The 57,671-nt window shown below is 34.3% G+C and carries 49 protein-coding genes, 26 tRNA genes, 1 rRNA gene, 1 pseudogene and 2 other annotated features (1 of these 79 running past the window's edge); of the genes and pseudogenes, 72 read left to right on the plus strand and 5 right to left on the minus strand.

Annotated elements, in window-relative coordinates; translation table 11 throughout:
* The 17 genes from rrf to ETI37_RS05795 form a co-directional block, all read left to right on the plus strand.
* A 5S ribosomal RNA gene (gene rrf / locus ETI37_RS08005) occupies window positions 1-77 on the plus strand; the annotation flags it as partial.
* A gap of 4 nt (window positions 78-81) precedes the next feature.
* Window positions 82-154 (plus strand) — tRNA-Val (locus ETI37_RS05720).
* A gap of 6 nt (window positions 155-160) precedes the next feature.
* Window positions 161-233 (plus strand) — tRNA-Lys (locus ETI37_RS05725).
* 14 nt (window positions 234-247) lie between these two features.
* Window positions 248-329: transfer RNA gene (locus ETI37_RS05730), tRNA-Leu, on the plus strand.
* Window positions 330-359: 30 nt separating this feature from the next.
* Window positions 360-432: transfer RNA gene (locus ETI37_RS05735), tRNA-Thr, on the plus strand.
* 11 nt (window positions 433-443) lie between these two features.
* Window positions 444-515 (plus strand) — tRNA-Gly (locus ETI37_RS05740).
* A gap of 12 nt (window positions 516-527) precedes the next feature.
* A tRNA-Leu gene (locus tag ETI37_RS05745) sits at window positions 528-613 on the plus strand.
* 9 nt (window positions 614-622) lie between these two features.
* Window positions 623-696: transfer RNA gene (locus ETI37_RS05750), tRNA-Arg, on the plus strand.
* A 4-nt stretch (window positions 697-700) separates the two neighbouring features.
* Window positions 701-774, plus strand: a tRNA-Pro gene (locus ETI37_RS05755).
* A 31-nt stretch (window positions 775-805) separates the two neighbouring features.
* A tRNA-Met gene (locus ETI37_RS05760) sits at window positions 806-879 on the plus strand.
* Between the two features lie 10 nt (window positions 880-889).
* Window positions 890-963, plus strand: a tRNA-Ile gene (locus tag ETI37_RS05765).
* Window positions 964-997: 34 nt separating this feature from the next.
* Window positions 998-1,071, plus strand: a tRNA-Met gene (locus ETI37_RS05770).
* A 3-nt stretch (window positions 1,072-1,074) separates the two neighbouring features.
* Window positions 1,075-1,148 (plus strand) — tRNA-Asp (locus ETI37_RS05775).
* 7 nt (window positions 1,149-1,155) lie between these two features.
* Window positions 1,156-1,228, plus strand: a tRNA-Phe gene (locus ETI37_RS05780).
* Window positions 1,229-1,249: 21 nt separating this feature from the next.
* A tRNA-Gly gene (locus ETI37_RS05785) sits at window positions 1,250-1,320 on the plus strand.
* Window positions 1,321-1,326: 6 nt separating this feature from the next.
* A tRNA-Ile gene (locus tag ETI37_RS05790) sits at window positions 1,327-1,400 on the plus strand.
* 3 nt (window positions 1,401-1,403) lie between these two features.
* A tRNA-Ser gene (locus ETI37_RS05795) sits at window positions 1,404-1,493 on the plus strand.
* 92 nt (window positions 1,494-1,585) lie between these two features.
* Here ETI37_RS05795 and ETI37_RS05800 read toward each other — a convergent pair.
* The gene (locus tag ETI37_RS05800; protein ID WP_006586441.1) at window positions 1,586-2,524 is read right to left on the minus strand and encodes a diacylglycerol/lipid kinase family protein; all 939 of its coding nucleotides are present in this window, start codon (window positions 2,522-2,524) and stop codon (window positions 1,586-1,588) included.
* A 195-nt stretch (window positions 2,525-2,719) separates the two neighbouring features.
* Between ETI37_RS05800 and ETI37_RS05805 the strand changes: the two genes are divergently transcribed.
* The 41 genes and pseudogenes from ETI37_RS05805 (at window position 2,720) to ETI37_RS06005 (ending at window position 39,718) form a co-directional block, all read left to right on the plus strand.
* A complete protein-coding gene (locus ETI37_RS05805) occupies window positions 2,720-5,458 on the plus strand; it encodes a YhgE/Pip family protein (protein WP_006586442.1) in 2,739 nt (912 codons plus the stop codon).
* A 201-nt stretch (window positions 5,459-5,659) separates the two neighbouring features.
* Window positions 5,660-5,731, plus strand: a tRNA-Glu gene (locus tag ETI37_RS05810).
* 37 nt (window positions 5,732-5,768) lie between these two features.
* Window positions 5,769-5,859: transfer RNA gene (locus ETI37_RS05815), tRNA-Ser, on the plus strand.
* 8 nt (window positions 5,860-5,867) lie between these two features.
* Window positions 5,868-5,941, plus strand: a tRNA-Met gene (locus tag ETI37_RS05820).
* A 3-nt stretch (window positions 5,942-5,944) separates the two neighbouring features.
* Window positions 5,945-6,018 (plus strand) — tRNA-Asp (locus ETI37_RS05825).
* Between the two features lie 5 nt (window positions 6,019-6,023).
* Window positions 6,024-6,096: transfer RNA gene (locus ETI37_RS05830), tRNA-Phe, on the plus strand.
* Window positions 6,097-6,105: 9 nt separating this feature from the next.
* A tRNA-Tyr gene (locus tag ETI37_RS05835) sits at window positions 6,106-6,187 on the plus strand.
* 4 nt (window positions 6,188-6,191) lie between these two features.
* Window positions 6,192-6,262, plus strand: a tRNA-Trp gene (locus tag ETI37_RS05840).
* A 13-nt stretch (window positions 6,263-6,275) separates the two neighbouring features.
* Window positions 6,276-6,348, plus strand: a tRNA-His gene (locus ETI37_RS05845).
* Window positions 6,349-6,400: 52 nt separating this feature from the next.
* Window positions 6,401-6,471, plus strand: a tRNA-Cys gene (locus ETI37_RS05850).
* A 27-nt stretch (window positions 6,472-6,498) separates the two neighbouring features.
* Window positions 6,499-6,582, plus strand: a tRNA-Leu gene (locus tag ETI37_RS05855).
* A 103-nt stretch (window positions 6,583-6,685) separates the two neighbouring features.
* Window positions 6,686-7,852, plus strand: coding sequence for a glycosyltransferase family 4 protein (locus ETI37_RS05860; protein ID WP_006586443.1), 1,167 nt, complete (start codon window positions 6,686-6,688; stop codon window positions 7,850-7,852).
* Window positions 7,845-8,891: a glycosyltransferase family 4 protein gene (locus ETI37_RS05865; protein WP_006587148.1), complete on the plus strand. Its 1,047-nt coding sequence runs from the start codon at window positions 7,845-7,847 to the stop codon at window positions 8,889-8,891. Before ETI37_RS05860 ends, ETI37_RS05865 begins: the two co-directional genes overlap by 8 nt.
* Window positions 8,888-9,889, plus strand: a complete 1,002-nt coding sequence (locus ETI37_RS05870) for a lysylphosphatidylglycerol synthase transmembrane domain-containing protein (RefSeq protein ID WP_006586445.1) — start codon at window positions 8,888-8,890, stop codon at window positions 9,887-9,889. The genes ETI37_RS05865 and ETI37_RS05870 overlap by 4 nt, the downstream gene beginning before the upstream one ends.
* A gap of 100 nt (window positions 9,890-9,989) precedes the next feature.
* Window positions 9,990-12,065 (plus strand): LTA synthase family protein, encoded by a 2,076-nt coding sequence (locus ETI37_RS05875; protein ID WP_006586446.1) that lies wholly within the window; start codon window positions 9,990-9,992, stop codon window positions 12,063-12,065.
* Window positions 12,066-12,161: 96 nt separating this feature from the next.
* Window positions 12,162-13,469 carry a UDP-N-acetylmuramate--L-alanine ligase gene (gene murC, locus ETI37_RS05880; protein ID WP_006586447.1) on the plus strand — a complete coding sequence of 436 codons (1,308 nt, stop codon included), beginning with the start codon at window positions 12,162-12,164 and terminating at the stop codon, window positions 13,467-13,469.
* 103 nt (window positions 13,470-13,572) lie between these two features.
* A complete protein-coding gene (gene polA, locus ETI37_RS05885) occupies window positions 13,573-16,230 on the plus strand; it encodes a DNA polymerase I (RefSeq protein WP_006586448.1) in 2,658 nt (885 codons plus the stop codon).
* A 12-nt stretch (window positions 16,231-16,242) separates the two neighbouring features.
* On the plus strand, window positions 16,243-17,070 hold the full coding sequence (mutM, locus tag ETI37_RS05890) for a DNA-formamidopyrimidine glycosylase (RefSeq protein WP_006586449.1): 828 nt from the start codon (window positions 16,243-16,245) through the stop codon (window positions 17,068-17,070).
* Window positions 17,070-17,684: a dephospho-CoA kinase gene (gene coaE / locus ETI37_RS05895; protein WP_006587149.1), complete on the plus strand. Its 615-nt coding sequence runs from the start codon at window positions 17,070-17,072 to the stop codon at window positions 17,682-17,684. The genes mutM and coaE overlap by 1 nt, the downstream gene beginning before the upstream one ends.
* Window positions 17,662-18,129: a transcriptional regulator NrdR gene (gene nrdR / locus ETI37_RS05900; protein WP_006586451.1), complete on the plus strand. Its 468-nt coding sequence runs from the start codon at window positions 17,662-17,664 to the stop codon at window positions 18,127-18,129. Before coaE ends, nrdR begins: the two co-directional genes overlap by 23 nt.
* A gap of 16 nt (window positions 18,130-18,145) precedes the next feature.
* On the plus strand, window positions 18,146-19,489 hold the full coding sequence (locus ETI37_RS05905; protein WP_006586452.1) for a DnaD domain protein: 1,344 nt from the start codon (window positions 18,146-18,148) through the stop codon (window positions 19,487-19,489).
* A 3-nt stretch (window positions 19,490-19,492) separates the two neighbouring features.
* A complete protein-coding gene (gene dnaI / locus ETI37_RS05910; protein WP_006586453.1) occupies window positions 19,493-20,407 on the plus strand; it encodes a primosomal protein DnaI in 915 nt (304 codons plus the stop codon).
* Window positions 20,408-20,431: 24 nt separating this feature from the next.
* Window positions 20,432-22,387, plus strand: a complete 1,956-nt coding sequence (locus ETI37_RS05915) for a M13 family metallopeptidase (RefSeq protein WP_006586454.1) — start codon at window positions 20,432-20,434, stop codon at window positions 22,385-22,387.
* A 289-nt stretch (window positions 22,388-22,676) separates the two neighbouring features.
* The gene (thrS, locus tag ETI37_RS05920) at window positions 22,677-24,608 is read left to right on the plus strand and encodes a threonine--tRNA ligase (RefSeq protein ID WP_006587150.1); all 1,932 of its coding nucleotides are present in this window, start codon (window positions 22,677-22,679) and stop codon (window positions 24,606-24,608) included.
* A gap of 66 nt (window positions 24,609-24,674) precedes the next feature.
* Window positions 24,675-24,793, plus strand: a sequence feature (ribosomal protein L20 leader region).
* A 25-nt stretch (window positions 24,794-24,818) separates the two neighbouring features.
* Window positions 24,819-25,346: a translation initiation factor IF-3 gene (gene infC, locus ETI37_RS05925; RefSeq protein WP_080545369.1), complete on the plus strand. Its 528-nt coding sequence runs from the start codon at window positions 24,819-24,821 to the stop codon at window positions 25,344-25,346.
* A 26-nt stretch (window positions 25,347-25,372) separates the two neighbouring features.
* Window positions 25,373-25,573, plus strand: coding sequence for a 50S ribosomal protein L35 (gene rpmI, locus ETI37_RS05930; RefSeq protein WP_006584434.1), 201 nt, complete (start codon window positions 25,373-25,375; stop codon window positions 25,571-25,573).
* A 43-nt stretch (window positions 25,574-25,616) separates the two neighbouring features.
* Entirely contained in the window at window positions 25,617-25,973 is a 357-nt protein-coding gene (gene rplT / locus ETI37_RS05935) for a 50S ribosomal protein L20 (RefSeq protein ID WP_006584435.1), read from the plus strand.
* Window positions 25,974-26,263: 290 nt separating this feature from the next.
* Window positions 26,264-28,803: pseudogene (gene adhE, locus ETI37_RS05940) on the plus strand (bifunctional acetaldehyde-CoA/alcohol dehydrogenase).
* A gap of 87 nt (window positions 28,804-28,890) precedes the next feature.
* Complete coding sequence (locus tag ETI37_RS05945) at window positions 28,891-29,421, plus strand: YqeG family HAD IIIA-type phosphatase (RefSeq protein WP_006586459.1); 531 nt, start codon at window positions 28,891-28,893, stop codon at window positions 29,419-29,421.
* Window positions 29,406-30,515 carry a ribosome biogenesis GTPase YqeH gene (gene yqeH, locus ETI37_RS05950; protein ID WP_006586460.1) on the plus strand — a complete coding sequence of 370 codons (1,110 nt, stop codon included), beginning with the start codon at window positions 29,406-29,408 and terminating at the stop codon, window positions 30,513-30,515. Before ETI37_RS05945 ends, yqeH begins: the two co-directional genes overlap by 16 nt.
* A 13-nt stretch (window positions 30,516-30,528) precedes the next feature.
* Window positions 30,529-31,158, plus strand: a complete 630-nt coding sequence (locus ETI37_RS05955) for a nicotinate-nucleotide adenylyltransferase (RefSeq protein WP_006586461.1) — start codon at window positions 30,529-30,531, stop codon at window positions 31,156-31,158.
* Complete coding sequence (yqeK, locus tag ETI37_RS05960; RefSeq protein WP_006586462.1) at window positions 31,151-31,759, plus strand: bis(5'-nucleosyl)-tetraphosphatase (symmetrical) YqeK; 609 nt, start codon at window positions 31,151-31,153, stop codon at window positions 31,757-31,759. Before ETI37_RS05955 ends, yqeK begins: the two co-directional genes overlap by 8 nt.
* A gap of 2 nt (window positions 31,760-31,761) precedes the next feature.
* Window positions 31,762-32,109 (plus strand): ribosome silencing factor, encoded by a 348-nt coding sequence (gene rsfS / locus ETI37_RS05965; RefSeq protein WP_006586463.1) that lies wholly within the window; start codon window positions 31,762-31,764, stop codon window positions 32,107-32,109.
* A gap of 2 nt (window positions 32,110-32,111) precedes the next feature.
* Window positions 32,112-33,266 (plus strand): nucleotidyltransferase, encoded by a 1,155-nt coding sequence (locus tag ETI37_RS05970; RefSeq protein WP_006586464.1) that lies wholly within the window; start codon window positions 32,112-32,114, stop codon window positions 33,264-33,266.
* Window positions 33,266-33,811, plus strand: a complete 546-nt coding sequence (locus ETI37_RS05975; RefSeq protein WP_006586465.1) for a DUF177 domain-containing protein — start codon at window positions 33,266-33,268, stop codon at window positions 33,809-33,811. Before ETI37_RS05970 ends, ETI37_RS05975 begins: the two co-directional genes overlap by 1 nt.
* 174 nt (window positions 33,812-33,985) lie before the next feature.
* On the plus strand, window positions 33,986-34,708 hold the full coding sequence (locus tag ETI37_RS05980; protein ID WP_006586466.1) for a response regulator transcription factor: 723 nt from the start codon (window positions 33,986-33,988) through the stop codon (window positions 34,706-34,708).
* On the plus strand, window positions 34,683-36,251 hold the full coding sequence (locus ETI37_RS05985; RefSeq protein WP_006586467.1) for a HAMP domain-containing sensor histidine kinase: 1,569 nt from the start codon (window positions 34,683-34,685) through the stop codon (window positions 36,249-36,251). Before ETI37_RS05980 ends, ETI37_RS05985 begins: the two co-directional genes overlap by 26 nt.
* Before the next feature lie 127 nt (window positions 36,252-36,378).
* Window positions 36,379-37,248, plus strand: a complete 870-nt coding sequence (locus tag ETI37_RS05990; protein WP_006586468.1) for an ABC transporter ATP-binding protein — start codon at window positions 36,379-36,381, stop codon at window positions 37,246-37,248.
* Window positions 37,249-37,250: 2 nt separating this feature from the next.
* Window positions 37,251-37,988: an ABC transporter permease gene (locus ETI37_RS05995; protein ID WP_022091113.1), complete on the plus strand. Its 738-nt coding sequence runs from the start codon at window positions 37,251-37,253 to the stop codon at window positions 37,986-37,988.
* A gap of 18 nt (window positions 37,989-38,006) precedes the next feature.
* A complete protein-coding gene (locus ETI37_RS06000) occupies window positions 38,007-39,110 on the plus strand; it encodes a sensor histidine kinase (RefSeq protein ID WP_006586470.1) in 1,104 nt (367 codons plus the stop codon).
* 2 nt (window positions 39,111-39,112) lie between these two features.
* Entirely contained in the window at window positions 39,113-39,718 is a 606-nt protein-coding gene (locus tag ETI37_RS06005) for a response regulator transcription factor (protein ID WP_006586471.1), read from the plus strand.
* 34 nt (window positions 39,719-39,752) lie between these two features.
* Here ETI37_RS06005 and yidC read toward each other — a convergent pair whose 3' ends face one another.
* Together yidC and ETI37_RS06015 are read right to left on the minus strand one after the other, a co-directional pair.
* Complete coding sequence (gene yidC, locus ETI37_RS06010; protein WP_006586472.1) at window positions 39,753-40,727, minus strand: membrane protein insertase YidC; 975 nt, start codon at window positions 40,725-40,727, stop codon at window positions 39,753-39,755.
* A 56-nt stretch (window positions 40,728-40,783) separates the two neighbouring features.
* Window positions 40,784-41,059 (minus strand): acylphosphatase, encoded by a 276-nt coding sequence (locus ETI37_RS06015; protein WP_006586473.1) that lies wholly within the window; start codon window positions 41,057-41,059, stop codon window positions 40,784-40,786.
* Between the two features lie 85 nt (window positions 41,060-41,144).
* Here ETI37_RS06015 and ETI37_RS06020 point away from each other — a divergent pair, with 85 nt between their 5' ends.
* The 5 genes from ETI37_RS06020 to greA all read left to right on the plus strand — a co-directional run bounded on the left by ETI37_RS06020 (window position 41,145) and on the right by greA (window position 46,635).
* Window positions 41,145-41,912 (plus strand): TrmH family RNA methyltransferase, encoded by a 768-nt coding sequence (locus ETI37_RS06020; protein ID WP_006586474.1) that lies wholly within the window; start codon window positions 41,145-41,147, stop codon window positions 41,910-41,912.
* 72 nt (window positions 41,913-41,984) lie between these two features.
* Window positions 41,985-42,335, plus strand: coding sequence for a winged helix-turn-helix transcriptional regulator (locus ETI37_RS06025; RefSeq protein ID WP_006587153.1), 351 nt, complete (start codon window positions 41,985-41,987; stop codon window positions 42,333-42,335).
* 58 nt (window positions 42,336-42,393) lie between these two features.
* Window positions 42,394-42,597, plus strand: a binding site (T-box leader).
* 36 nt (window positions 42,598-42,633) lie between these two features.
* Window positions 42,634-43,683 carry a phenylalanine--tRNA ligase subunit alpha gene (pheS, locus tag ETI37_RS06030; RefSeq protein ID WP_006587154.1) on the plus strand — a complete coding sequence of 350 codons (1,050 nt, stop codon included), beginning with the start codon at window positions 42,634-42,636 and terminating at the stop codon, window positions 43,681-43,683.
* Window positions 43,684-46,092 carry a phenylalanine--tRNA ligase subunit beta gene (gene pheT, locus ETI37_RS06035; protein WP_006586477.1) on the plus strand — a complete coding sequence of 803 codons (2,409 nt, stop codon included), beginning with the start codon at window positions 43,684-43,686 and terminating at the stop codon, window positions 46,090-46,092.
* A gap of 66 nt (window positions 46,093-46,158) precedes the next feature.
* A complete protein-coding gene (greA, locus tag ETI37_RS06040; RefSeq protein WP_006586478.1) occupies window positions 46,159-46,635 on the plus strand; it encodes a transcription elongation factor GreA in 477 nt (158 codons plus the stop codon).
* A 65-nt stretch (window positions 46,636-46,700) separates the two neighbouring features.
* Here the strand turns inward: greA and ETI37_RS06045 are convergent, their stop codons facing one another.
* Window positions 46,701-49,259 (minus strand): YfhO family protein, encoded by a 2,559-nt coding sequence (locus tag ETI37_RS06045; protein ID WP_022091114.1) that lies wholly within the window; start codon window positions 49,257-49,259, stop codon window positions 46,701-46,703.
* A gap of 110 nt (window positions 49,260-49,369) precedes the next feature.
* Here ETI37_RS06045 and ETI37_RS06050 point away from each other — a divergent pair, with 110 nt between their 5' ends.
* From ETI37_RS06050 to ETI37_RS06075, 6 genes are all read left to right on the plus strand, one after another.
* Entirely contained in the window at window positions 49,370-51,496 is a 2,127-nt protein-coding gene (locus ETI37_RS06050; RefSeq protein WP_143458488.1) for a peptidoglycan D,D-transpeptidase FtsI family protein, read from the plus strand.
* A gap of 75 nt (window positions 51,497-51,571) precedes the next feature.
* Window positions 51,572-51,721 carry a 50S ribosomal protein L33 gene (rpmG, locus tag ETI37_RS06055; protein WP_006586481.1) on the plus strand — a complete coding sequence of 50 codons (150 nt, stop codon included), beginning with the start codon at window positions 51,572-51,574 and terminating at the stop codon, window positions 51,719-51,721.
* Between the two features lie 44 nt (window positions 51,722-51,765).
* On the plus strand, window positions 51,766-52,323 hold the full coding sequence (locus ETI37_RS06060) for a 5-formyltetrahydrofolate cyclo-ligase (RefSeq protein ID WP_006587156.1): 558 nt from the start codon (window positions 51,766-51,768) through the stop codon (window positions 52,321-52,323).
* A 37-nt stretch (window positions 52,324-52,360) separates the two neighbouring features.
* Window positions 52,361-53,050 (plus strand): rhomboid family intramembrane serine protease, encoded by a 690-nt coding sequence (locus tag ETI37_RS06065; RefSeq protein ID WP_006586483.1) that lies wholly within the window; start codon window positions 52,361-52,363, stop codon window positions 53,048-53,050.
* Window positions 53,050-53,259, plus strand: coding sequence for a YqgQ family protein (locus ETI37_RS06070; RefSeq protein WP_006586484.1), 210 nt, complete (start codon window positions 53,050-53,052; stop codon window positions 53,257-53,259). The genes ETI37_RS06065 and ETI37_RS06070 overlap by 1 nt, the downstream gene beginning before the upstream one ends.
* Before the next feature lie 44 nt (window positions 53,260-53,303).
* Entirely contained in the window at window positions 53,304-53,705 is a 402-nt protein-coding gene (locus ETI37_RS06075) for a rhodanese-like domain-containing protein (protein WP_006586485.1), read from the plus strand.
* Between the two features lie 89 nt (window positions 53,706-53,794).
* Here the strand turns inward: ETI37_RS06075 and ETI37_RS06080 are convergent, their stop codons facing one another.
* Entirely contained in the window at window positions 53,795-53,974 is a 180-nt protein-coding gene (locus ETI37_RS06080; RefSeq protein WP_006584464.1) for a DUF3042 family protein, read from the minus strand.
* 68 nt (window positions 53,975-54,042) lie between these two features.
* Here ETI37_RS06080 and miaA point away from each other — a divergent pair, with 68 nt between their 5' ends.
* The 3 genes from miaA to glnA all read left to right on the plus strand — a co-directional run.
* Window positions 54,043-54,963: a tRNA (adenosine(37)-N6)-dimethylallyltransferase MiaA gene (miaA, locus tag ETI37_RS06085; protein WP_006586486.1), complete on the plus strand. Its 921-nt coding sequence runs from the start codon at window positions 54,043-54,045 to the stop codon at window positions 54,961-54,963.
* Window positions 54,956-56,203: a methionine gamma-lyase family protein gene (locus ETI37_RS06090; protein ID WP_006586487.1), complete on the plus strand. Its 1,248-nt coding sequence runs from the start codon at window positions 54,956-54,958 to the stop codon at window positions 56,201-56,203. The genes miaA and ETI37_RS06090 overlap by 8 nt, the downstream gene beginning before the upstream one ends.
* Before the next feature lie 253 nt (window positions 56,204-56,456).
* Window positions 56,457-57,671, plus strand: partial view of a type I glutamate--ammonia ligase gene (glnA, locus tag ETI37_RS06095; RefSeq protein WP_006587159.1) — the 5' portion only. The gene runs 123 nt beyond the window's last position; only the first 1,215 of its 1,338 coding nucleotides appear in the window; the start codon lies at window positions 56,457-56,459; its stop codon lies beyond the right edge, outside the window.

Raw genomic sequence — 57,671 nt, forward strand, 5'->3', positions numbered from 1 at the left:
CGAACACAGAAGTTAAGCTTCTTCACGCCGAGAGTAGTTGGTGGGAAACTGCCTGCGAGGGTAGGTAGCCGCCGCGCACATGGAGGATTAGCTCAGCTGGGAGAGCATCTGCCTTACAAGCAGGAGGTCACAGGTTCGAGCCCTGTATCCTCCATATCCTGAGTTGTTAGCTCAGTTGGTAGAGCAACGGACTTTTAATCCGTGGGTCGAGGGTTCAAGTCCCTCACAGCTCATTGGCCCTAATATCGCGGGTGTGGCGGAATTGGCAGACGCGCTAGATTTAGGTTCTAGTGTTTTCGGACGTGTGGGTTCAAGTCCCACCACCCGTATTGGTTTGCCAAACCACACATTGACAATATGCCGATTTAGCTCAGTTGGTAGAGCATCTGTCTTGTAAACAGGGGGTCGTACGTTCAAATCGTATAATCGGCATTCATATTTTTGCGGAAGTAGTTCAGTGGTAGAACATCACCTTGCCATGGTGGGGGTCGCGGGTTCGAATCCCGTCTTCCGCTTTCAATAATGATGCCGGGGTGGCGGAATTGGCAGACGCACGGGACTTAAAATCCCGCGGTTGGTTTCAACCGTACCGGTTCGACTCCGGTCCTCGGCACTTATTGATGCACCCTTAGCGCAACTGGATAGAGTGTCTGACTACGAATCAGAAGGTTGTAGGTTCGAGTCCTACAGGGTGCATAATCGGGAAGTGGCTCAGTTTGGTAGAGCACCTGGTTTGGGACCAGGGGGTCGCAGGTTCGAATCCTGTCTTCCCGATAGTAATTAAATTTATATTTGATTACATTTTGGCGGTGTAGCTCAGCTGGCTAGAGCGTCCGGTTCATACCCGGGAGGTCGAGGGTTCGATCCCCCCCGCCGCTATTGTACGCTTGGACCTTTAGCTCAGTTGGTTAGAGCAGACGGCTCATAACCGTCTTGTCGTAGGTTCGAGTCCTACAAGGTCCATAAAGGGTCTTTAAAAATTAATATGAAATATTATCGCGGGATGGAGCAGTCTGGTAGCTCGTCGGGCTCATAACCCGAAGGTCGTTGGTTCAAATCCGGCTCCCGCAATATGGTCCATTGGAGTAGTGGTTTATCTCGCCTCCCTGTCACGGAGGAGATCGTCGGTTCAAATCCGTCATGGACCGTAAGAATGGCTCGGTAGCTCAGTTGGTAGAGCAAAGGATTGAAGCTCCTTGTGTCGGCGGTTCGATTCCGTCCCGCGCCATTATTTTTTTAAAGATTTTGTGCGGGTATAGTTTAGTGGTAAAACAAAAGCCTTCCAAGCTTTAGTCGCGAGTCCGATTCTCGTTACCCGCTTAATATGGGCCTATAGCTCAGCTGGTTAGAGCGCACGCCTGATAAGCGTGAGGTCGATGGTTCAAGTCCATTTAGGCCCATATGGAGCAATACTCAAGTGGCTGAAGAGGCGCCCCTGCTAAGGGTGTAGGTCGGATAATTCCGGCGCGAGGGTTCAAATCTCTCTTGCTCCGTATTGAATAGAGCACGTTATCTGTTTTGGGTAGCGTGCTTTTTTGATGTAGTAATATAGATATAAAAAGGGCACATTTATTAATGTGCCTTTTTAGTTATGTTTTTGCCAAAATGGGTATGTTTGAGTATCTAAAATCAAGTTTACTTCTGCTTTTGCGAATTCTTCACCATCTAAATGTATAAATTGACTATTTTTTGTCTTAATTGCCAATTTGTTATTTTTAAAACGATGAACATATGGACTTTTATCTACCTTTCCTTGTATAAAAAGACTAAGTACTTTTAGTAGATTGGGAATGTTCTTTTTCTCAACTACAAATAATTCAAGTCCATTTTTGAAAGGACTCATTTCTGGTGAGACTCTTATTCCACCACCAATATAAGGTACATTGTTTACGATTGATATATAGGCCTTTTTAAAATGGCGCTCTCCAATTATTAGTTCAAAAGTATTTTGAGTTAAAAATGCTGAAAAACCTTTCATAGCATATGAAAACTGTCCTAGATTTAACTTATTTAAGCCTTTTTTAGTCAATGAAGAATTAGTTTTGTGAACAATGCGTGCATCAAATCCAATGCCTAAATTATTTATGAAAAATCCCTCGCGACCGCCGATTTTTTCGATGTAATGGCCTATGCAAATATTTTGAATATTTTGACAATTTATAATTTGATCTAGTGCTTTGATTGGAGTATTTGAAATGCCATAAGATTTTGCAAAATCATTTCCTGATCCTGCCGGAATATAAGAAACAGGAATAGGTGTCTTTTGTTTTGCAAACAATAGGCCATTGATTACTTCATGTAAAGTCCCATCTCCTCCAAGGACTAAAATAATGTCACATTCTCGCTTATGGGCAATTTCTTTGGCTAATGTTTGGGCATGTCCAATAGCTTTTGTATAAAAACATTCATATACCAAATTTCTTCTTTTTAATTCTCTTTCAACGATAGGCCAAATTTTTTTAGCATGGCCAGAACCAGCTTTGAGATTGACGATAATTGAGAATTTTGGATTTTTATTTTTCATATAAAACCTCTAAAACAATACATATTACATGATATATAGACTATCATAGCTTAAAAGAAAAGTCATTAAAATCTCCATTTGCTATATATATACATTTGACAAAAATAGATAGTAATATATAATTTGTTTTTGTTAGCTTTACAGATTCTAAAACATATAGTTTTAGAGAGCGAGAGCAACAAATAGGAGGTTTTAATGGAAAAAGTAAATAAATGGCTAAAAAATCCGAGTTTTTTAAAATTGATTATGATCTCCGTGGCAGTTTTAGCTCCAATTTTTTATAGCTTATCATTTATAAAATCTGTTTGGGATCCCTATGCGGGTGCCAAAAATTTGCCTATTGCAGTCGTTAATGAAGATAAGGCAGTTAAATATAATAAAAAAACTTTAGCTGTTGGAGATCAAACAGTTGCCCAACTTAAGAAAAATCATGATTTAAAATGGGTTTTTGTTAACGAAAATGCTGCAAGGGAGGGATTGAAAAATCGAGAATTTTACACAGTTGTAACTATTCCTAGTGATTTTTCAAAAAATGCAGCTACTGTTATGAGCAAAAAGCCTAAACAGATGCAATTGAAATATAAGACAAATGATTCATTAAATTATTTGGCAGAAACAATGAGTGATGTGGGTATTAAACAACTTAATACCATGATTCGGTCGGCTGTTACCAAAGCGTATGCAACTGCAATGTTCTCTCAATTGAAAACATTAGGAGCTGGAATGAATAAGGCAGCCTCTGGTGCACAGCAAATCAGTGATGGTACAGTAACTTTAACTAATGGTACTAAACAATATACTGCTGCTGTATCACAAATTAATGATGGAATCCAAACTCTTAAAGTTTCTGTTACACCTCTTAAAGCAGGTGCAAGTCAATTAGCATCAGGATCATCTACTCTTGCAAATGGTGTTTCACAATATACAGCAGGAGTAGCAAAGCTGAATAGTGGGGTTAATACTTTAAATAGTAAATCAGGTGATTTACTAACAGGTATGAATACATTTAATTCCGGGCTAACGAAGTTTACAGCAGGGAATGCACAATTAAATACAGGTCTTAATACTTTAAGTACTAATTCTGCTGCTTTAAGAGCTGGAGCAACAAGTTTGCAGTCAGCAAGTAATCAATTTGGATTATTGAATAATGGTGCAAGTCAAGTGGCTTCAGGTGTTCAAACATTTAATAATAATTTGCAATCTAGCAATATTGTTAGTTCTTTAACTCAAGCACTTAGTATGCAAGAACAAGTTACTAGTCTTGAAAAACAATTATCGACGGTTCAAAGTTTGTTAAAACAGTTATCAGGTATTGATGTCAATGCTCTAACTACAGCAGTGGATAAGCTTCAGAATCAAGCGTTTACGACTGCTGTAGACATGGGAAACTTGTATACATCACTTGATGATAATCAAAAGATTAGTGATGATGCAGATCAAATTAATTCGTTATTGAACAGTGATAAGACTTTAAGTAGCGATACAAAAGCCAAATTAGCTAATTTGGCAACTGAAATCAAATCAAAAGCTAATGATTCGACTACTCAAATTAATTCAGCTAATAATTCATGGGGGAATTTATTAGGAGTAATGCTGGATACGCAAAGTACTTTGCAACCGCAAATTGATACAGTACAAAGTCTCTCCAAACAATTACCAGCATTGCAATCTACTATGACACAAGCACAAAGCTTGTTAACTCAAACAGATACATTATTAGCAGCTTTGAAGAAGAATCAAGGCTTATTAACAGCAATGCCAACCCAACTTGCTAGTTTACAATCAGCGACAAGTCAAATCGCTGCAGGAACGCAAAAATTGGCTGATTCAACTGGATCAATCAATACATTGGTAAATGGTATCAATCAATATACTAATGGTGTTGATACAGCTGCCAATGGTGCAGCTCAATTAGCTTCTAATTCTGATCGCTTAATATCAGGATTTAAATTACTTTATGATGGAACTAATCAGTATACCCAAGGAGTTAGTCAAGTAAAGACAGGAACTGCTACCTTAGTATCTAACAATACTACTTTAAATAATGGAGCTAGTCAGTTAAGTACAGCACTTTCTTCATTAAATTCTCAGGTCCCATCTCTGATTGATGGAGTAAATAAATTAGCTACTGGTACTCAAACTTTGAATGGTAATTCTAATAAATTGGTTAACGGTATGACTAAAATTTCATCAGGAAGTAGCCAATTAGCAACCCAATTGAGTAATGGAGCAGATAAAGTTAACAGTAATATTGGTACTACAAATAATGCAGAAATGTTTGCAACACCAACATCATTGCAGCATACTTCTACAAGTAAAGTTCCAAATTATGGTCATGCTTTAGCACCTTTTGCAATGGCTACAGGACTCTTTATTGGTGTACTAATCTTTACTTTAGAGTTCCCAGCTAATAGAAGACGGAAAGCACCTAAAGATGCAATTAGAGTCTTAAATGACGAATTTAAGCGAGCAGTAAGTGTTAGTTTAGCTATGGTTGTGATCTTAAATGTAATTATGATGCTATCTGGATTACAAGTAGATCACGTTTTAGACCTATTTTGGATTTGTTTAGTATATACTCTTGCTCAAATGGCAATTATGCAGTTCTTAACTCTTATCATGGGAAGATTAGGTACAATTATTGGCTTGCTATTATTTATTGCGTCAATTGGTGGAGCTGGTGGTATGTTCCCAATGCAGGTAACTAATTCATTCTTTAATGCCATTCATCCGCTTTTACCAATGACTTATGCGATAAATGGATTAAGACAAGCAATAACTGGTGGATTAGGAAATAGTTATGCAAGTATTAATGCACTTGTCTTATTAGGCGTTGCAGTATTGTTCTACTTATTATTCCTACTTGCAGCAAGTACACTAATAAAAAAAGAAGTTTTAGAAGTAGAAAGTAAACAAATTACACAAGAAATTTAGAAAATTTCATAAAAGAAGAAGCAAATTTGGTCAAAAAATAGACTGAATTTGCTTTTTTTAGCTCCAAAAACACTGATATGACGCTGCTTTTGAAAAAAATGAATTTTTTTGATTTTTTTTGCAATAAAGTGTTGACGAAAAGAACATTCTTAGGTATTATAATATTTGTGCTTCGGCGGAGGACGTCGGAGTGAGTCAAGCGGCCCGTTGGTCAAGTGGTTAAGACACCGCCCTTTCACGGCGGTAACATGAGTTCAAATCTCGTACGGGTCATGACCAAATAATTAAATAATATATTTGGTAAATAAACGGAGGATTACCCAAGTCCGGCTGAAGGGAACGGTCTTGAAAACCGTCAGGCGGGTTCTGCCCGCGCGTGGGTTCGAATCCCACATCCTCCTTAATTTATCGCGGGATGGAGCAGTCTGGTAGCTCGTCGGGCTCATAACCCGAAGGTCGTTGGTTCAAATCCAGCTCCCGCAATATGGTCCATTGGAGTAGTGGTTTATCTCGCCTCCCTGTCACGGAGGAGATCGTCGGTTCAAATCCGTCATGGACCGTAAATGGCTCGGTAGCTCAGTTGGTAGAGCAAAGGATTGAAGCTCCTTGTGTCGGCGGTTCGATTCCGTCCCGCGCCATGTTTTCTTGGAGGAGTAGCGAAGTGGCTAAACGCGGCGGTCTGTAAAACCGCTCTCCCTGAGTTCGGTGGTTCGAATCCACTCTCCTCCATAATAGGGATATAGTTTAAAGGTAGAACAACGGTCTCCAAAACCGTTGGTGTGGGTTCAATTCCTACTATCCCTGTTAGTACTTCACGGCGGAATTGGTGAAGGGGTTAACACACCGGTTTGTGGATCCGGCATGCATGGGTTCGAATCCCATATTCCGCCCTAGAAATAAGATGCTGAAAGGCATCTTATTTCATACAATTGAAAAGCTAATGGCGGTGTAGCCAAGTGGTAAGGCAGAGGTCTGCAAAACCTTAATCGTCGGTTCGAGTCCGACCTCCGCCTTATCAAGCTGGTATTAGCAAGTACTATGGCGGTGTGGCGGAATTGGCAGACGCGTCAGACTCAAAATCTGGTGTCCCTTGGGACGTATCGGTTCGACCCCGATCACCGCTATTATGTTTATAGAAAGCTCATGGATTTATTCATGAGCTTTTTTGTTGCTCAAATTGCAAGCTGTACAAGTTATCTCTATAATAGTAATCATGGAGGTTTTTTTATGAACATTGGGTTATATACAGATACTTACTTTCCACAAATTAGTGGTGTTGCTACATCGATTCAAACTCTTAAAAGAGCTTTGGAAAAGCAAGGACACAATGTTTTTATCTTTACAACTACTGATCCTCATGTTGGTAAAGGGGTTGTAGAACCAAATGTATTCCGTTTTTCTAGTGTCCCTTTTATTTCCTTTACTGATCGCAGAATTGCTTTTAGGGGCCTTTTTGAAGCTACTAGAGTTGCCAAGGAAGTTCAGCTTGACATTGTTCATACACAAACTGAATTTTCTATGGGCTTAATTGGAAAATATGTCGCACATCAGCTAAATATTCCTGCAATTCATACTTACCACACAATGTATGAAGATTATTTACATTATGTCCTCAATGGTAATTTATTGCGTCCCGTGCATGTTAAGCAATTTACTAAAGCTTATTTAAAAAACATGGATGGAGTTGTTGCACCTAGTAAACGTGTTGAAAATTTATTGGAACGTTATGGTGTTCAGGTTCCGATAGAAGTAATTCCAACTGGAGTTGATATAGAGGCCATGAATGGTGATCAACAAAGGGACGTACGTCCAGAATTGGGAATTGATTCTGATGATTTAGTTATTTTGACTCTTAGCAGAATTGCAGCTGAAAAAAAGATTGATAGAATTCTTGATTTGATGCCAGAATTGATAGGACAATTTCCAAATTTGAAATTAGTAATTGCTGGTGATGGGCCAGATGTTGATTTATTGAAGAATCAAGTAGAACGTTTGTCGGTTGAAGATTATGTGATTTTTACCGGTGATGTTCCTCATGAAGATGTAGGTAATTTTTATCGAATGGCTGATTTATTTGTTTCTGCAAGTGATACTGAAACTCAAGGGTTAACTTATATTGAAGCTTTAGCTGCTGGAACTAAAAGTGTGGTTTTTGACACGGATTATACGGAAAATGTTTTTGACGATATTGAATTTGGACAAGTATTTAATAGTCAAAAAGAAATGAAAGAAGCAATTATTTCTTACTTAAAGCAAGGTAAGCAGCCTATTAATCCAAGTAAATTAAAAACTAAGTTGGAAAATATATCAGCAGCTCATTTTGGTAAAGAAGTAATTGGATTTTATCAAGCTGCAATTGATACCCATTCAAACAAAGAGGTAAATGATGATTAGAATTAACATGTTTTCCCAAGCAGACTCAGTTAAAGGTCAAGGTGTAGGTAGTGCATATCAAGAACTAATTAATCTGATGAGAACGAGATTAGTAGATGATTTTTATATGACGATTAATAAATATGGTCAAAGTGATTTGACTCATTATCATACAATTAATCCTACATATTTTATTAATAGCTTTTCCCCTGCAAGAGGAAGAAAAATAGGCTATGTGCATTTTTTACCTGAAACCTTAGAAGGGTCGATAAAACTGCCCCAACCGGCTAAGAAGGCATTTTATGATTATGTAATTAATTTTTATAAGCGTATGGATCAAATTGTGGTAGTTAATCCAATATTTATTGATAAGTTGGTTGCTCATGGTCTTGATCGCAATAAAATAAAATATATTCCTAATTTTGTATCTAAGGAAGAATTTTATACTAAATCTACAGTTGAAAAAAATGCTTTTCGTAATCAATTAGGCATACCATTAGACAAATTTGTCATTTTTGGTGATGGACAAGTTCAAGAACGAAAAGGTGTAGATGATTTTGCAAAGTTAGCAGAGGCTAATCCAGACATTCAATTTATATGGGCTGGTGGTTTCTCTTTTGGAAAAATCACTGATGGATATGATCATTATCGGAATTTAGTAGAAAATCCTCCTAAGAATTTAATTTTTACTGGAATTGTAAAACGTGAAGAACTAGTTAATTATTTAAATATTGCTGATTTGTTTTTGTTACCTTCATTTGATGAATTATTTCCAATGTCTGTTTTAGAAGCATTTTCTTGCGGTACACCTGTATTGCTTAGAAATTTAGACTTATATAAAGCAATTATTGATGGCTATTATATGTATGGTGATGATTTTACTACTTTAAATGAGCAAATTAGAACGATTAAGGCTAATCCAGATTTATTGAAGAAATATGCTTCATTATCTTTAAAGGCAAGTGAAAAGTATTCTGAAGAACATTTAGCTGAGATTTGGCGGAATTTCTACCTCGAACAATATGAACTTGGGGTAAAGCTAGGACAAATTCATTTATGAGAAGAAATTATTTCTTTGGTTTTATAGCTGTTTTAGTAATAAGCTTTCTTGTATTATATTGGGATTTAAGTCAAACAAATTTCAATGCCTTACTTGCATCAAGTAAAAATATAAATTATGGCTTCATTATATTGATTCTTTTAGTGATTTTATGTACGTACTTTTGTGAAGCAGCAATTTTATTTGTCTTATCTGGAAAGCAAAAATTTATAGATTTGCTTCATTTCTATCGTGTACCTTTGATTCAAGCCTTATTTAATGCAATTACGCCAATGGCAACTGGTGGTCAGCCTGCTCAACTAATTGCATTAAAACAAATGAAAATAGAATTTGGGCCTGCAAGTTCGCTTTTACTGATGAAATTTATAATTTATCAATTGGTGGTGTTTTTTGCCTATATTTGGGCCTTTCTTACTGGGCATCAATTGTTAGGAGAAATGAAGCATTTTAATATAATTATTGTGATTAGTTTCTTGATTCATATGAGTACAATTATCTTCCTGCTTTTTGGAATGTTTGCAAGAAACCTTTTAAAAAAGATAGGAGCTTTTATTTTTAAATTAGGTATTCGTTTTATATCTGCAGAAAAAGTAGCAAATTTTCAAACTGCTTTTGATCAACAAGTTGATGAATATTATTGTGAAAGTCAAAGACTGTTTCAGCATAAAAAAAGATTAATAATTAGTTTTATATTGACATGTATTCAATTGACTTTATTTTATAGTGTGCCATTTTTAACAATAAAAGCATTAAATCTATCTGGAAGTTGGCTTGAACTAGTGCAGCTAAACATTTTGGTTGTGTTATTTATGGCGATTGTCCCAATACCAGGTGCAAGTGGTGGAGCAGAGCTGGGATTTCAGGCCTTATTCAAATTCTTTGTAAAGAATAATGCTCAATTAGTTATGGGAATGTTTATTTGGCGATTTGCAACATACTTCTTTGGTATGCTTTTAGGAGTAATAGCGTGGCTAATTAGGCCTAAGAAAGAAAATTAGGGGTTAATTTTTTGTTAAATGCCAGAAGTAGATAATATAGAAGTGTATTTAAGTAGTATTATCATAAGAGTTGATAATTAAAGATTGAGAGGAAAATTGGATGTTTCGTGCCAAAAAAATTGCCGATTGGCTCTTTCATACCAAGTTGGGTTATTTCTCAGTTGTCCTGACTTTATTTTGGATTAAAACATATTTAATCTACATAACTAAGTTTAGTCTTGGCGCTACTGGGTCTATGCAAAATTTCTTGCTATTACTTAATCCAATTCCCGCAGGGATGTTATTGTTAGGAATTGGACTCTTTTTTAAAGGGCGAAAATCATATTGGATTATTTGGATTATTGATTTTATTATGAGTTTTTGGCTTTTTGCCAATATTTTATATTATCGTGAATTTTCAAATTTTTTATCATTTGCGATAATGTCAACTTCCGGATCAACTTCTGATAATTTAGGAAAAAGTATAGCTGGAATTACTAAGGCTACTGACTTTTTAGCGTTTTTAGATTTAGTAATTATTTTAGCGCTTATATTATTTAAAGTATTTAAAATCGATGTTCGCCCATTAAAGCTAAAAGTTACTAGCTTAATTGAACTTTTAGCTCTGAGTTTAATGGCTCTAAATTTATTTATGGCTCAAAAGGATCGTTCAGGGTTATTAACTAGAACTTTTGACAATAATTATATTGTTAAATATTTAGGGATGAATGAATATGCATTATATGATGGTGTAAAAACTGCTCAAAATAATGCTGAGATGGCTAAGGCGAATGCATCGGATTTAAAATCAGTTCAAGCTTATCTACAAAAACATCAAGTAACACCTAATGCTAGTTATACAGGGGTTGCAAAGGGTAAAAATGTTTTAATTATTCACTTAGAGAGTTTTCAACAATTTTTGATTGACTATAAGTGGAAAGGTAAAGAGGTAACTCCTAACTTAAATAAGTTATATCACCAAAGTGATACCTTGAGTTTTGATAATTTCTTTAACCAAGTTGGTCAAGGTAAAACCTCTGATGCTGAATTAATGTTAGAGAATTCTTTATATGGACTTTCATCTGGTTCTGCAATGTCTAGTTATGGTACAGCAAATACTTTTGAAGCAGCTCCAGCTATTTTGGGACAAGACGGATATACAACAGCCGTTATGCATGGGGGAGAAGGTTCATTTTGGAATCGGAATAACGCATATAAGCAATTCGGTTATCAATATTTCATGCCACTATCTTATTATGTAAATAAGAAGAGTTATTATATTGGTTATGGATTAAAAGATAAAATTTTCTTCAGTCAATCTATTAAATATATTGAACGTTTGCCACAACCATTTTATTTGAAGATGATTACGGTAACTAACCACTATCCTTATGAACTAGATAAGAAGAATCAATCAATTAGTAAAACTGATACAGGAGATTCTACAGTTGATGGCTATGTACAAACTGCCCATTATTTAGATCAAGCCATTGGTGAGTTAATGTCTTATTTAAAGAAGACTGGTCTGGAAAAGAATACAATGATTGTTCTGTATGGCGACCACTATGGTATTTCAGGAAACCACCACAAGGCAATGGCTCAATTGCTTGATAAGAAGGGTTATAATGATTTTGATAATTTGCAACAACAACGTGTTCCGTTAATGATTCATATGCCGGGGTTAAAAGGTGGTATCAACCACACTTATGGTGGTGAAATTGATGTTTTACCAACTATTATGAACTTGCTAGGATATAACGATACGAATACTATTCAATTTGGACATGATTTATTAGCTACTAATCGTGAACAATTAGTTGTCCAACGTAATGGTGATTTTGTAACGCCAAAGTATAGTAAAGTTACTGGAACATATTATTATACTAAGACTGGGAAGAAAGTTAAAAATCCTTCTAAAAAGGTAAAAGAAGAGCTAGCATCATTATCAAATCAGGTCACAACTCAATTATCACTCTCTGATCGTGTGATTCGAGGAAACTTATTGCGTTTTTACCACCCATCATGGTTTAAACCAGTAAATGCTAAAGACTACAACTATCAAAAGAAAATTGCCTTGAAGAACTTATATGCAGAAGATAAAAAGAAAAAATCTAGTCTATGGTATCAAAATGGTAAAAAGACTACTCAAAGTGACTTTACAACTGATGCACCGGAGTTAAAAAAGAGCAGTAATTAAAAAATATAAGTAAAGAGTCTATTTTTAGGCTCTTTTTTCTTCAAAAAATGTTATGATGAAAAAGATTAAATTGAAAAATAGTATTGGAGTATAAAAATGCTAGATAAAACAAAACAATATTGGTTCATTGGAATTAAAGGTACAGGTATGGCTTCATTAGCCTTAATTATGCACGATTTAGGTTTTAATGTTGCTGGTAGTGATATTGACATGGAAACTTTCACACAGAAGCCACTTGAAGATAAAGGAATTGTGATTAAGAGTTTTAATAGAGATAATATCACCCCTGCACAAGTTATCGTTAAAGGAAATGCTTTTAAAGAAGAAAATCCGGAAGTTGCAGCTGCTTTAGAAATGAAAGTGCCAATGCATTCATATCCAGATACAGTTGAAGAAATTATTCAACAATACACAAGTATTGGTATTAGCGGTGCTCACGGTAAGACTTCAACTACTGCACTTTTATCACATGTTTTAACTGAAGCTGCTCCAACTTCATATTTAATTGGTGACGGTGAAGGTCGTGGTGTTAAAGATTCACGCTTTTTTGTTTATGAAGCTGACGAATACCGACGTCACTTTTTGGCATATCACCCAGATTATCAAATTATGACAAATATTGACTTTGACCATCCAGATTATTTCAAGGATATTAATGATACCCAAAGTGCATTTCAATCTGCAGCTGACCAAACTAAAAAGGCACTTTTTGTTTGGGGCGATGATCCTCGTTTGCAAAAAATTGAAACAAAAATTCCTAAGTATACTTATGGCTTCAAGGATAGTGACGATTTTCAAGCTTATAATGTCAAAAAGTCAACTGATGGAACAAGTTTTAGTGTAAAGGCTCATGGCAAAGAAATTGGTGAATTTAAGACCCATTTATTTGGTGACCATAATATCATGAACTCTCTTGCCGTAATTGGAGTTGCATTAACTGAAGAAGTTCCAATGGAAGATATTCAAAAAGGCCTGTTAACTTATGGTGGAGCAAAACGTCGTTTTAGCGAAAAAGACTTTGGTGATATTACAGTAATTGATGATTATGCTCACCATCCAACTGAAATGAAAGCAACTATCCAAGCTGCTAAACAAAAATTCCCAGATAAAAAGTTAGTAGTTGTATTTCAACCTCATACTTATTCGAGAACTAAAGAATTTGCCAGTGAATTCATCGAAATACTTCGTGGAGTTGATAAAGCTTATATTACCCCAATTTTTGGCTCAGCTCGTGAAAAGAGTGGCGATATTTCAAGTGAAGATTTAACAAGTCAAATTCCAGGTAGTGAGGTAATAGATATTGCCAATATCGCAGATTTAACAAAGAATCGTAATTCTGTAGTGGTATTTATGGGTGCTGGCGATATTGAAAAATATGAAGATGCTTTTGAAAAGTTAATTTAAGTTGAAAGCTAAGAGCCAAAAAGCTCTTAGCTTTTTTACTTGCTTGTAAACTGTTAAAATAAATATTTGTAATAATAGCTGTCTATTAAGAAGGAGAAAAATAATGGCAAATAAGAAATTACTTTTGATTGATGGAAATTCAGTTGCATTTAGGGCTTTTTATGCTCTCTATCGACAACTAGATCGTTTCCAAAATCCTGAAGGCTTGCACACTAATGCCATTTATGCCTTCAAAAATATGCTGGATGTTATTGTAAAGCAGGAAAATCCTAGCCATGTTTTAGTAGCGTTTGATGCAGGAAAAGTAACTTTCAGAACTAAACTATATTCTGACTATAAAGGTGGTCGTCAGAAAACACCTAGTGAGTTATTAGAACAAATTCCTTATATAAAAGAAATGCTTAAAGATCTTGGAATTAAATCTTATGAGCTAGCTAATTATGAAGCTGATGATATTATTGGAACTTATTCTAAAATGGGTGAAGATGCAGGCTATCAAGTTGCTGTCGTTTCTGGAGATAAAGATTTGACACAACTAGCCAGTGATTTAACTACGGTGTATGTTACTAAATCAGGTGTAAGTGAACTTGAAGCATTTACACCTGAACATATGAAAGAAGTTAATGGGGTAACACCAACTGAATTTATTGATATGAAAGCATTGATGGGTGATAATTCAGATAATTATCCTGGAGTTACTAAGGTGGGCCCAAAAACAGCTTCTAATTTAATTCAACAATATGGCTCGGTTGAAAATATTTATAAGCATATTGACGAAATGAAAAAATCAAAGCTAAAAGAAAATTTAATTAATGATAAAGATAAGGCTTTTTTAGCTAAAACTCTTGCTACCATTGATCGGACTTCACCAGTTGAACTTAAACTTGATGACTTGAAGAAGCAAGAAACTAATACAGTTGAATTGCGTAAGTTTTATGAACAAATGAACTTTAGACGCTTTTTGGCGGAACTCAATAGTTCTGATAATGAAATTGGGGAAGCAAGTGATAAAAAAGTTGATTATATAGTTTTAAATGAAAAAAACTTAGATAAGCTTCCCAAGGATGGATCAGAAGTTAGTTTTTATTTAGGGATGTTTGGTGAAAATTATCACTTGGCAGATTTTGTTGGTTTTAGTTTGAAAATGGGCGATAATATCTATGTTTCAAATGATGTATCACTATTGACTAAGCAGCCTTTGTTAAGCTTATTAGAAGATCAAGCTATTGCTAAAAATGTTTTTGACTTAAAAAGAACAATGGTTGGTTTATATCGGTTAGGAATTAAAAGTCATAATATGAATTATGACATGTTATTGGCATCATATTTGGTAAATAATGAAAATAATTCAAATGATTTAGGAGAAATTTGCCAATTATACAATTATTATGATTTACAACCGGATATTGACATTTATGGAAAAGGGAAAAAAGCTGCAATACCAGAGGAAACAGTCTTTTTCAATCATTTAGCAGGAAAAGTTTTAGCAATCGAAGTATTAAAACCAACTTTATTAAAGAAATTGACTGAACATGAGCAGGATGATTTGTATGAAACAATTGAAATGCCAGTTGCTAACGTGTTAGCTAAAATGGAAATTACCGGATTAAAGACTGATGCTAGTACATTAGTTCAATTAGGAAATGATTTTGCTCAGCGTCTTACAGAACTTGAAGCAGATATTTATCTTGAAGCTGGAGAAAGATTTAATATCAATTCTCCTAAGCAACTAGGCCAAATTCTATTTGAAAAATTAGGGCTTCCTCCAATTAAGAAAACTAAGACAGGTTATTCAACATCTGTTGAGGTTTTAGAACAATTGAAAGAGCAATCTCCAATTGTACAAAAAGTATTGGATTATCGACAAATTGCCAAAATTCAGTCAACTTATGTGAAAGGCTTGCTTGATGTGATTCAACCAGATGGTAGAGTACATACGCGTTATCAGCAGACTCTAACCGCAACTGGTCGACTTTCATCAGTAGATCCTAATTTACAAAATATTCCTGTACGTTTAGAAGAAGGTAAAAAAATCCGCAAAGCATTTGTTCCATCAAATTCTGATGGTTATATCTTTTCTTGTGACTATTCACAAGTTGAATTACGAGTTTTAGCTCATGTTTCTGGTGATGAAAATATGCAAGAAGCCTTTAAGACAGGCTATGATATTCATGCTCATACTGCAATGAAAATTTTCCATTTGGATTCACCAAACGAAGTGACACCTAATATGCGTAGACACGCTAAGGCGGTTAACTTTGGAATTGTCTATGGTATCAGTGATTATGGGTTATCTAAGAATCTAGGTATTAGTAGAAAACAAGCCAAAGAGTTTATTGATAATTATTTTGAACAATATCCAAAGATCAAAGATTATATGGACAAAGAAATTAATTTTGCACGTGAAAATGGCTATGTTGAAACTATAATGCACCGCCGTCGTTATTTACCAGATATTCATGCTAAGAATTTCAATGTTCGCTCTTTCGCTGAAAGGACGGCTATTAATTCACCTATTCAAGGTGGAGCAGCTGACATTATAAAAATAGCAATGATTAATATGCAAAAGAAACTAGATGAATTACATCTTAAAACTAAAATGTTGATTCAAGTTCATGATGAATTAATCTTTGACGTTCCAGCTGATGAATTAGAAACTATAAAGAAAGTCGTTCCAGAAGTAATGCAAAATGCAGTTCAATTAGACGTACCACTTGTTGCAGATTCTAATTGGGGTCATGACTGGTATGAAGCAAAGTAAAGGAGCATTAGTATGCCTGAAATGCCAGAAGTTGAAATTGTTCGTAAAACATTAAACGAGATAGTTTTAGGTAAAATAATTAAAGAGGTCAAGGTATGGTATCCCAATATAATCATAGGTGATAGTGAATCTTTTTCTGATCAATTGAAAGAAAAGCAAATTATAAAAATTGATCGCTATGCCAAGTTTTTACTTTTTAGACTAAGCGATAATTTAACAATCGTTTCCCATTTAAGAATGGAGGGAAAATATCGCTTAGCTAGCCCGCAAGACGCAAAAGATAAACATGATCATGTGGAATTTATTTTTACTGATGGAACAAGTTTGCGTTATAACGATGTAAGAAAATTCGGACGTATGCAATTAATTAGGACGGGAACTGAAAAAGAAAAAACTGGCATAAAGAAGTTGGGACCAGAGGCTTTAAGTGATGATTTTACTTTGAGTTATTTCAAGCAAGCATTGAAAAATAAAAAGAAAAATATCAAAGCTACTTTACTTGACCAAGATGTAGTATCTGGCTTAGGAAATATCTATGTAGATGAAACTTTATGGCTGAGTGAGATTTACCCTGAACGGCCAGCTAATTCTTTGGCTGATAATGAAATAAAGAAGCTATATTTGGCTATTAACCAGGTTATTTCCCAGGCAATAAAAGAGCGAGGAACAACTGTCCATACGTTTTTAGATGCAGAAGGGCAAACCGGTGGTTATCAAAAATATTTAAAAGTGTATGGGCGCGCTGGTGAAAAATGCTTTAGATGTGGAAATGTTTTGCAAAAGACAAAAGTAGCAGGTCGAGGAACAACTTTTTGTCCCAAGTGCCAAGAGGTGAAATGATGACTTTTTATTTAGCCGTAACGGGTGGTATTGCATCAGGTAAATCGACAGCAGATAGCTATTTCAAAGATCAAGGCTTGCCAATTATTGATAGTGATGAAATAGCTCATAATTTACTTGAAAAAGACACTGAAGTTACAAATCGAATTGCTCAAAGCTTTGGAAAAGAATGTTTGCTTTCAAATGGTGGGGTTAATAGAAAAAAACTTGGAAAGATAGTTTTCAATGATTCAGAAAAATTGGCATTGTTAAATCAGATTACACATCCAGCGATTCTAGCCGAAATTGAAAAAAAGAAAGCTGTCATTAAATCTGGGATATGTATAGTTGATGTCCCTTTGCTCTTTGAAAGTAATCAACAAAAATATTATGATGCCAGCTTATTAATATATGTTCCCGAGAAGGTTCAATTAGAACGTTTGATGAGAAGAAACAAATTAAGTAAAGAAGAAGCAATGTCTAGAATTAAGAGTCAGATGTCTACAAGTAAGAAATTAAAATTAGCCACCTATAGCGTTGCAAATACTGGTACAATAGAATTATTACAAGATAAGCTCAGTAAAATTTTACAAGAGGTAAAGGAGAAAGAAGATGCAATGTCCAAATTGTCATAAAAATGCTTCTAAAGTTATTGATTCTCGTCCAACTGATGAAGGAAGAACAATTAGAAGGCGTAGAGAATGTGAAAATTGTGGATATCGTTTTACAACATTTGAACGCGTTGAGCAAACGCCTCTATTGGTTATAAAAAATGATGGTACGCGTGAACCTTTTGATAGAGAAAAGATTTTACGAGGTGTTGCTGCTGCTGCGCAGAAGCGTCCAGTTACTAGTGAACAATTAGATAAGTTAGTTGATCATGTTGAAAATGAAATCAGAAAACAAGGTGTTAGTGAGATTTCATCTAAAGAAATCGGTGAATTGGTAATGAATGAATTGGTAAATGTAGATGATGTTGCCTACATTCGCTTTGCAAGTATTTATCGTCAATTCCAAGATATATCTGGTTTCATGAAAACAATGAAAGATATCATGGATAAACATGAACACTCAAATTAAAAACGAAGTGAGATAGATGTATAAAAACGCTGATCCCAGATTAACGTATTTTGTTTTAAATAAAGTTGATTTAGCAAGAAAACAAGAACAAGTATTGACCCGTTTATATCAACCATTAATTGGGCCAATTGCCTTGTCATTATATTTAACTTTGATTAATGATTACCAGCACGTTCCAATTAAAAGCCAAGGAAAAAAGTTGTATCAACTACAAGAAATATTGGATATAAAGTTAGAAGATATCTTTAATAGCTTACATAAATTAGAAGCAACTGGCCTAGTTAAAACCTTTCATGGCGAGATGCTAGGAGTAGGCGATTATTTGGCATTTCAGCTAGTTGATGTGCCAGAAGCAAGTGAGTTTTTTAAAACTCTTTTGTTGAGTAGCTTATTGCTTGAAAAAGTAGGAACCACAAGTTTTCAAAACTTGAATAAAGAATTTAATCCTACTTTACCTGGCTTTATTAAAGAGGGAAAAGACGTTTCTGCTGACTTCTTTGATGTTTTTCATCTATCAGCAGAAAAAGCTATTAATCCTGATGAACAAGTCTTAAATGCTGCAAATTTAGCAGATCAAAAAGCGACTAATCTAGTGAGAGCTAAGATGAGTCCAATTGATTGGAATTTTGTAAAAGATCTTTTTAGTAAATATGGTATTTCAGCAGATGAAGTTGATAGTCATGCTGGGCAAATGGCTCAATTAATGCATTTTTATGGACTTTCTGAACAAGATTTTGTTAATCAAGTTGCCACTACTATTGTTGCAGGGCAAGATCAGTTGAATATAAAGCAAATGCAATATCGCTTAAATGAATTAGCGACTCAAAATCAAAGTCAAAAGCAAATAGCTCAAGCATTTAAACGTGGTGATGTAAAAAATAATTCATCAGTTGATTTGAATCAAAGTGAACGTGAATTGTTGGAGATGGCCAAAAGTTTAACACCTCTAAAATTTTTAGAAACTTTGAAATTACAAAAGGGTGGCTTTGTTACATATAATGAGCGTAATGTTATTCGCCGTCTGCAACTTAATTATAATTTGCCTGATGCATGGGTTAATATTTTAATTAAAACATGCCTAGATTATGATTCAGTTCTATCTGATAACATTACTGGGCGTATCGCTAATTCTTGGCTTCAACATCAAGTTACTACTCCTGAAGCTGCTCTTGAATTCACCCGTGAATGGCAGAAGCGAAAAGTAACTAAAACTCGCAAAAAGAGAGTTGAGCAAGGAACTGATTGGAAGAAAAAACTTGCCCAAGATAAGATTAATAAAGAAGCTAGTGTAGGTTCTGCTGATGAGCAAGATTTATCTGAGATAATGAAAAATCTGCAGAAGTTTGATCCAAAGGATTAGGTTATGGAAAAAATTAATGATTTACTGGGTAGTACATTTACTCAGAATAGTAAAGATAGAAAGATTGATAGCAAAGCTTTGATTAATGAAGCTTTGCAAGATTCAGAAGTACAGGCTTTTATTAACCAAAATCATGTTCCTAAGGAAGTTGTTCTTTCAAGTTTAAACAATATTTTTCAATTTCATCAACAAAAAGAGGCAGCTAAGAATGGATCTAATCCAATCCCTGGCTATTTGCCTAAGCTGATTTTGCATGGTTCTACAATTGATTTGGCTTATGCCCCAACGAAGGAAAAAAGCAAAGACTTGATAAAGCAGAAGGCAAATCAGCATTTAGAGTTAATAGATGTTCCCAAAAGATATCGACACGTTAAAAGTACAGATATTATTCCAAATGATGATCGTAGAGAGGCTATTACAGCAATCAGTAATTTTTTAATGGACATTCAAAATCAGGATTACAGTCAAGGGCTTTATTTACAAGGAGATTTTGGCGTAGGCAAGACCTTTTTACTTGCCTGGCTTGCACGTGCCTTAGCTGAAATGGGGAAAAAAGTTATCTTTCTTCACACCCCAAGCTTTTTTGCTAATTTGAGCACTCATATTAAAGAGCAGAATCTCGATGAAGAAGTTGCGCGAATTAGTAAAACTGACATTTTGATTCTTGATGATATTGGTGCAGAATCTTTGTCACAGTGGTCAAGAGATGATGTATTAGGCGTTATTTTGCAATATCGAATGGATAACTTATTGCCAACTTTCTTTAGCTCTAATTTAACATTTGATGATCTTGAAAAGCATTTTGAAGAAACTCGAAATAATATTGAGCCCATAAAAGCCAAGCGGTTGATGCAGCGCATTAAGTTTTTAGGTAAAGAAGTAGATGTTGGCGGTAAGAATCTTCGCTTAGACCAATAAAGTTAGAGCAGGAGGTATGATAATATGAAAAATATTTTGCAAGTTCGTGGAGGAGCTGGCGATTTAACTAAAGCGGATGTAAATGTTAGCCCTAAAGATAATTTATATTTGGCTGTTAATTCAGCATGGCAAAAAGATGCTGTGATTCCTGCTGATCGAACTGAAATTGGTGTTAATACTGAAATCGACATGCGAATTGAAAAGCGGATGAAAGATGATTTAGCTGCCTTATTAGCTGGTAAAGAAGATGTTAACAGTGTGCCAAATTTGGCTAAAGCAGTGGATTTTTATAAGCTAGCTTTGAATATTGATCAAAGAAATGCTGAAAAGACTGCACCAATTCAGGCCGATTTACATGAGTTACTTGCTTTAAAGGATTTTTCTGATTTTAATACCCTGGCTGCAAGCAATCTAAACCAAATTCTTAATTCAGCAGTAATTTTACCATTCGCTTTTGAAGTGGATGCGGATATGAAAAATACCCAAAAGCATGCCCTATATTTTGCTGGACCAGGTACTTTCTTACCAGATACAAGTTCATATCAGGCTCCTGATGCTGAAAAGTTATTGCAAATTTTGGCTAAGCAGACGCAACACTTATTGGAATTAGCTGGAGTTGAAACAGCTGAAGCTGAAGTAATAATCAAGTCAGGTCTTATTTTTGATCAAAAACTAGCCAAAGTTGTTAAATCAAGCGAAGAGTGGTCTGATTATCCAGCTTGTTATAATCCAATTAGTTTGGCTGAATTTTTGATCAAATTTAAGTCATTTGCAATTAAAACTTATCTTGAAACTCTCTTTGATAAGTTACCTGAGCGTGTAATTGTCATGGAACCGCGTTATTTAGATAAAATCGAAGCTTTATTTAACCCTGATAATTTTGATCAAATTAAGGGTTGGATGCTGATGAAGTTTATTAATAATAGCGCTAAATTATTGTCACAAGAAATGCGCGAAGCAGCCTTTCCATTTCGTCAAGCTGTTAGTGGCGTTGCAGAATTACCTCCAGTTCAAAGACAGGCCTATTACTTAACCAATGACTTTTTCGATGAAGTTTTAGGGGTATTTTATGGTCAAAAATATTTAGGACAAGCTGCTAAAGCTGACATCACTCAAATGATTAAGCAGATGATTAAGGTTTATGAAAGTCGAATTGCTAATAATACTTGGTTGTCGCAAGCTACTAAAGATAAAGCAATTGTAAAATTGAATGCTTTGGTCTTAAAAATTGGATATCCAGAAAAGTTAGAAGCAATTTATGATCAATTAAAAGTTGAGCCTACAGTTAGTCTGTATGAAAACCAAAAAGTTTGTTCAGTTATTCGGGCAAAATATAATTTGTCAAAATTATTTAAACCTGTAAACCGAAATGTATGGCTCATGCCTGGAAATATGAATAATGCTTGTTATGATCCACAAAGAAATGATATTACTTTCCCAGCTGGAATTTTGCAAGCTCCATTTTATGATTTAAAGCAAAGCCGGGCTGCTAATTATGGTGGTATTGGTGCAACTATTGCTCATGAAATTTCACATGCTTTTGACAATAATGGTGCTCAATTTGATGAAAATGGTAATTTGAATAATTGGTGGACTAAGCAAGATTTTGATGAGTTTGAAAAACGCACTCAAGCGGCAGTGGACTTATATGATGGAGTGCAATATGGACCAAGCAAGTTGAATGGCAAACAAATTGTTGCTGAAAATATTGCTGATTTAGGTGGGTTAACTTGTGCAATTCAAGCTAATAAACTTGAAGGTGGCAATATGAAAGACCTATTTGAAAATTATGCTCGCTCTTGGGCTCAAATTCAAAGACCAGCAGCTATTAAAACAGAAGTTAGTGTTGATGTCCATGCTCCTCAACCTACTAGAGTTAATATACCTGTCCAATGCCAAAAGGAATTTTATGAAACTTATCAGGTAGGTCCCACTGATGGTATGTGGTTAGATCCTGAAAAAAGAGTAGAAATTTGGTAATAAGAAAATTAAGTAAAATACTTGCAACAAATTTTGGACGGGGTATAATTCTTGTTAGATAAAAGATATGATGTCAATCGCTTCAGAGAGAGGAGCCTTGTTCTGGAAGCTCCCATTAGGTTGACACCCCGACTTTTTTCTTGAACATGTTAATTAACTTGGTTGAATCCCATTATCGATTTAAGAGTGTATGTTTTTTGGCATACAGAAAATGGGTGGAACCACGATGATATTCGTCCCAGTGCGCTAGTTGCGTGCTGGGGCTTTTTTATTTCCTGGAGGTTACATGATGAGTTTTTCAATTACTTTACCTGACGGTTCAAAGAAGAATTTTGATCAAGCCGTTTCAGTATTAGATTTAGCAAAAGGCATTTCTACTTCACTTGGTAAAGCTGCTGTAGCAGCAAAAGTTGACGGTGAAGTAAAGCCAGTTAACTTTATGCTTGAAAAAGATAGCGAAGTAGCAATTTTAACTGATAAAGACGAAGCAGGATTAGCAGTATTGCGTGATACTGTTGCATTTTTACTTGAAGCAGCTGCTCAAGCTAAGTACCCTGAACTTCGTTTAGGTGAACATGAAGCTAATGAAGATGGTTTCTTTGTTGATACTGATAAAGAAGACCAAATCAAGATTACTGAATTGCCAGAACTTGAAAAAGCAATTGTTAAATTAATTAAGAATGGTCAAGCAATTGAACCAGTAATGGTTAAAAAGAGCGAACTTGAAGCCGAATTTAAGAATGATCCATTTAAGATGGAACTTCTTAAGAGCGAAGGTGATGAAGTTGCAGCCTTTAAAATGGGTGACTTCGTTGACTTTGGTTTTAAGGCTTTATTACCAAACTCAGGTAAGGTTAAGCACTTCAAGTTGTTATCAGTAGCAGGTGCTTACTGGCAAGGTAAGAGCTCAAACCCAATGCTTCAAAGATTATTTGGTACTGCATTCTTCAAGGAAACAGATCTTGAAGCAGATCTTAAGCGTCGTGCTGAAATTAAAGAACGCGACCACAGAACTATCGGCCGTGATCTTGACCTCTTCTTTGTAGATCCTAAGGTTGGTGCAGGTCTTCCTTACTGGATGCCAAAGGGTGCTACTATTCGTCGTGTAATTGAACGCTACATCATTGACAAGGAATTAGCCGATGGTTACCAACACGTTTATACTCCAGTTTTGATGAATCTTGATGCTTACAAGACTTCAGGCCACTGGGCACACTACCGTGAAGACATGTTCCCACCAATGGACATGGGTGATGGTGAAATGCTTGAATTGCGTCCAATGAACTGCCCAAGTCACATTCAAGTTTACAAGCACCACATTCGTTCATACCGTGAATTGCCAATCAGAATTGCAGAACTTGGTATGATGCACCGTTATGAAAAATCAGGTGCTTTGTCAGGTCTTCAACGTGTTCGTGAAATGACTTTGAACGATGGTCACACTTTCGTAGCTTTGGAACAAGTTCAAGAAGAATTTGCTAAGATTTTGAAGTTAATCATGGATGTATACAAGGACTTTGATATTACTGATTACTACTTCAGATTGTCATACCGTGATCCTAAGAACACCGATAAATACTTCGCAAATGACGAAATGTGGGAAAGAAGCCAAAAGATGCTTAAAGGTGCTATGGATGATTTAGGCCTTGACTACGTTGAAGCTGAAGGTGAAGCAGCATTCTACGGTCCTAAGCTTGATATCCAAACTAAGACTGCTTTGGGTAATGATGAAACTATGTCAACTATCCAACTTGACTTCATGCTTCCAGAAAGATTTGACTTGTCATACGTTGGTCAAGATGGTGAAGAACACCGTCCAGTTATGATTCACCGTGGTATTGTTGGTACTATGGAAAGATTCATTGCTTACTTAACTGAAATCTACAAGGGTGCCTTCCCAACTTGGCTTGCTCCTGAACAAGTTGAAATTATTCCTGTTAACTTGGATGCTCACGGTGAATACGCTAAGAAGGTTCGTGATGAATTACTTAAGCACGGCTTTAGAGCAGAAGTTGACTTCAGAAATGAAAAGATGGGTTACAAGATTCGTGAATCTCAAACTCAAAAAGTTCCTTACACTTTAGTATTAGGTGACGATGAAATGAACAGCAATGCAGTTAACGTTCGTCCTTATGGTACTGAAAAACAAGAATCTATGAGCTTAGATAAATTTATTGATGAATTACAAGCAGATGTAGATTCATACTCAAGAGAAAAGTAATCAATATCTGAAATCAATTTATACCTTGACTGGTATTATGAAATAACGTATAATGTTTAACTAGTTGAGAACAAGAAGAAGCTCCCGCTTCTCGCCTAAGTTAAAGATCAAACCTCTAGGCTAATCGATAATTTCTGTTGATTAAAGGCGGGTTGTTTTGTCCACACCCGCTTTTTTCTTGTCCTCAAATTAACATGGAGGTGAATCGTTATACCACGGAATTTAATTTTAAACGAAAGTATTCGTGCACGCGAAGTTCGTTTGATTGGCGAAGATGGTGAACAAGTTGGTGTCGTTTCAAAGAACGAAGCCTTAAACCAAGCAGCCGATGCAGATTTAGATTTAGTACTTATTTCTCCAAATGCTAAGCCACCTGTGGCTCGTATTATGGATTATGGTAAGTATCGCTTCGAACAACAAAAGAAGCTTAAAGAATCACGTAAGAAGTCAAAGACTGTCAGTGTTAAGGAAATCCGTTTAAGTCCAACTATTGAAGGTAATGACTTCGACACTAAGTTGAACCATGTTCGAAAGTTCTTAAGCAAGGAAGGCGCTAAAGTACGCGTTTCTATTCGCTTTAGAGGTCGAGCAATCACTCACACTGAATTAGGACTTAAAGTATTAGAGAAGATGGCAGATGCAACTAAAGATATTGCAAATGTTACTGCTAAGCCAAAGATGGAAGGCAGAAGTATGTTCTTAATGCTTGCTCCTAAGAGTGAAAAGGATAAGAAGTAAAAAACTGTTAATTGGAGGAAATAAACATGCCTAAACAAAAAACACACCGCGCTTCAGCAAAGCGTTTCAAGAGAACTGGTAATGGTGGTTTAAAGCGTCATCACGCATTTACTGGTCACCGTTTCCACGGTAAGACTAAGAAGCAACGTCGTCATTTGAGAAAAGCTGCAATGGTTTCACGCAGTGACTTAAAGCGCATCAAGCAAATGCTTTCCCAAATGCGTTAATAACATTTTAGAAATACAGATAGCGAATTAGGAGGAATTTCAGATGCCAAGAGTTAAAGGTGGTACTGTTACACGTAAACGTCGTAAGAAAGTTTTAAAGCTTGCCAAGGGTTACCGTGGTTCTAAGCACTTGCAATTTAAAGCTGCAAGCACTCAATTATTTGTTTCATACAAGTATGCATTCCGTGACCGTCGTAAGCGTAAGAGTGAATTCAGAAAGTTATGGATTGCTCGTATTAATGCAGCAGCTCGTCAAAATGACCTTTCATACAGCAAGTTAATGCATGGTTTGAAGGTTGCTGGTGTTGATATCAACCGTAAGATGTTAGCTGATATTGCTTACAACGATGAAAAGACTTTTGCTGAATTAGCTGCAACTGCTAAGAAAGCTTTAAACTAAGATTTCATTTAATGAGACCAAGATTAAATTCTTGGTCTTTTTTTGTTTCAGCGTTTGTGATTTATTTAACTAATTTATTTTATATGATAGCGCTTACTATAATATGCATCTAAAGTTCGAATTAATCAGGTGATATAGTGAAAAAATAACAATTAAAAAAACTATTTACAAGGTGTTTTGGATGGATCTATACTTTTCTTGATAAATAATTCACAAAGTTGGAGGCATGAATCGTGGTACTATCAAAAAAATCTGAGTCACAAGTAAATAATAAAACTTCAGTGGAATCAATGATAAACAAATACATTAAAAAGGCTCATCAGGCCTTGGAAATAATGGCAACATTTGATCAAGAAAGAGTTAATAAGATTTGTGAAGCAGTTGCAATTGCTGGAGAACAAAATAATTATGCCTTAGCAAAAATGGCTGTTGAAGAAACAGGTCGAGGAGTTGTAGAAGACAAGGCAATAAAAAATATGTTTGCCACTGAGAACATTTGGAATTCATTACGACATGAAAAAACGGTTGGCGTTATTAGTGAGGATAAGGAACGAGAATTAATAAAAATAGCAGAACCGGTTGGGGTTATTGCTGGAGTAACACCTGTTACCAATCCAACATCGACTGTACTTTTTAAAAGTTTAATTGCATTGAAAACAAGAAATACAATTATTTTTGGTTTTCATCCGCAAGCTCAGAATTGCTGTGTGAAAACTGCCGAAATTATTCGCAAGGCTGCAGTTAATGCTGGTGCTCCAGAAGATTGTATTCAATGGATTGAAAAGCCAAGTATTGAAGCAACAAATACTTTAATGAATCATCCAGATGTGCAGCTAATTTTGGCAACAGGTGGTCCTGCAATGGTTAAAGCAGCATATTCTTCTGGAAAGCCGGCATTGGAGTAGGTCCTGGTAATGGGCCTGCTTATATTGAAGAAACAGCTGATATTAAAAGAGCTGTATATGATATAGTTTTATCTAAAACTTTTGATAATGGTATGGTTTGCGCGTCAGAAAATAGTGTTGTCGTGGATAGTAGTATTTATGATCAAGTAAAAAAAGAATTTGCAGCGTGGAATTGCTACTTCCTCAAAAAGAATGAAATTAAGCCTTTTACAGAGAAATTTATTGATCCAAAACGTGGAACAGTAGCTGGTCCGATTGCTGGTAAAAGTGCATATCAGATTGCTAAACTCTGTGGGTTAGAAGTACCTGAGAATACCAAGGTATTAATAGCAGAATATAAGGGAGTAGGGAAAAAATATCCATTATCAGCAGAAAAATTGTCGCCAGTATTTACTTTGTACAAAGCTAAGGATCATGAAGATGCATTAAAGATTTGTGCTGAACTGCTGAATTATGGGGGTCGTGGACATACTGCTGGAATTCATACTAATAATCAAGCTTTAATTAAAGAATTTTCAATGAAAATGTCTGCATGTCGAATTTTGGTAAATACTCCAGCTGCTTTAGGTGGTGTTGGTGATTTATACAATAATTTGTTACCTTCATTAACTTTAGGAACAGGAACTTATGGAGCTAATGCCCTTTCTCATAATGTATCAGCTAGTGATTTACTTAATATAAAGACAGTGGCAATGAGACGAGATAATATGCAGTGGGTTAAGGTTCCAAAAAAGACATATTTTGAACATAATGCAGCTAATTATTTACGACACATGCCAGATGTTAATCGCTTCTTTATTGTTACAGATCAAACTGTTGCTAATGAATTTGGAAATAGAATTACAGATATTCTTGCAAATCGATTAGGAGAAAAAAGTTATGAAATCTTTCAAGCGGTAAATCCTGATCCCGATAGTGATGTAATTTTTGACGGAGTTCATAGGATGAAAATCTTTAATCCTGATGTAATCATTGCTTTAGGCGGAGGTAGTGTTATGGATGCTGCCAAAGCAATGAGACTGTTTTATGAAAATCCTGATATGACTTTTGAAGATAGTTATCAAAAATTCTTGGATATTCGTAAGCGAACAGTGCGGTTCCCTAAAGATAATAAAGTAAAGCTAGTCTGCATACCAACCACTTCAGGTTCAGGTTCGGAAGTTTCACCGTTTGCCATTATTAAAGATGCTAAGACCGGAATTAAACACCCACTTTGTGACTATTCATTGAATCCAGATGTAGCTATTGTGGACGATCAATTTGTTCAGAATTTACCTGAAAATTTAGTGGCTGCAGCAGGTTTTGAGGCTTTGGCACATGCCATTGAGTCCTACGTTTCAACAATGGCAACTGATTTTACCCGTGGTTGGTCAATGGAAGCAATTAACTTGATTTTTGAAAACCTTGAACAGTCATATAAGGGCGACTTAGTTGCTCGCAATCGGATGCATAATGCTGCTACCCTTGCAGGGATGGCTTATGGCAATGCCTTTTTAGGAATTGGTCATTCAATTGCGCATTGCTTATCTTCACACTTTAATTTACCAAGTGGAGTTAGCGATATTTTGGTTATGCCAGAAGTTATTCGTTTTAATGCAAAAAGACCTAACAAATTAGCTATGTGGCCTCATTATGCTACTTATCGAGCAGATAAAGATTATGTCAAAATTGCTCAAAGTCTTGGAATCAAAGGTACTAATGATGCTGAATTTATTGATGGATTGTGTCAAAAAATTATTGATTTAGCTCACAGTTTAGATATCAGTTTGAGTTTAAAAGATTATGGTATTAGTAAAAGTGAGTCTGAACAGCATTTAAGTGAAATTGCTGTTGAAGCATATGGTGATCAAAATACTGTAACCAATCCTTCAGCAATGTTAATTGGTGAAATTAAAGATTTACTGTTAAAAATTTATCAAGCTTAGTTGCAGAAAATAAAGTCCTATTCTCAATTGTTGAGGAGAGGGCTTTTTTTTCATATAATAAAGAGTACATAAAATAGGAGTAGATTAATGATTTTTAGACCAATTTATACGATTGATACAATATATCATTTAGATCCCACTGAATTGAAAAAAATGGGTATTAAGGCTGTTTTTTCTGATTTAGATAATACTTTACTTGCATGGAATATCAGAGATAGTAGTCAAGAAATGGCAATCTTAAATAAGAAATTAGCTGAAGCAGGAATTAAGTTGATAGTTATTTCAAATAATAATCCTGAACGTGTAAGTAAGGCTGTAAGTAAATTTGATGTTGCTTTTTGGGCAAATGCAAGAAAGCCTTTACCATTTGGCATTTTAAAAGCACTTGAGCATTATAATTTATCAAAAGAAAACGTTATAATGGTAGGCGACCAGTTAATCACTGATATTCAAGCCGGTAATTTGGCAGGTGTTAAGACAGTTTTAGTCAAGCCTCTTGTTGAAACTGATAAATGGAATACAAGGATTAATCGCTTTTTTGAGAAGATTATCTTTTTCTTTTTAAATATAAACAAAAAAATTGAGTTCAAGGAGAGCCTAAAATGGATGAAGAATTAAGATGTATTGGTTGTGGGGCTGTTTTACAGAGCCAAGATGAAAATGAAGCTGGTTTTTTGCCTGCAAGTGCATTAAATAAGGCTCTTGAAGGAGAAAACCAAGAAGTATATTGTAAGCGTTGCTTTAGATTACGACATTATAGTGAAATTATGCCAGTGGAATTGAATAATGATGATTTCCTTCGTTTATTAAATTCACTCGGTGACAAAAAAGCTTTAATTGTTAATGTGGTAGATTTATTTGACTTCAACAATTCGCTGATTCCATCATTAAAACGTTTTGTTGGCAATAATGATTTTATTTTAGTTGGCAATAAAGTTGATCTTTTCCCACTCAATTCTAAGGAATCTAAGATCAAAGATTGGATGCGTCAAGAAGCAAATAGAATGGGACTTTATCCCAAGGATATTTTCTTGATTAGTGCTGCTAAAAAGAGAAACTTACAAGATTTAATTGCATATTTAGATCGAGCATCACAAAATCAAGATGTATACTTCGTAGGTACAACAAATGTTGGTAAATCAACTTTAATTAATTCAATTATTGATTTAATGGGGGATGTAAAGGATTTAATTACCACTTCTCGTTTCCCAGGGACTACACTTGACCAAATAAAGATTCCTCTTGATTCAGGGCATTATCTAGTTGATACTCCAGGAATTATGACAGATAAGCAGCTAGCATCATATTTAAATTCGAAAGATTTAGATTTGATTGCTCCTAAAAAGCCATTAAAGCCAGCAACTTATCAGCTTAATAGTGGGCAAACCCTCTTTTTAGGTGGTTTAGGTAGAATCGACTTTGTTAGTGGTGAAAAGACAAGTTTTACTGTTTATACTGCACGCGGATTGTATGTACATCGTACTAAAACTGAAAATGCTGATGAATTTTATGAAAAGCATGTTGGTGATTTACTTACCCCACCACATGGAGATGAAAATTTACCAGCAATGAAAGGCCAAACTTATCATCCGACTACTAAAAGTGATTTGTTATTTGGAGGAATTGGGTTTATTACTGTTCCAGCTGGTGTGGTAGTTAAGACTTACTTACCAGGAGGAATTGGTCAAGGGATTAGACGTGCTTTAATTTAATAGAGGTATAAAAATGGACTGTGTTGTAGCAAATAAGCCTAAAGTTAGGGCTCAAGAAATTAAGAAAGTTTCAGGTAAACAAATTGGGATTATGGGAGGTACCTTTAATCCAGTTCATATTGCTCACTTAGTCGCAGCAGAACAAGTGATGACCAAATTACACTTAGATGAAGTTTGGTTTATTCCAGATAATATTCCTCCTCATAAAGAATTGGCTTTAAATATTCCAGCTGAGGATCGGGCCAATATGCTTGAACTTGCTACAAAAAATAATCCTAAATTCAAGGTTATGCTTCTTGAATTGTATCGTGGTGGAATTTCTTATACGATTGATACAATGCATTATTTAAAAAAAGAAGCTCCTGAAAATAATTATTACTTGATTATGGGCAGTGATCAGGTAAATTCATTCCACACATGGAAAGATGCAGATGAGTTAGCGAGATTGGCTACTTTAGTAGGAATTCGTCGCCCAGGTTATACTCAAGAAGCACATTACCCATTGATTTGGGTTGATGCTCCTGATATTCGCTTATCATCAACCGCAATCCGCCATGCTGTAAAAACTGGCACTTCAATTAGATATTTAGTCCCTGATAGCGTTCGAGAATATATTGAACAAAGGGGGCTGTATCGTGACTGATTTCTTATTAAGCAAAACTTTTTCTAATTTAACTAGTGATGAATTAGTAGACAAGGTACAAGCTAATATGGATGAAGCACGCTTTCGGCATTGCCAAGGCGTTAGTATTACTGCAAGAAAGTTAGCTAAACTTAATAATTATGATGAAGATAAGGCTGCTTTAGCTGGGTTTATTCATGATTATGCCAAGCAAGTAGCTAATGAAGAATTTATTCGTGTAATTAAAGATAAAAGCAATGGATTTGATCAAGATCTATTAAATTGGAATCGGGCAATCTGGCATGGAATTGTTGGAACTTACTTTATTAAACGTGATTTAGGTATTACGGATTCAGAAATTTTAACAGCAATAAGGCGTCATACTACAGGGGATGTGGAAATGACAACTTTAGATAAGATTGTCTTTGTTGCTGATTATATTGAGCCTGGACGTAGCTTTTCTGGTGTAGATGAAGCAAGAGAAGTTACTTTTGCTAACTTAAATGATGGTGTTGGTTATGAATTGGCCCATACATTGCAGTTTTTAGCAAATAATCGACAAAAAATATATCCTAAAACATTAGCAGCATATAATGTTTGGGGAATTAAAAAGGAGAAATAAATTTGAATAGTGAAAAATTATTAGATATTACTTTAGACGCAATTAGTGACCGCCATGGTGAAGCAACTGAAGCATATGATATGCGAGGAATTAGCATCTTAGCAGATTTCTATATTGTAACTAGTGCTAGTTCTAACAGACAATTGCACGCTTTAGTGAATAGTATTTTAGATAAAGTAAGAGAATATGATTACCACGATTATCGGGTGGAAGGAACTAGAGATTCCAATTGGCTTTTGGTTGATTTAGGAGATATTGTTGTAAACATCTTTACTGAAGATGCTCGTGACTTTTATGGACTTGAAAGTCTTTGGGCAAACGGTAAAAAACTAGATATTCCTGAGGACTAGTAATGTCAGTTGTTGGAATTATTGCAGAATATAACCCTTTTCATTCAGGCCATGAATTTTTAATGAATCAGGCTAGATTAAAAGCTGGCGAGGATCCAATTATCGTAATAATGTCTGGAAACTATGTACAAAGAGGTGAAATGGCAATTACGGATAAGTGGACTCGTGCCAAATATGCTTTAACTAGTGGTGCAGATTTAGTTTTTCAAATGCCTTTTGCTACAAGTGTTCAAGCAGCTGATATTTTTGCAAAAGGTAGTATGGAAATTTTAAGCAAATTAGGTTGTGAGGAATTGGTTTTTGGTGTAGAAGATGCCAATTTAAACTTCGCTTATTTAGGTGAAAAAATTAAACAAATTCCAGAAAGTAAAATGGACTTTAATGATTATACTCAAACTTATTCAACTCAATATAACCAAATGGTTGCTCGTGAAGTTGGTAGAGAAGTTAATGAACCTAACATTATTTTGGCTTTAGCTTATGCTGTTGCTAATGCAGATTTAGCCAAAAAATTAAAATTAAGTCCCATTACTAGAATTGGTGCTAATCATGATGACTTACTTGAGCGTGAAAAGGTAGTTCAAAGTGCAAGTGCAATTAGAAATCTTTTGCTTGAAGAACCTGATTTAGCTGATTTAAAACAATGGCTACCTAAGGCAGAAGCAGAGCAATTATTAGCTCAGAGTGTTTATCCTAATTGGAATTTATTATTTCCATTTTTAAAATATAAAATTGAATCAGCTAGTTTAGCTGAATTGCAACAAATTTATCAAATGAGTGAAGGTTTAGAATACAAGTTAAAAGCAGAAATTCATGAAGCACGGGATTTTACAGAATTTTTAAGACATATTAAGTCTAAACGGTATACCTATTCTAGACTAAGAAGATTATGCTTATATACTTTATTAGGAGTAACTAATGAAGATATTGCTAATAGTCAAGCGGACGTTTCGAGTGTTCTTTTAGGGTACAGTAAGCGCGGAAGAAACTATTTAAAGAAAATACGAAAAGATGTTGAATTGCCAATTATTTCTAAAGTCGATCATAAAAATAGTCAAATAGGCAGTTTGGCACTTGATGTAAGAGTAGATCGTTTATTTGAACAAATTATTGGCCGTGATCAAAACTTTGGTCAAAAACCAATCGAGGTGAAATAATGCTAACAATTAATTTTTCTCAAATAAAAAAAAGCAAAGAACCATTAACTGAAATTACCACGAAGCTAGAAACAAGACCTGAATTTTTTGCAAGAGCTAAAGAATTGTTGCTTGATGCTAAGAATATTCAGGTTAAGGGGCAAATGTTTTATCAGGAACCTTTTGTAACAGGAAATTTTCAAGTAGAAGCTGATGTTGTTGCTCCATCAAGTAGGTCATTAGCGCCTGTTCCGATGCATTTGAATTTTTCTTTTACTGAAAATTATTTAGATCGTGAACCAACTAATGAGGAAAAAGAAGAAGTAGATATGATTGTTCCAATTGATAAGGATACAATTGACTTGCAAACAGCAATTGAAGATAATTTGTTATTAAGTTTGCCAACGACTATCCTTACCAAAGATGAAGAAGAAAATAATGAGTTCCCTCAAGGGACTGGATGGGAAGTAGTTTCGGAAGAAAGTTTAGAAAAGCAAAATGAAGAAAAAATCAATCCAGCTTTTGCTAAATTAAAAGATTTATTCCCAGATAGTGATGAAAAATAAAGCCTTTTTTAAGGCTTTTTTCTTTTGGGGCTTGATTATTGTCAAAGCTTAGTTTTTAATATATTATTGAATTATTAAAAAGGGAGGTAAATCTATTTTATTTTTAAAATGGATTTATTTTCTTAGATAACATCATTTAAAATTTTAATAAATAGAAGGTAGAGATCAGAAAGAATGGCTAAGATTTTAATTATTGAAGATGAAAAGAATTTAGCCCGTTTTGTTCAATTAGAATTACAACATGAAGAATATGAAACTGTTGTAGAAAATAATGGACGTCGGGGTTTGGATTTAGCATTAAATGAAAAGTTTGATGCAATTTTACTTGATTTAATGTTACCAGACTTGAATGGCCTAGAAATTGCTCGTCGTGTACGCCAAGTTAAAACTACACCAATTATCATGATGACTGCAAGAGATTCAGTTATTGACCGTGTTTCTGGCTTAGATCATGGTGCAGATGATTATATTGTAAAACCTTTTGCAATTGAAGAATTATTAGCTCGTTTACGTGCCGTTTTACGTAGAGTAAACATTGAAAAGAAAGTTTCAAGCAATGCAGCAATTAAGCAAAAAGTGGTTAAGTTTAATGATTTAACTATTGAAACTGCAAACAGAATTGTGCATAGAGGCGATAAGACAATCGATCTTACTAAGCGTGAATATAACTTGCTTATGACTTTGATTGATAATAAGAATAATGTAGTAAGCCGTGAACAATTGCTGAACAAGATTTGGGGACCTGATTCTAATATTGAAACTAATGTTGTTGAAGTATATGTTCGTTATTTAAGAAATAAAATTGATGCTCCTGACCGTCCTTCATATATTAAGACTGTCAGAGGTACAGGTTACATGGTAAGAGAAGACGATGCACCAGTTCCAGAAGCAAACTAAAAAGAAAGAGACCAAAAATACGTCATTAGTCAAGAAATGGGTGAGTCTTGTAGCTTTGACTATTACGGTCTCTTTTCTTGTTTTTTCCGTAATTATTTATTCAATTGTTAGCCAACAGTTTTTAAATCAAGAGCGTCAAGTTGCTGAAACTGTTGTTGAAAATTTTGAACATCGTTTAAGTTCAATTAATAAGGAATTGCAGATTTCAAATGTGGTTCCCACTTTATCACCTACAACACAAAGGATTTTAAATGGTGGTCCAACAATTTCAGCTGCTGATAATAATACTAGTTCGACTGAAAATGGCTTTAGTGATGATATTTTGCAAAATTTAACAAATCAAGATATCAGTGTAGTGATTTTTGATAAATCAGGTGATGTTGTTTTTTCTAATGGTAAAAATCAGGCAGATTTTTTATCTAATATAACTCATAAGGAAGAACAAATTAAATTAAATTTAGGTAAACAAAGTTTGACGATTTATCAGCCAATTCGCTCAGCCAATAATCGCAAAATTACGGGGTATATTGCTGTAACAGATGATATGTCCAATTTCAATTCAATGATGGACAAAGTTAGAGCATGGATGATTGGAATTTCAATTGGAGCTACTATAATCTTTATTTTGATATCTTACTTCATTATTAGAGGAATTGTTTGGCCATTGAATGCAATGTCCAAAGTTGCAAGACAAATTAACAAAGACCCTAATAGTGATGTTAGAATTCCTGATTTGAAACGGGATGATGAATTGGGAGAATTAGCTCAGAGTTTTGATCAAATGCTTGACCGAGTTCAGGGATATATCCAGCAACAAAAGCAATTTGTTGGAGATGTGTCCCATGAATTGAGGACACCAGTTGCCGTAATTGAGGGACATCTTTCTTTACTTGAACGTTGGGGCAAAAATGATCCACAAATTTTAGATGAGTCGATAAAGGCTAGTTTACAAGAAGCAGAAAGAATGAAGCATTTAATTCAAGAAATGCTCGATTTAACTAGAGCTGAACAAATTGACATTCAATATCCTAATGAAGTAACTAATGTTTCTGAAGTTTTAACCAGAGTAGTAAGTGATTTACAACTCGTTCATCAAGACTTTACTTTGCGACTTAATAATGATTTAAATGAAGATACAATGATTCAAATGTATCATAGTCATTTTGAACAATTGTTGATTATTTTAATTGATAATGCAATAAAGTATTCAACTGATCGCAATGAAGTTATTATTAGTTCAAGTGTTGAAGATGGTGAAGTAGTTGTAAGTGTTCAAGACTTTGGTGAGGGAATTTCTGAAAGCGAAAAAAGTAAGATCTTTAACCGCTTTTATCGAGTTGATAAGGCAAGAACCCGTGAAAAGGGCGGTAATGGATTAGGATTATCAATCGCTCAAAAACTAACCCAAAGTTATCATGGGAAGATTAGTGTTGATTCAGTGTTAGGTAATGGAAGTAACTTTATCTTACGATTCCCTGTGTTAACTAAAAAAGAAGTTAAGCTTTTAAATAAGAAAAAAGAAAAGGCCCAAAGAGGCAAATAAGATAAAACAGCTAGGTTTTTGACCTAGCTTTTTTTATGACAAAAGTCATAGTTTATTATGATGAAACTTACTACAGAGTGTTTTCTTTCTCCGATAGACTATAAATAGTTAAAGGAGGAAGCCAAAAATGACTTACGCAATTGAAGTACATAATCTATCTAAAGCATTTAATGAGCAAGCTGTTTTAAGCAATATTAATTTTAAAATTAAAGAAGGAGAAATTGTTGCTTTATTAGGGAAAAATGGAGCTGGGAAAACCACTTTAATTAGGTTACTTAATGATTTGCTTTCTAAAGATACTGGAACAGTTAAAATCTTTGGTCAATCAAAACCAAATCGAAATTTAATTGGCGTGATGCCTCAAAAATCTATTATCTTAGATCGAGTTAAAGTCAAAGAAGCGGTAAACTTAGCTAGATCATTTTATAAAAGTCCAATGCCTTTTGATAAATTAGTTGAATTGGCTAATATCGGTGCTTTACTAGATAAATACACGGATAAACTATCTGGTGGACAACTAAAGCGGGTTTCTTTTGCAATTGTAATGGCAGGAAACCCTAAGCTGGTTTTCCTTGATGAACCTACAGCAGGAATGGATGTTGAAGCTAGAAATGAATTTTGGCAAAAGATAAATGGTTTTAAAAAGCTAGGGACAACTTTTTTAATAACAAGTCACTACCCAGAAGAACTTGAAAAAGTCGCAGGACGTTATTTGATTATTAACAATCACCGACTAGTTTTTGATGGCAGTTTAGAGCAAATGAAAAAGCAAAATCAAACTGTTAAAGTTAGCTTTGTTAGTCAACTTGAAAAAGTTAGCTTTGTTAATTTACCTGCAGTTGTTGATATTAACGAAAATAACAATCACTATGTTTTAAAAGTTAATGGCTTGAATGCATTTTTACCAAGCTTTATCAAATATCTCAATCAAGTGGAAAACCTTGAAATCTCTCAAAGTAATCTCGAAAACTTAATGAAAAAATGGATGGAGGATTAATAATGAATAATTTTGCCTATCAATTGAAGATAAATTTAAAGCGTTTTTTACTTAGAAACCCCTTCTTCTTTATTTTCATAATTTCTTTACCTGCAGTTTTTTACTTAATTTATACCAAAGTAGCAATTACTGATGCACCTGCAGGTTGGAATAAGCGCTTTTTAGTAAGTATGATTGTTTATGGTATTTTAATAAATTCGCTATCAACACTTTCTCGAATTTTATCAAGTGACGATAAAAAAGGTTTCAAACTATTTGTTAAATTATCCCCAACTAGTTTAAACAGTTATTATGCAAATATTTTTTTAGTATTTGAGTTTATGAATATAATTGCTGTTTCGGCAGTAGCATTAGTTGGCGTTTTTATTAATAAGGTTAATTTATCTTTAGAAAATTGGCTTGTTTTACTGGTTGCAGTACCAGTTTTATGTTTACCTTTTGCCTTACTAGGAGTCTTAATTTCTTTTGTTGGCGATGAAAATGCAGTTGGTGCATTGGCAAACTTACTTATGTTTACAATTGCAATTTTGTCGGGACTATGGTGGCCTTTGAGCATGATGCCTGATTATTTACAAAAAATCGGCAAAATCATGCCAGGGTATCCAGCTTCTCAATTAAGTTTAGATTTATTACTAAAGCAAAATATGAGTGGTAATCAATTACAAACTTTATTCGTCTGGCTAATTGTGCTAATTTTAATCTTAGGACTAGTTGTCAAAAATAAGGGGCGTAAAGCTTAATAGCCAAGGAGTAAAATATTGAAAGAATTTCTTAATAGGCATGTCCTTTTTCCAAAAAAGTATGGGGCAATGCCTTATTACTATTTATTGTTTTTATTTTTTGCAGTTTTTGCTGCATTACCGATAAAAAACTTATTTGACTGGGTTTGTTTTTTAGCATTAATACCATTTGCTAAATTTTATCGTGATTCATATGGCGAAGAAATCCCAAATTATGATTGGGAAATTACTGCCATGATTGCAATTGCGGCATTATGGGTTATTAATTATCAATATTATTATAATTTTATTTTTGCAGGTTTTTGTATTGGTTTTAGTGAAATTAAACCCCATATTTTCAAAAATAGAGTAGTAATCTATCTTAGTTCTGTAACAGCATGTGCAGTTTATACGGTTATTAAGCAGGGGTTTGATATTAATTTGTTTTTTGGCTTGCTTTTTGCATACTCTTGCGTCTTTTTTGCTCATTCTTTCGCTGTTTCTCAAAGAAAAAGATTCGTGTTAAAACAAGATAATGAAAGATTATCAATTATTATTAAGCAATCTGAACGTGATCGCATTGCTGGGCAACTTCATGACAATTTAGGACAAGTTTTTTCAACTTTAGCCATTAATGCTGATTTGGCAGAGAAACTGGTTGATAAAAAACCAGACTTAGCCAAGAAGCAAATTCAGCAAATTGGCGAGAATGCGAGGGATAATTTAAATCTCGTTCGGGAAATCGTAGCTGATTTACGTAAGCAAAAGTTAGTTCAGGTCTTAGCTGTTGAAAGTGAAAATCTAGAAAATGCCAAATTTGATTTGACAACCGAAAATCAAGCACAAGCCTTTACTTGGCCTGATAATATCCAAAATGAGTTATCATTTATTATTAGAGAAGCTATTGCCAACGCGATTCGATATAGCCATGGTAATTTAGTTAGAATTACTTTTAATGAAGATTCTAATAATTATTTTGTTAGAATTAAAGATAATGGAATTGGATTTAAAAATAAAGCTAATACTAGTCGTGAACATTTTGGGATTAGTGGGATGCAAACAAGAACTGAAAAATTAAAAGGAAGCTTTGCAATTTCTGACAAAAATGGTGTTGAAATTAGTATTAGTATTCCTAAGGAGTAGTTATGACACGGTTATTTTTAGCTGAAGATCAAGAATTGTTAAATTCAGCCTTGAAGATGTTGTTAGATTTAGAAGATGATTTTGAAGTTGTAGGAACTAGCTTGACGGGTGAAGATGTTGCAAATAAAATCATCACTTTAAAGGTTGAGGTTGCATTACTAGATATAGAAATGCCGAAAGAAAGTGGCTTAGAAATTGCTAAAGAGTTACGTGAGCAGAACTATCCTGGAAAAATAATTATTTTGACTACCTTTGCTCGAGCTAATTACTTTAAAGAAGCATTAGCTCAAAAAGTTGATGGCTACCTCTTAAAAGATAGTCCAAGTGATTCGCTGGTAAAGGCAATTAGGGCTATTTTAGATGGGAATACAGTCTTTGATCCCAAGCTGGTAAGTGGTGTTTTAAATGAAGTAGATAACCCCTTAACAAATCGTGAAATGGATATTTTAAAAATGTTGGAACAAGTAGCTACCACCAAAGAACTAGCTCAAAAATTATTTTTATCAGAAGGGACAGTTCGCAACTATATTTCTTCTATCTTAAGTAAAACAGGAACATCATCAAGATTGGAAGCACTTAACTTAGCACGAAATAAGGGCTGGATTTAGAGTAAAAAAAATAAAGCCAAAAGGCTTTATTTTTTTACTTATTTTCACGTTTTTGCTTTCCAGCATTTCTTTTACGCAATTCTTCTTCTGTAGAACTAGTTGAGTCTGATGAGTTAACAGAATTATCGGAATCATTTCCAATAATATCGTCAATTATTTCTTTTGTTACAACTACTTTCATTGGCTTTTCTTTTAGTTCAGCATCAATTTTGGCTTTTGCTCTTGGTAAGATAATATAAGTTACAATTACTTGTTGAATTAAAGCAATTATCCCACCAACTAAGAAGTAAAGACCCAATGCACCTGGTGTAGACATTGAAATAAATAATGTCATTAATGGACTAATAAAAATAGTTGATTGCATTGCTGCTCGTTGTTGCTCACTAACTCCACGAAGCATTAATAAACTTTGAGCTAAGTAAAATAGTGCACCGACAATTGCAAAAAGTAGTGATGGCTTACCAAGTGATACTCCGAAAAAGCTTGATTTATATAGAGCATCTGAATAGGCTACTGCTTGATAAATACCAATCATGAAAGGAAATTGAACAATTAATGGTAGACAGCCAATTCCACCAGTGATACTTAAATTGTTTTCACGGTAAACTTTTTGTTGAAGTTGGCTGATTTGCATTTGCTTATCAGGAGTTAAAGAACGATCTTTTAAGGCGTCTTGGATAAGTTTGAATTGGTCTTGTAAGCGACTAACCTTTTCTTGCTGAATCGTTGACTTTTTAGAACTTGAAAGCATTAAAGGTAATAGTACAAAACGAATTACAGCTGTAATAATTGCAATTGCCCAACCAGCACCATTTGTACCTCCGATGGCATTTTCAGTTGCTAGCATAATATTTCTTATTGGGATACCAATAAACTGATAGATTAACCCAAAAAAGCCACCTTTTGGTGCAGCGTTTGCACCAGTCTTGTAAGCAGCACAACCAGTTAGAATAACTGCTAACATAGCCACTAAACTAACTAACAGTAAGATTTTTTTGTTTTTTTTCATTAATTAAATACACCACTTAATTTCTATAAATTCTCTGTTTTAAATAAAACAACTTGCTAATATTTTACCGTAAAACGGGTCAAAGGTGCCACATTTGTCAACTGTTTTTGTTCAATTTTATCAATTCTTGCAGTAGGACCTTGGGCAGATGGTAATTCTTGAATAAATTTTTCTAAAATATAATCTTTCCCCTGAACAAGGATAGTTACACTACCATCATTTTCATTTCTTACCCAGCCCTTTAAGAAAAACTTCTTTGCTAATATTTGAGTACACCATCTAAATCCGACCCCTTGAACTAGTCCGTATACATGAATTTCTCTTGTTTCCATAATTTTTTCTCCTTATGAATACAATCTACTATTTAATATTTTAAACTTCTAACATAAAATAGTGTAGTGAACTAAGGAGAATGACATGCAAAAAATTACATCAACAACAAATCAAACAATAAAAAATTTAGCTAAGCTAAATAAGAAAAAATATCGTGAACAAGAAGGCTTTTATTTAATTGAAGGTTTTCATCTAGTAGATGAAGCTTTTAAAAGTAAACTTAATTTTAAGTATTTATTAGCTACTCAAGCTGCTTTTGAAAAGTTGAGTATTCAATACCACTTAGACTTAACTGATAAACGCTTAATTCAAATTAATGAGCGAGTTGCTAAGCATCTTAGTGCAACAACTAATTCGCAAGATGTATTTATGGTTTTAAAAATAAATCAACCTAAGCATTTTACTTTTAATTTTGGTAAATGGATATTACTTGATTCATTAGCTGATCCTGGTAATATTGGTACAATTATTAGAACGGCAGATGCAGCTGGTTTTAATGGGGTAGTATTATCAGAAAATTGTGCTGATTTATACAATCCTAAAACACAAAGAGCAATGCAAGGAAGTCAATTCCATATTCCAATCATCAAAGCGGACCTTTTAAAAACAATTGAGCAATTTAAAGAAAATTATATTCCGGTTTATGCGTCAGTTTTAGATGATGAAGCAAAAGAATTGCCTGATTTTGAAAAAACTAAAGAATTGGCTTTAATTATTGGAAATGAAGCTAATGGTGTAAGTGGGGATGCTGTAAATTTGGCTGATGAAAAATTATTTATTCCTATAAAGGGTCAAGCCGAATCATTAAATGCAGCAATTGCAGCAGGTATTATGATTTATCACTTTGCTTAAATTTCTCACTTGTAATTAGTAAGTGAAAGCAAGTATAATTATATTAACAACAAATTTAAAGGAGGAAGACATATGTCAACTGCTTCTCAAGAAAAAGATGGTTGCCAAGGCTGTCACAATAAGTTTGAAAACTGCGAACATTTTATCAATGCCTTTGCTTTTATTGGTAAAAAATGGAATGGATTAATTATTAGCTCATTATGTAGTTTTACTCCGATGCGTTTTAAAGACTTGGCTAATGCGGTTCATGCTTGTTCAGATCGAGTATTAGTTGAACGACTAAAAGAATTAGAAGAATTAAAGATTGTTAAGCGCTCAGTTTCAGATTCAGGTATTATTACTTATAAGCTAACTAAAAAAGGCGCAGAATTAAAGCCTGTATTTGATCAAGTTCATGAGTGGGCTGATCGATGGGAAGTATAAAGAATACTAGTTGCATGTTTTTGCTAAAAGTTTTAAGATACTAACTATAACAATAAAGATAAAAACATTTAGCAAGACTAGTAGTAAGTTCTTTTACTTAACAGAGAGGATTATTTAGCTGAGATTAATCTAAGTTATGGCTTATGAATTTCACCTTGTAAGTTGAATTTTAATCAATTCCGGTATTTCCCGTTATCGAAAGTTAAGTGTAGGGATATTCTATCCCTAAACGAGGGTGGTACCGCGAAGCTTCGTCCCTGTTGGGGCGAAGCTTTTTTTGTTTAGAAAGGGACGCAGTATGGATTTATTTGAAAGATTGGCTAAATTACGTGATGAAGGTTTAGCACAAATTCAAAAAGCTGAAAATGAAAAGAAGTTAAACGATGTACGGGTAACTTTAGTTGGTAAAAAGGGAGAATTAACTGAAATTCTTCACTCAATGAAGGAAGTTGCGCCTGAAAATCGTCGAGAAGTTGGTCAAAGAGTTAATGAATTACGTGACTTGTTTAATCAAAAACTTGATGATGCTAAAAAAGATCTTTTGAAAAAGTTAGTTGCTGAAAAATTAAAGGCGGAAGCAGTTGATGTTACCTTACCAGGTAGAAAAACTCGTCTTGGTTCTAAGCACGTAATTAGAATTATTCAAGATGATTTAGAAAGATTTTTCATTGGTATGGGCTTTCAAGTGGTTCAAGGACCAGAAATTGAAACAGAGCATTATAATTTCGAAATGCTTAACTTACCTAAGGATCACCCAGCTCGTGATATGCAAGCTACTTTCTTTGTTGATGAAGGTCATCTTTTACGAAGCCAAACTTCTCCTGTTCAAGCTAGAACAATGGAAAAACATAATTTTGAAAATGGTGCTTTAAAGATGATCTCACCAGGTAAGGTTTATCGTCGTGATGATGATGATGCAACTCACTCACATCAATTTGCTCAAATGGAAGGGCTAGTTGTTGATAAAAACATTACCATGGGAGATTTGAAAGGAACTTTAGAAGCAGTTGCAAAACATGTTTTTGGTCAAGATAGAGAAACCCGGTTAAGACCAAGTTATTTTCCATTTACTGAACCAAGTGTTGAAATGGATGTTTCTTGTTTCAATTGTGATGGTAAGGGATGTCCAGTATGTAAATATACTGGTTGGATAGAAGTATTAGGTGCAGGAATGGTTCACCCTAATGTTATTAGAAATGCCGGTTTAGATCCGGAAGTTTATGGTGGCTTTGCTTTTGGTTTAGGGTTAGACCGTTTTGCAATTTTGAAATATGGTGTAGATGATATTCGTGATTTCTATACTAATGACATTAGATTCTTAACACAATTTCGTCAGGAGGAAGACTAGATGTTAGTTTCATATAAATGGTTACAAGATTTTCTAAAGTTAGATATTGATCCTAATGAGTTAGCAGAAAAAATCACTAGAACTGGGATCGAAATAGCATCAGTTGACCACCCTATGGAAGGGTTAAAAAAGATAGTGGTTGGTCACGTTTTAGAATGTGAAATGCATCCAGATTCTGATCATTTACATATTACTCAAGTTGATGTAGGTGAAGATGAACCAATTCAAGTGGTATGTGGAGCACCCAATGTTGCTGCGGGCGAATATGTTATTGTTGCTTTGCACGGAGCTAGAATTGCTGGTAATGAAAAGATTAAGCGCGGTAAAATTCGTGGTGTTGTTTCAAATGGGATGCTTTGTGGTTTACAAGAAATTGGTTTTAGCGATAGTGTTGTACCACAAGAATTTGCTGATGGAATTTTTGTATTTCCTGAAGCAATTAAACCAGGGACTGATGTTTATGAAGCCTTAGGTATGGACGATTACATTTTAGATTTTGATATCACTCCTAACCGTGCTGACACTCTTTCTATGGAAGGAGCAGCATATGAAGTTGGTGCAATTGTTGATCAAAAGCCTAACATTGAAGATGTCGCTTTAAAGGGTGACGGAAGCGATTGGACAAATGAATTAAGTGTTAGTGTAGATAAAAAGCTCGCACCAAAATTCTTAATGAGAAAAGTTTCAAATGTAAAAATTGCTCCAAGTCCACTTTGGCTTCAAACACGTTTATGGAATGCCGGAATTCGCCCAATTAACAATGTAGTTGATGCTACTAATTACGTTATGCTTTTAACGGGTCAACCAATGCATGCCTATGATGCTAGTGCATTTTCTGGTAAGTGCGAAGTTCGTTTAGCTAAAAAGGGTGAAAAATTAACTTTACTTAATGAAAATGAATTAGAATTAAATTCTGAAGATATTGTCATTACAGATGGAACTAAGCCAGTCGCCTTAGCAGGTGTTATGGGCGGGCTTAATTCAGAAGTAACAGATTCAACAACTGATGTGATTTTGGAAAGTGCAGTTTTCGACCCAGCATTAGTTAGAAAAGCTGCTTTACGGCATGATGCAAGAAGTGAATCATCTGCTCGTTTTGAAAAGGGACTTAACTGGGATAATACTGAAAAAGCACTTAACATGGCTGCACTACTTCTTAGAAATCATGCAGAAGGTACAGTTAACGAAGGCATTATTTATGCTCAAAATGAAGAAAAGCCTAAATGTGAAATTACAGCTAACTTTGCTTATTTCAACAAAATTTTGGGAACAGAATTATCAAATGAAGAAATTTTAACCATTTTCAATCGCTTAAACTTTGTAACTAAATCAGCAGGTGATGAAGTAACTGTAACTGTTCCAAATAGACGTTGGGATATTTCAATTAAAGCTGATTTAGTTGAAGAAGTTGGTCGAATTTATGGCTATGACAACATTAAGTCAACTCAACCTGTACTTGGTCAAACTCATGGTGGTTACAATGCTGATGAAATAAAGGTAAGACATTTGCGTCACTTAGTTGAGGCACAAGGTCTTGTCGAAACTATCAATTATTCATTAACTAGTGAAGATTTAGCATATTTGTTTAGAGATAAAGCATTAGCACCAGTTAAAGTTGAATGGCCACTTAATTCAGCTAGAACAACAATGAGACAAAACTTAATGGCCAGCTTGGTTGAAACTGCTAGCTATAACTTTGCTCGCAAACAAAATGAAGTTCGAATTTTTGAACAAGGGCGTGTGTATGATCATGAAAATGATGAATACAATGAACATACTCATTTAGCAGCTCTATATTCTGGCACAGTAGAAGAAGTAAATTGGCAACATATTGAAGAAAAAGTTGATTTTTACTATGTTAAAGGTCAAGTTGAAACATTATTTGATGCTGTAATTAAATCTCCTGCTAAGATTGAATATAAGGCGATTAATTTGCCTGGTATGCATCCAACTAGAACAGCCGGTATTTATATTAATGACCAATATGTGGGCTTTGTTGGACAAATTGCCCCACTTCTTAACTTGTTTGATAAGAATTTACGTGGAAAAGAACTATATGGTTACGAACTTAATTTAGATTTGATCTTGCCACTTATGGATGGTGAGACTAAATCAATGCCAGCTCCTAAATATCCAAGTGTTGAACGTGATATGTCATTATTGGTTGCTGAAAATGTAACTAGTGATGAAGTCGCAAATGTCATTCGTGAAAATGCTGGTAAATATTTAGTTAAACTTGATGTAATTGATGTATATCAAGGTAAACATATTGAAGCTGGTAAAAAGAGTTTGGCTTATAAATTAACATTCTTAAATGAAAAAGAAACTTTAACAGATGAAGTTGTAACTAAGGCTGTAAACGCAGTTAGTGAAGCTTTAACTAGTCAATTAGAAGTAGAAGTACGTTAATCTATTGACTTTCATTAGTGAATTAAATATTATTGACTGGTGAAATATCAATAAAGGGAGATTAATATGCCACAAAAAACATATCCAATGACTGCCGCAGGCAAAGAAAAGCTTGAAGCAGAACTTAAAGAATTAAAACTTGTTAAGCGTCCAGAAGTTATTGAAAGAATTAAAGTTGCTCGTTCATATGGTGACCTATCTGAAAATTCAGAATATGATGCAGCTAAAGATGAACAAAGTGCTGTAGAACAACGGATTGCTCAAGTTGAACAAATGCTTAAATATGCTGATGTTATTGATGCTGATAGTGTTGATCCTAATGAAGTTTCAGTTGGTAAGACTGTAACTTATACTGAAGTTGGTGAAGATGATCCAGAAACTTATACAATTGTTGGTTCTGATGAATCAGATCCATTAAACGGCAAGATTTCAAATGATTCACCAATTGCACAAGCATTACTTGGTAAGCATAAAGGTGATACTGTTTCAATCAGTACACCAGGTGGAAGTTTTGATGTTGTTATTAATGACGTTAAAGCTTAATTAACATTAAACAATAGAACGAAAGAGCTGATACGAAGTTGTATCAGCTCTTTTTGTAATGTTTGTTATTGATTTCGTTTATGATAAAAATAATATGCTAAAAGGCAAATTCCAGTTATTACACTTAATAGTAAGCCTAAATAGAATTGATGTGGCACATAAACAAATTTTATTTGATGTTTCCCATTAACTAACTGAATTTCTAAGAAGGTATTAGTGAATTTAGTATAGTTGATTTTTTTACCATTATCATAGATGGTCCAATTATTGTCGTAAGGAATACTAGTTCTAAGTGTTTTATTGCCACTAGTTGTAAAAGTTGAAGTTTCAATAGTACCAGCTTTTGTTTCTTTAACAATTGGTTGGTTCTCTTTAAGTTTAGTCAAAGTAGTAGTAAGGTGCTTAGAATTTAGTTCCCAAATAATGATATTTGCTAAATTTACTTTGTTTTTTAATAAAGTAAATGAAAGAACTAATTTTTTGCCTTTTTGTTTATTGGCAATATTAAGAAGTTTGACCTGATCATAACGAGCATCTATATCAACACTTTCGCCATTAATAGTAAATGAAACAATTTTTCCTGTTAAACTAGCTGGTAATTGTAAGTAATAGGAATTATTAGTTTTTGGAGTAAAAGAGTATGAAATGGTTGCAACTTGGGTCAAAACCTTTTTTTGGTAAGTTGAATTACCACTAGCTTTCGCATTTTCCAATTGTGCAGTTGGAAGATTAATTGCAGTAAATAAGTTGGTTTTATCACCGGTTGCAGCAGTATAAAATGATTGCTGATTTTTGATAGGCTGGTTTTCAAAATAATTGGTAGCCCAATTTCTTTGAGAGATATAAGCAAGAGGTAAGGCTGTTTGGTTAATTGCATAAGATAGTTGCTTAAAATCTCCACCGAATGTCATTGAATTAATATCAGTTCGATATAGTCGATTATTGTATTTCATTCTCTGACTATTTTTAACATTATCATCGCCATAATAAGGCTGTAAGGTATATTTTACACCTAACAGTGAATCTAATACTTGTGTTGAAAACTTATTGATAAATGCATTAGAGTTATGTGCTAGTCCTTGATAGCTAATGAAGCTATTAATTTTAGAATTGGCAATTGAATTGAAAACTGATAAACCATAATAACCATCACTAAATGGATCATCGTCAGAACGAGAAAAAGTTTTTTCTAAGCGATATAGGCTACTGTCTTGGCTCTTAATTGAATTGGTAGCACTTGCAACATTTTCAGTAAAGTTGCTATAATCTTCATTTACTTGATAAGAAATACTATTTAAGCTTGAATTTAGGTTTAAAGCTGTAGCAATAATGGTCAAACCCCAGATTAACCCTTGTACTAAGATATTTTTTAGAGGTAAAGCAGCTGCAATAATAATAGCAATGACAGCGAAAACTAAACTAATTAGAACCTTATTGTGATCTAGAAAATCAAATCGATTCTTAGTTAATAACCAAGTAAAGAGTCCAGCTGATATTAAAACAATTAATATTAATTGCTTAATTGAAATCTTACTTTGTCTTGACAATACTTTGAGTGCAAGTTCAATTAATAAAAAGCTAATGACAAAACTGAAGCGAGCAGGATACCAAGTTGGAAATTGTCCTAAATGCCAGAAAAGAACTAATGGATTAAACCAGCAAGAAATAAATAAAAATAATAATAAAATTGCGTAGCTCAATCGTTCTTTAAGACTGAATTCTTGGCTTAAAAAGTAAGTTAAGCTAATTAGGAAAAATAAAATTGTAAGGTATACATTAGGTAATCCAGCTTGCATTTCATGGAAACTATATGAACCTGAAATAAATTTACCTAGTAGCTTGTATGGAGTAAATTGAATTCCCCAATTAAAGACGGCACTGCTATTTTTATTATTAATTATTTCATAAATAGTAGGAATTAAGGCAAAGGCTGCTAATAAAGTAGCGGTAGTTGATTTTATTACGTAATTGAGTAATTTCTTTTGCCAATTAGTAGGATGATTGAATAAATAAATGGCAAAGTAAAAGAAGCCAAACACCAAAGCCATGTAGCCAGTATAAAAATCAGTTACCCAAAGAAGGAAAGTAACAAGAATTAACCAGTTTTTTTTGCCCACTTGATGAATTTGCAAAATTAATAATGGCAGCAAAATTAAGCTGTCAAGCCACATTAAATTCAAGTTGTAGGCAATAACATAACCAGATAAGGCAAAAGCATTGCTACCTGCTAAGGCATAAATCTTTTGATAATGTTTTTGAAAATAATAATAGCTAGTTAAGCCAATTGTGCCAACTTTAAGTGAAATAATCCAATAAATAGCAATAGGTAATTGAGTCTTGCTGAAGAAAAGTAAAAGCATATTAAATGGGCTAGCTAAATAATAGAAGAAAGTTCCGATTAAACTGCCACCTAATCCATTTGCAAAACTATAACTGTATGCGGCAGGATTAAAGAAGTGATCTTTATAAAACGCAAGCAAATCAATATATTGCTGACCTAAATCAACAGTTAAGATTCGCATACCATGCATAGCAAAGTAACCAGCAAATATTGCAAATGGAATAAAAAAACTTAATAAATATAAAATTGTACGAACATGTTTGTCTTGATAATTAATTTTCATTTTCCTCATTTACTTAAGATTTAAAAAACATTGAAACTAACATTGGGATATACATAGCATAACACAAAGCTATCTGCTAAAATATTGACTGACTAGTGAGGTTGATTTTCTTGAATTTTTTAAAAAATAATAATCATAAATCTGATCGAAAAGCGGCTGAAACGCCAATCAGAATGAAAATAATTTTAGGTGTCATTTTTATTTTATTCGCAATGTTGATAGGACAACTAGCATATTTGCAATTAATTTATGGTAGTCGTTTTCATTCAGAAGTGCAAAAAAGCGATGACACGGTGGTTACTAGTGCAGTTCCACGAGGCATTATGTATGATGATAAAGGTCGCGTTTTAGTTGGTAATAAGGCTAATAACGCTATTACTTATACTAAGGGCTCGTCAGTTACTAGTAAACAAATTTATAATATTTCTACAGCTTTGAGTCAATATATTACTATTAGTAATGAAACACCAACTGACTTGCAACTAGCTGCTTATTATTTAGGTAATAGCAGCAATTATGCTAAAGAATATGCAAAATTGCCTAAGTCACAAAAGTATGATTCAGATGGAAACGAGTTAAGTAACTCAAAGGTCTATTCCACACTAGAAAAGCAAGTTATTAAAGAAAAGAAGCATTATACTAGCAGACAAAAGACTGCTGCTTTGATTTTTAATAAGATTTCTGGTGCTTATAGCTTGTCAACAATCTATATTAAAAATCAAAATTTAACTGATAAAGAAGTTGCTTTGGTTGGTGAACATTTATCTGATTCACCTGGTGTTGGAATAGGGACTGATTGGGAGAGAACTTATCCTAATGGATCTTCAATTAAGACTATTATTGGATCTGTTTCTTCCGAAAAAGCTGGATTACCTAGTGAAAACTTGCAATATTACTTAGCTCAAGGTTATTCACGTAATGACCGAGTGGGGACTTCTTATCTTGAAAAGGAATATGAAGCTTTACTTAAAGGCACTAAGACTGAAAGTAAATTAACAACTAAGTCCAATGGAACAGTTACGCAAACTAAAACTGTCTATAAAGGGCAAGCTGGGGCAAGTTTGATTCTGACACTTGATTCTAAATATCAAGCAAAAGTACAAAAGAAATTAAAATCTGTATATTCTTCTGCCTTATCAGCAGGTGCAGCTCATTATTCAAGTGGTGCATTTGCAATTGCAATGGATCCAAATACAGGAGCAATTAAAGCAGTAGCAGGACTAGACCATGATGTGAAAACTAATAAAGTTACTGATGATGCTTTAGGTGTTATTAACCAATCATTTGTTATGGGGTCTGTTGTAAAGGGTGCGCAAGTTGCAGGTGGTTTAATTAATAAAGTTATTACACCAAGTAGTAATACTTTGCCAGATACACCAATTTACTTACCTGGTACACCAGTTAAGAAATCTGTTTATCCAGTTGGGACTTTCAGTTCATTGGATGCAGAAACAGCCCTTGAAGTATCAAGTAACATTTACATGATGCAACTTACATTAAGATGGTTGAATGCCAAGTATACACCAAAAACGTATATTCATATGCCGACTGATGCTTTTGATATTTTAAGACGCAATTTTGCGATGTTTGGATTGGGACAAAAGACAGGAATAGATTTACCAGGAGAAATTTCAGGTATTGAAGGTAAGACCCATAATTCATCTGGTCAATTGCTTTCTGGTTCAGTACTTGACGAATCCTATGGTAACTATGATGCATATACTCCTATCCAACTGGCACAATACATTTCAACCATTGCAAATGGTGGCTATCGAATGCAACCATATTTGGTACAATCAGTTGGTCAAACTAATTCAAGTGGTACAAAAGTTTCAATTAATTACTCTAAAACACCAAATGTTCAATTTAGAATACCTTGGACAAGTAGTGAATTGAATGTTATTAAAACAGGGATGTACCGTGTAGTACATGGGACCAATGCTTGGGGTACCGCCCATACATTAAAGGATGTTAAGCCAAGTATTTCAGGTAAGACTGGTACTGCTCAAACTTTTTACTATGATGCCAGTGCAAGTAAGAAAAAGAATAGTAGCAGTGATCCAATTGAATTAATCAATACTACTTTTGTTGGTTTTGCTCCTTCAAGTAAGCCAAAATTAGCTGTAGTAGTGGTTTTCCCAGGTTTGGATCCTAACTTGGAAGGTACTTACACATTGCAAGTAGCTAAAGAAATGGTTGAAGATTACTTCAAATTAAATAAATACGCAGAAAACTAATATTTTTTCTGGTAAAAGCTATTGAAAAATGCTATCATTGAACAGTCGAAATAAATTTAATAGGTGGTGGAAGAAATGGCAGATAACATTATTCTTGAATGTACTGAATGTGGCGAAAGAGACTACTTAACTAAGAAGAATAAGCGTAAGCACCCTGAACGTTTGGCTTTGAAGAAATATTGCCCACGTGAAAGAAAGGCTACGCTTCACCGCGAAACTAAGTAATTACTAAGACAACAGGTTAAAAAGCCTGTTGTTTTTTTGTTATAATGTTAAACATGAAGAAAAAAGAGTTAAGACAGCGACAAATTCTTCGTTTAAAAGAATTTGCCAAGAAGGACCGAAAAGTTGAAGAAGATATTTTATTACAAAATAAATTTTTAGCTAATTCGTTACTTGAAGGAGTGAAAACAATCGGTGTAACTTGCCCATTGGATTTTGAAATTGATAATCAAATAATTATTGAGCAAGCTAGAAAAAAGGGAATAAAAACTTATTTAGCTAAAAGTTATCATGATAAGAGTATGGATTTTGTTTATTTTGATGACCAAACCCGATTAGAAAAATCTGACTTTGGTGTTTGGGAAGTAGCAAATCCAACTGAGATTAATAATCAACTAGATTTATTGCTAGTACCAGGACTTGCTTTTTCTAAGGTAAGTCATGATCGTTTAGGCTTTGGTGGTGGTTATTATGATTGTTTTTTAGCTGAACATAATTGTAAAACTGTTAGTTTAGTTAATTCGGTTATGTTATTTGATACGCCAGCTTGGCCAATTGAAGTAACTGATAAGCAAGTTGGAGAATTAATTACTTTAACCAAGTAATAGACAAACTAAAAGGAAGAATGAAGAATAGTGACTTATGAATAATCCAAGAATTAGAAAATATTATAAGACTAATGCGATGACTAATACTATTTTTGTGGTTTTAGTTGCAATGTTTGCCTTAGAAACATTCAATGGCGGATCAGAGGATTCAGCAGTTTTATTTAAATTGGGTGCGCAATTTAACCCCGCGGTTATTATTTTAGGTCAGTGGTGGCGCCTTTTTACCGCCCAATTTTTACATATTGGATTACTGCATTTGGTTGTTAATTGCGTTACGCTCTTTTATATGGGGCAATATTTAGAACCAATGCTAGGACATGTACGTTTCTTAATTATTTATTTACTAGCAGGAGTTGGTGGTAATTTAATGACACTGGCTTTTGGTAGTGATAATGCGGTAAGTGCTGGAGCATCAACTGCATTGTTTGGCTTATTTGGGGCGATGATTGCATTAGGTATCGCTAATCGGACACATGAGGGAATGGCCTATTTAGGAAGACAATCATTTGTATTAGCTGTAATAAACCTTTTGTTTGATATTAATGTCCCACAAATTGATACTTGGGGCCATGTTGGTGGATTAATTGCTGGATTTTTATTAACAGTAATTTTGGGAGATCAAAACTTACGTGGTTATAAATTACCAATAAAAATTTTAGCAGCATTAGCATTAATTGTTTTTATATTAGCAACTTTGAGAATGGGATTTATTATTTCGGAATAATGAAAACTTTATATGATGTGCAACAATTGTTGAAAAAGTTTAATATTTTAGTTTATGTTGGTAAGCGTAAATGGGATATTGAGCTGATGGCCTTAGAACTGGATAATTTGCACCATGCTGGAGTAATTAGCCAAAAGGATTATTTAACAGCAAAACTTATTTTGCGACGGGAACATGAAATTGAAGAAAAGAATGAAAAAGAGTCGTAAGAGCGGTATTATAAAATAAAGAAAAATTTGAGGAGAAAGAAATAGTGAATACTTTTTTATTAGTTATTGATGCGATTTTATTAGTTATTATCTTGTCATTTCTTTGCTCTTGGCTATGGAACAAATACCAAGCTAAAAGAGTTGGTGGCGCTTTAAGTAATGAAGAATTTCGAGCAGGTATGCGAAAAGCGCAAATTATCGATGTTCGTGAAAGTGCTCCATTTAAACGTAAGCATATTGATGGAGCGCGTAATATTCCAATGACCATGTTTAAGTACCAACATGGTGAAATTAGAAAGGATTTACCTGTTTATCTTTATTCTGATGCAAGTTCTATTACTTTGCGTGCCGCAAGAATTTTGCAAAAAGACGGTTACAAAAAGATTTTTTGGCTAAAAGATGGTTTAGAAAATTGGGATGGTCGTACTAAGGCATCAAAATATTAATTAAACAAAAAAACTTGCTAGGATAAATACCAGCAAGTTTTTTTAGTAACTTATAATTATAATGTTAAGTAACAATTTTAAATATTGCTTTAACCTAAGTGAGCTGAGTGACTCTTACGGTTAGCGCGAATGCGGTTTTGTTCAATTCGCTTAGCTTCTTGTTCAGCAGGGTCTAAGACCTTCTTTTTGTATGTGAAAACACCTGCTGCAATTGTACCTAAAGTAGTAATCATTCCGGTAACAAAGCCGGCTCCAAACTTTTTAGCCATTTTGAATTACCTCCTAGTTCATTTACTTTAATTTTAGCAATATTTATCATTTTATTAAAGGAAAAGGTATGCAAAAAATAATAGTTGTTGTCGGACCGACAGCTGTAGGTAAAACTAGCTTAGCGATTAAATTGGCTCAGCAAGTAAATGGACAAATAATTTCTGGCGATTCCATGCAGATATATCGCGAGGTTTCAATTGGGACAGCTAAGGCAACTGAAGAAGAACAAGCTGCTGCTCCCCATTTATTAATTAATCAGAAATCTGTTTTTGAAGAATATTCTGTTAAGGACTTTGTAGCAGATGCTACTAAAGCGATTGATAAAACAATTCAAATAAAAAAAACACCGATAATTTGTGGTGGAACAGGGTTTTATATCAATGCTTTGATTAATAAATTACAGCTTGGAGAACCAGGAGAATATGAAACGAGTGTTGAACCTAAGTTTGAAGTTTTCTTAGCTGAACATGGTCCTGAAAAGTTGTGGCAACTTTTGCAAGAAAGGGATCCTCAGGCGTGTGAGAAGATTCCAGTTGAAAATACTCGGCGAGTATTACGAGCTTTAACAGTTATTGATCGGACTGGAGAAAAATTTAGTCAGCAACAAGTACAAATAAAGCCACGATATGATGCTTTATTAATTGGTTTAAATAGTGAGCGTCAACTAGTCTATGATCGGATTAATAAGCGAGTCGATATCATGATGACTGAAGGGTTACTTGACGAAGCTAAATTTATTTATGAAAATCGAGCTAGGGAATATCAAATTCTGCAAGCAATTGGCTATAAGGAGTTTTTCCCTTATTTTGAAGGGACAAGTGATTTAAATACTTGTGTTGAGAAACTTAAACAGGCCTCAAGAAAATATGCTAAACGGCAGTTAACTTATTTTAGAAATAAGTTAACAGTAAATTGGTATGATTCTCTAAATAATCCGAATTATTTTGAAGAAATTTTAACGAAAGTAGAGCAATGGCAAAATGAATAATTATCCTAAAGAACTAATTCAAATAGTTAAAGAGGTAAATAACTTAATTGCCCCTAAATTAGCAGAGCTTGATGAACAAGTTGTGTATAATCAAGCCAAAGTATTAGAAACTTATAAGCATGCTAGTGTTGCTGAAGCTGATTTAAAAGGGACAAATGGATATGGTGATGATGATACAGGGCGCGATAAGCTAGAGCAGATTTTTGCGGAAGTATTTCAAACTGAAGCTGCCTTAGTACGTCCGCAATTTGTTTCAGGCACACATACATTGGCAACAGCTATGAAAGGAAATTTACAAGCAGGCGATACTTTAACTTATTTGACCGGGATGCCATATGATACTTTACAAACTGTTATTGGTCTTACACCACATAAGCAAGGAACCTTGATGCAAAGAGGTATTAAGTTTTCTTATGTTCCATTAAAAAATAATCAAGTTGATTACCAGGCTGCTAAAGAAATTCTGCTTCGTGATAAGCCAAAAATGGTTGCAATTCAAAGATCTAAAGGATATAGCACTAGACCAAGTTATAATGTGGAGCAAATTAAAGAAATGATTGCTTTTGTCAAAGAAGTTTTACCATCAGCAATTGTTTTTATTGATAACTGTTATGGGGAATTTTCTGAAAAGCATGAACCAACAGAATATGGAGCAGATTTAATGGCTGGTTCTTTGATAAAAAATGGTGGTGGTGGAATTGCCAAAACAGGTGGTTACATTGTAGGAAAAAAGCAATTGGTTGAAAATGCCACTTATGAATTACTAGCACCAGGATGTGAAGAAGAAGGAGCTACTTTAACTAATATGCAAGATTTCTTGCAGGGCTTTTTCATTGCTCCTAATACTGTGGTAAATGCTATAAAAGGTATGGTTTTTAGTAGTGCGCTGTTAGAAAAAATGGGTTTAGAAGTTGCTCCAAGATGGGATGCAGTTAGAACGGATTTGATTCAAAATATTATTTTTCATGATCCAGAAAAAATGGTTAAATTTGCCAAAGAGCTGCAAAAGAATTCTCCAGTTGATTCTTTTGTAGACCCTGTTCCATACAATATGCCAGGTTATGAAGATAAAGTTGTAATGGCAGCTGGGACCTTTGTTTCAGGTTCAACAATTGAATTTTCTGCTGATGGTCCAATTAGAGAACCATATGCATTATATATGCAAGGTGGATTAACTTATGCCCATGTAAAAATTGCTGTAATGAATGCAGTTAATGAATTGTTTTTTAAGAAAGTTTAAATATTAATAAAAAATTAGAGCTGATTTCAGCTCTTTTTTTTAGACCAATTTTCTTTTCTAGCCTTACTTACACATATGTTTTTTATACTTTTGAAAAATAAGTAGTCCAATATAATTAGCATAAAATAACTATACCAGTTTGACAAAATAAAAAACAAAGGCTATTATATGGCTATGTTCTTAGGAAATATAATTGATTCTAGGACTATACCAATTTTGTTACGATAGAAAGATTATGTTAACAGGTGGAAATATGAAGAAAGTATACACTGAAGAAGAAATTCGTAAAATTGTTAGAGACCAAAATGTACGTTTCTTACGTTTATGCTTCACAGACATCAATGGTACATTAAAGAATGTTGAAGTTCCTCTTAGTCAATTAGATAAAGTTTTGGCAAACGAAATTCGTTTTGATGGTTCAAGTATTGATGGATACGTTCGAATCGAAGAAAGTGACATGGTTTTATACCCTGACTTCTCAACTTGGGCAGTATTACCTTGGGGCGATAATGAAGGCGGCAAGATTGGTCGTTTGATTTGTTCAGTTCATAATACTGATGGTACTCCATTTGCTGGTGACCCAAGAAACAACTTAAAGCGTGTTGTTGCTGAAATGAAAGATATGGGCTACAGCAACTTTGAAATTGGGTTTGAAGCTGAATTCTTCTTGTTCAAAGAAGATAGTGAAGGTAACTGGACTACTAAGCCAACTGATCAAAGTTCATACTTCGATATGGCTAGCGAAGATGAAGGTGCTAAGTGCCGTCGTGATATTGTTGAAACTTTGGAAAAGATTGGTTTCGAAGTTGAAGCAGCTCACCACGAAGTTGGTGCTGGTCAACAAGAAATTGATTTCCGCTTTGATGATGCAGTTGCTACTGCAGATAAGGTTTTAACTTTCAAGATGGTTGTTAAGCAAATTGCTAAAAAGCATGGCTTACATGCAACCTTTATGCCAAAGCCAGTTGAAGGCTTACCTGGTTCAGGTATGCACACTAATATGTCATTATTCAAAGATGGCAAGAATGTCTTTTATGACAAGGATGGCGAATACAAGTTATCAAAGACAGCTCTTTACTTCTTAAATGGTATTTTAAGCCATGCAAGAGCCTTAACTTGTGTTGGTAATCCAACTGTTAACTCATACAAGCGTTTAATTCCAGGGTTTGAAGCTCCTGTATATATTTCATGGGCTAACAAGAACCGTTCACCACTTGTTCGTATTCCAGATGCTGAAGAAATTGGTACTCGTCTTGAAATGCGTTCAGCTGACCCAACAGCTAACCCATACTTATTATTAGCAGCTTGCTTAAAGGCTGGTCTTGAAGGTATCAAGGAAGCTAAGATGCCAATGGCCCCAATTACTTCAAATGTCTTTGAAATGTCTGCTGAAGAAAAGAAGGAAAGAGGAATTATTGCTTTACCTTCAACTTTGCATAATGCTACTAAGTACTTCAAGCAAGATAAG

Source organism: Lactobacillus mulieris (assembly GCF_007095465.1).
In the GTDB taxonomy this organism is placed as follows: Bacteria; Bacillota; Bacilli; order Lactobacillales; family Lactobacillaceae; genus Lactobacillus; species Lactobacillus mulieris.

What these genes read in the sequence shown, in the direction of transcription:
- pheT (WP_006586477.1), top strand. Translation starts at nt 43,684, where the DNA reads ATGTTAGTTTCATATAAATGGTTACAAGATTTTCTAAAGTTAGATATT.
- ETI37_RS06080 (WP_006584464.1), bottom strand. Translation starts at nt 53,974, where the DNA reads ATGGCTAAAAAGTTTGGAGCCGGCTTTGTTACCGGAATGATTACTACT.
- ETI37_RS06045 (WP_022091114.1), bottom strand. Translation starts at nt 49,259, where the DNA reads ATGAAAATTAATTATCAAGACAAACATGTTCGTACAATTTTATATTTA.
- ETI37_RS06070 (WP_006586484.1), top strand. Translation starts at nt 53,050, where the DNA reads ATGAAAACTTTATATGATGTGCAACAATTGTTGAAAAAGTTTAATATT.
- ETI37_RS05805 (WP_006586442.1), top strand. Translation starts at nt 2,720, where the DNA reads ATGGAAAAAGTAAATAAATGGCTAAAAAATCCGAGTTTTTTAAAATTG.
- pheS (WP_006587154.1), top strand. Translation starts at nt 42,634, where the DNA reads ATGGATTTATTTGAAAGATTGGCTAAATTACGTGATGAAGGTTTAGCA.
- ETI37_RS05955 (WP_006586461.1), top strand. Translation starts at nt 30,529, where the DNA reads ATGGACTGTGTTGTAGCAAATAAGCCTAAAGTTAGGGCTCAAGAAATT.
- rpmG (WP_006586481.1), top strand. Translation starts at nt 51,572, where the DNA reads ATGGCAGATAACATTATTCTTGAATGTACTGAATGTGGCGAAAGAGAC.
- rplT (WP_006584435.1), top strand. Translation starts at nt 25,617, where the DNA reads ATGCCAAGAGTTAAAGGTGGTACTGTTACACGTAAACGTCGTAAGAAA.
- yqeH (WP_006586460.1), top strand. Translation starts at nt 29,406, where the DNA reads ATGGATGAAGAATTAAGATGTATTGGTTGTGGGGCTGTTTTACAGAGC.
- miaA (WP_006586486.1), top strand. Translation starts at nt 54,043, where the DNA reads ATGCAAAAAATAATAGTTGTTGTCGGACCGACAGCTGTAGGTAAAACT.
- ETI37_RS05915 (WP_006586454.1), top strand. Translation starts at nt 20,432, where the DNA reads ATGAAAAATATTTTGCAAGTTCGTGGAGGAGCTGGCGATTTAACTAAA.
- yidC (WP_006586472.1), bottom strand. Translation starts at nt 40,727, where the DNA reads ATGAAAAAAAACAAAAAAATCTTACTGTTAGTTAGTTTAGTGGCTATG.
- ETI37_RS06015 (WP_006586473.1), bottom strand. Translation starts at nt 41,059, where the DNA reads ATGGAAACAAGAGAAATTCATGTATACGGACTAGTTCAAGGGGTCGGA.
- ETI37_RS06020 (WP_006586474.1), top strand. Translation starts at nt 41,145, where the DNA reads ATGCAAAAAATTACATCAACAACAAATCAAACAATAAAAAATTTAGCT.
- ETI37_RS06060 (WP_006587156.1), top strand. Translation starts at nt 51,766, where the DNA reads ATGTTAAACATGAAGAAAAAAGAGTTAAGACAGCGACAAATTCTTCGT.
- ETI37_RS06065 (WP_006586483.1), top strand. Translation starts at nt 52,361, where the DNA reads ATGAATAATCCAAGAATTAGAAAATATTATAAGACTAATGCGATGACT.
- ETI37_RS06005 (WP_006586471.1), top strand. Translation starts at nt 39,113, where the DNA reads ATGACACGGTTATTTTTAGCTGAAGATCAAGAATTGTTAAATTCAGCC.
- ETI37_RS05945 (WP_006586459.1), top strand. Translation starts at nt 28,891, where the DNA reads ATGATTTTTAGACCAATTTATACGATTGATACAATATATCATTTAGAT.
- thrS (WP_006587150.1), top strand. Translation starts at nt 22,677, where the DNA reads ATGAGTTTTTCAATTACTTTACCTGACGGTTCAAAGAAGAATTTTGAT.
- ETI37_RS05870 (WP_006586445.1), top strand. Translation starts at nt 8,888, where the DNA reads ATGAGAAGAAATTATTTCTTTGGTTTTATAGCTGTTTTAGTAATAAGC.
- greA (WP_006586478.1), top strand. Translation starts at nt 46,159, where the DNA reads ATGCCACAAAAAACATATCCAATGACTGCCGCAGGCAAAGAAAAGCTT.
- ETI37_RS06090 (WP_006586487.1), top strand. Translation starts at nt 54,956, where the DNA reads ATGAATAATTATCCTAAAGAACTAATTCAAATAGTTAAAGAGGTAAAT.
- ETI37_RS05905 (WP_006586452.1), top strand. Translation starts at nt 18,146, where the DNA reads ATGTATAAAAACGCTGATCCCAGATTAACGTATTTTGTTTTAAATAAA.
- ETI37_RS05860 (WP_006586443.1), top strand. Translation starts at nt 6,686, where the DNA reads ATGAACATTGGGTTATATACAGATACTTACTTTCCACAAATTAGTGGT.
- rpmI (WP_006584434.1), top strand. Translation starts at nt 25,373, where the DNA reads ATGCCTAAACAAAAAACACACCGCGCTTCAGCAAAGCGTTTCAAGAGA.
- nrdR (WP_006586451.1), top strand. Translation starts at nt 17,662, where the DNA reads ATGCAATGTCCAAATTGTCATAAAAATGCTTCTAAAGTTATTGATTCT.
- ETI37_RS05985 (WP_006586467.1), top strand. Translation starts at nt 34,683, where the DNA reads ATGCACCAGTTCCAGAAGCAAACTAAAAAGAAAGAGACCAAAAATACG.
- ETI37_RS05995 (WP_022091113.1), top strand. Translation starts at nt 37,251, where the DNA reads ATGAATAATTTTGCCTATCAATTGAAGATAAATTTAAAGCGTTTTTTA.
- ETI37_RS05875 (WP_006586446.1), top strand. Translation starts at nt 9,990, where the DNA reads ATGTTTCGTGCCAAAAAAATTGCCGATTGGCTCTTTCATACCAAGTTG.
- polA (WP_006586448.1), top strand. Translation starts at nt 13,573, where the DNA reads ATGGCAAATAAGAAATTACTTTTGATTGATGGAAATTCAGTTGCATTT.
- ETI37_RS05975 (WP_006586465.1), top strand. Translation starts at nt 33,266, where the DNA reads ATGCTAACAATTAATTTTTCTCAAATAAAAAAAAGCAAAGAACCATTA.
- coaE (WP_006587149.1), top strand. Translation starts at nt 17,070, where the DNA reads ATGACTTTTTATTTAGCCGTAACGGGTGGTATTGCATCAGGTAAATCG.
- ETI37_RS05980 (WP_006586466.1), top strand. Translation starts at nt 33,986, where the DNA reads ATGGCTAAGATTTTAATTATTGAAGATGAAAAGAATTTAGCCCGTTTT.
- ETI37_RS05990 (WP_006586468.1), top strand. Translation starts at nt 36,379, where the DNA reads ATGACTTACGCAATTGAAGTACATAATCTATCTAAAGCATTTAATGAG.
- ETI37_RS05970 (WP_006586464.1), top strand. Translation starts at nt 32,112, where the DNA reads ATGTCAGTTGTTGGAATTATTGCAGAATATAACCCTTTTCATTCAGGC.
- murC (WP_006586447.1), top strand. Translation starts at nt 12,162, where the DNA reads ATGCTAGATAAAACAAAACAATATTGGTTCATTGGAATTAAAGGTACA.
- ETI37_RS05865 (WP_006587148.1), top strand. Translation starts at nt 7,845, where the DNA reads ATGATTAGAATTAACATGTTTTCCCAAGCAGACTCAGTTAAAGGTCAA.
- ETI37_RS06025 (WP_006587153.1), top strand. Translation starts at nt 41,985, where the DNA reads ATGTCAACTGCTTCTCAAGAAAAAGATGGTTGCCAAGGCTGTCACAAT.
- mutM (WP_006586449.1), top strand. Translation starts at nt 16,243, where the DNA reads ATGCCTGAAATGCCAGAAGTTGAAATTGTTCGTAAAACATTAAACGAG.
- ETI37_RS05800 (WP_006586441.1), bottom strand. Translation starts at nt 2,524, where the DNA reads ATGAAAAATAAAAATCCAAAATTCTCAATTATCGTCAATCTCAAAGCT.
- dnaI (WP_006586453.1), top strand. Translation starts at nt 19,493, where the DNA reads ATGGAAAAAATTAATGATTTACTGGGTAGTACATTTACTCAGAATAGT.